54 protein-coding genes and 1 pseudogene (1 of these 55 only partly in view) are annotated in these 56511 nt (G+C 67.6%); 48 read left to right on the top strand and 7 right to left on the bottom strand.

Features of this window, described 5'->3' with window-relative positions; genetic code table 11:
* From kdpB to ACFY10_RS07910, 8 genes are all read left to right on the top strand, one after another.
* Positions 1 to 1731, top strand: partial view of a potassium-transporting ATPase subunit KdpB gene (gene kdpB, locus ACFY10_RS07945; RefSeq protein ID WP_390664209.1) — the 3' portion only. The gene continues 414 nt to the left of window position 1, outside the view; the window shows 1731 of its 2145 coding nt (coding positions 415-2145); the start codon falls outside the window, past its left edge; it ends in the stop codon at positions 1729 to 1731.
* Between the two features lie 5 nt (positions 1732 to 1736).
* Positions 1737 to 2348, top strand: a complete 612-nt coding sequence (kdpC, locus tag ACFY10_RS07940; RefSeq protein ID WP_390664208.1) for a potassium-transporting ATPase subunit KdpC — start codon at positions 1737 to 1739, stop codon at positions 2346 to 2348.
* Between the two features lie 121 nt (positions 2349 to 2469).
* Positions 2470 to 3153, top strand: coding sequence for a response regulator (locus tag ACFY10_RS07935; RefSeq protein ID WP_390664207.1), 684 nt, complete (start codon positions 2470 to 2472; stop codon positions 3151 to 3153).
* A 59-nt stretch (positions 3154 to 3212) separates the two neighbouring features.
* Complete coding sequence (locus tag ACFY10_RS07930) at positions 3213 to 5765, top strand: ATP-binding protein (protein ID WP_390664206.1); 2553 nt, start codon at positions 3213 to 3215, stop codon at positions 5763 to 5765.
* Between the two features lie 168 nt (positions 5766 to 5933).
* Positions 5934 to 7181, top strand: a complete 1248-nt coding sequence (locus tag ACFY10_RS07925; protein ID WP_390664205.1) for a cation:proton antiporter — start codon at positions 5934 to 5936, stop codon at positions 7179 to 7181.
* Entirely contained in the window at positions 7178 to 8482 is a 1305-nt protein-coding gene (locus ACFY10_RS07920; RefSeq protein ID WP_390664204.1) for an SLC13 family permease, read from the top strand. Before ACFY10_RS07925 ends, ACFY10_RS07920 begins: the two co-directional genes overlap by 4 nt.
* Positions 8483 to 8580: 98 nt before the next feature.
* Positions 8581 to 9165 (top strand): hypothetical protein, encoded by a 585-nt coding sequence (locus ACFY10_RS07915; protein ID WP_390664203.1) that lies wholly within the window; start codon positions 8581 to 8583, stop codon positions 9163 to 9165.
* Between the two features lie 217 nt (positions 9166 to 9382).
* Positions 9383 to 10132, top strand: a complete 750-nt coding sequence (locus tag ACFY10_RS07910; protein WP_390664202.1) for a DUF4118 domain-containing protein — start codon at positions 9383 to 9385, stop codon at positions 10130 to 10132.
* 34 nt (positions 10133 to 10166) lie between these two features.
* Here ACFY10_RS07910 and ACFY10_RS07905 read toward each other — a convergent pair whose 3' ends face one another.
* Positions 10167 to 10649 carry a CBS domain-containing protein gene (locus ACFY10_RS07905; RefSeq protein ID WP_390664201.1) on the bottom strand — a complete coding sequence of 161 codons (483 nt, stop codon included), beginning with the start codon at positions 10647 to 10649 and terminating at the stop codon, positions 10167 to 10169.
* An 825-nt stretch (positions 10650 to 11474) separates the two neighbouring features.
* On the opposite strand from ACFY10_RS07905, the gene ACFY10_RS07900 reads away from it, so the two are divergent.
* The 3 genes from ACFY10_RS07900 (at position 11475) to ACFY10_RS07890 (ending at position 16635) form a co-directional block, all read left to right on the top strand.
* The gene (locus tag ACFY10_RS07900; protein WP_390664200.1) at positions 11475 to 12617 is read left to right on the top strand and encodes a universal stress protein; all 1143 of its coding nucleotides are present in this window, start codon (positions 11475 to 11477) and stop codon (positions 12615 to 12617) included.
* A 308-nt stretch (positions 12618 to 12925) separates the two neighbouring features.
* A complete protein-coding gene (locus tag ACFY10_RS07895; RefSeq protein WP_390664199.1) occupies positions 12926 to 15898 on the top strand; it encodes a hypothetical protein in 2973 nt (990 codons plus the stop codon).
* Between the two features lie 95 nt (positions 15899 to 15993).
* A complete protein-coding gene (locus ACFY10_RS07890) occupies positions 15994 to 16635 on the top strand; it encodes a TIGR03085 family metal-binding protein (RefSeq protein ID WP_390664198.1) in 642 nt (213 codons plus the stop codon).
* Positions 16636 to 16991: 356 nt separating this feature from the next.
* On the opposite strand, the gene ACFY10_RS07885 is transcribed toward ACFY10_RS07890, so the two are convergent.
* Complete coding sequence (locus ACFY10_RS07885) at positions 16992 to 17432, bottom strand: pyridoxamine 5'-phosphate oxidase family protein (RefSeq protein ID WP_390664197.1); 441 nt, start codon at positions 17430 to 17432, stop codon at positions 16992 to 16994.
* 712 nt (positions 17433 to 18144) lie between these two features.
* Between ACFY10_RS07885 and ACFY10_RS07880 the strand changes: the two genes are divergently transcribed.
* The 4 genes from ACFY10_RS07880 (at position 18145) to ACFY10_RS07865 (ending at position 23170) form a co-directional block, all read left to right on the top strand.
* Positions 18145 to 18669, top strand: coding sequence for a hypothetical protein (locus ACFY10_RS07880; RefSeq protein WP_390664196.1), 525 nt, complete (start codon positions 18145 to 18147; stop codon positions 18667 to 18669).
* A gap of 3 nt (positions 18670 to 18672) precedes the next feature.
* Positions 18673 to 19788 carry an MAB_1171c family putative transporter gene (locus ACFY10_RS07875; protein WP_390664195.1) on the top strand — a complete coding sequence of 372 codons (1116 nt, stop codon included), beginning with the start codon at positions 18673 to 18675 and terminating at the stop codon, positions 19786 to 19788.
* Positions 19789 to 19811: 23 nt separating this feature from the next.
* Positions 19812 to 20999, top strand: a complete 1188-nt coding sequence (locus tag ACFY10_RS07870; RefSeq protein ID WP_390664194.1) for an amidohydrolase family protein — start codon at positions 19812 to 19814, stop codon at positions 20997 to 20999.
* Between the two features lie 1013 nt (positions 21000 to 22012).
* The gene (locus ACFY10_RS07865) at positions 22013 to 23170 is read left to right on the top strand and encodes a hypothetical protein (RefSeq protein ID WP_390664193.1); all 1158 of its coding nucleotides are present in this window, start codon (positions 22013 to 22015) and stop codon (positions 23168 to 23170) included.
* Positions 23171 to 23803: 633 nt separating this feature from the next.
* Here the strand turns inward: ACFY10_RS07865 and ACFY10_RS07860 are convergent.
* The gene (locus ACFY10_RS07860) at positions 23804 to 24682 is read right to left on the bottom strand and encodes a helix-turn-helix transcriptional regulator (RefSeq protein ID WP_390664192.1); all 879 of its coding nucleotides are present in this window, start codon (positions 24680 to 24682) and stop codon (positions 23804 to 23806) included.
* Between the two features lie 663 nt (positions 24683 to 25345).
* Between ACFY10_RS07860 and ACFY10_RS07855 the strand changes: the two genes are divergently transcribed.
* The 21 genes from ACFY10_RS07855 (at position 25346) to ACFY10_RS07755 (ending at position 42925) form a co-directional block, all read left to right on the top strand.
* Positions 25346 to 25732, top strand: a complete 387-nt coding sequence (locus ACFY10_RS07855; RefSeq protein ID WP_390664910.1) for a hypothetical protein — start codon at positions 25346 to 25348, stop codon at positions 25730 to 25732.
* Between the two features lie 58 nt (positions 25733 to 25790).
* On the top strand, positions 25791 to 26381 hold the full coding sequence (locus ACFY10_RS07850) for a WhiB family transcriptional regulator (RefSeq protein WP_390664191.1): 591 nt from the start codon (positions 25791 to 25793) through the stop codon (positions 26379 to 26381).
* 62 nt (positions 26382 to 26443) lie between these two features.
* A complete protein-coding gene (locus ACFY10_RS07845) occupies positions 26444 to 26803 on the top strand; it encodes a hypothetical protein (protein ID WP_390664190.1) in 360 nt (119 codons plus the stop codon).
* Positions 26803 to 27666 carry a hypothetical protein gene (locus ACFY10_RS07840; RefSeq protein WP_390664189.1) on the top strand — a complete coding sequence of 288 codons (864 nt, stop codon included), beginning with the start codon at positions 26803 to 26805 and terminating at the stop codon, positions 27664 to 27666. Before ACFY10_RS07845 ends, ACFY10_RS07840 begins: the two co-directional genes overlap by 1 nt.
* A gap of 2 nt (positions 27667 to 27668) precedes the next feature.
* Entirely contained in the window at positions 27669 to 28391 is a 723-nt protein-coding gene (locus tag ACFY10_RS07835) for an ATP-binding protein (RefSeq protein ID WP_390664188.1), read from the top strand.
* A complete protein-coding gene (locus ACFY10_RS07830) occupies positions 28391 to 28738 on the top strand; it encodes a DUF4326 domain-containing protein (protein ID WP_390664187.1) in 348 nt (115 codons plus the stop codon). The genes ACFY10_RS07835 and ACFY10_RS07830 overlap by 1 nt, the downstream gene beginning before the upstream one ends.
* Positions 28735 to 29154 (top strand): DUF6195 family protein, encoded by a 420-nt coding sequence (locus tag ACFY10_RS07825; RefSeq protein WP_390664186.1) that lies wholly within the window; start codon positions 28735 to 28737, stop codon positions 29152 to 29154. The genes ACFY10_RS07830 and ACFY10_RS07825 overlap by 4 nt, the downstream gene beginning before the upstream one ends.
* Positions 29155 to 29216: 62 nt before the next feature.
* Positions 29217 to 30269, top strand: a complete 1053-nt coding sequence (locus ACFY10_RS07820; protein ID WP_390664185.1) for a DUF2637 domain-containing protein — start codon at positions 29217 to 29219, stop codon at positions 30267 to 30269.
* Positions 30270 to 30353: 84 nt separating this feature from the next.
* A complete protein-coding gene (locus ACFY10_RS07815; protein WP_390664184.1) occupies positions 30354 to 30902 on the top strand; it encodes a hypothetical protein in 549 nt (182 codons plus the stop codon).
* A 532-nt stretch (positions 30903 to 31434) separates the two neighbouring features.
* The gene (locus ACFY10_RS07810; RefSeq protein ID WP_390664183.1) at positions 31435 to 31998 is read left to right on the top strand and encodes a hypothetical protein; all 564 of its coding nucleotides are present in this window, start codon (positions 31435 to 31437) and stop codon (positions 31996 to 31998) included.
* Between the two features lie 52 nt (positions 31999 to 32050).
* Positions 32051 to 33001, top strand: coding sequence for an NlpC/P60 family protein (locus ACFY10_RS07805; protein ID WP_390664182.1), 951 nt, complete (start codon positions 32051 to 32053; stop codon positions 32999 to 33001).
* Positions 33002 to 33225: 224 nt separating this feature from the next.
* Positions 33226 to 33576: an SH3 domain-containing protein gene (locus tag ACFY10_RS07800; RefSeq protein WP_390664181.1), complete on the top strand. Its 351-nt coding sequence runs from the start codon at positions 33226 to 33228 to the stop codon at positions 33574 to 33576.
* 66 nt (positions 33577 to 33642) lie between these two features.
* Positions 33643 to 33981, top strand: coding sequence for a hypothetical protein (locus tag ACFY10_RS07795; protein ID WP_390664180.1), 339 nt, complete (start codon positions 33643 to 33645; stop codon positions 33979 to 33981).
* Between the two features lie 123 nt (positions 33982 to 34104).
* Positions 34105 to 35298, top strand: coding sequence for a hypothetical protein (locus ACFY10_RS07790; protein WP_390664179.1), 1194 nt, complete (start codon positions 34105 to 34107; stop codon positions 35296 to 35298).
* A complete protein-coding gene (locus tag ACFY10_RS07785) occupies positions 35279 to 36901 on the top strand; it encodes a hypothetical protein (RefSeq protein WP_390664178.1) in 1623 nt (540 codons plus the stop codon). The genes ACFY10_RS07790 and ACFY10_RS07785 overlap by 20 nt, the downstream gene beginning before the upstream one ends.
* 6 nt (positions 36902 to 36907) lie before the next feature.
* On the top strand, positions 36908 to 38434 hold the full coding sequence (locus tag ACFY10_RS07780) for an SCO6880 family protein (protein WP_390664177.1): 1527 nt from the start codon (positions 36908 to 36910) through the stop codon (positions 38432 to 38434).
* Positions 38431 to 39867 carry an ATP/GTP-binding protein gene (locus ACFY10_RS07775; RefSeq protein WP_390664176.1) on the top strand — a complete coding sequence of 479 codons (1437 nt, stop codon included), beginning with the start codon at positions 38431 to 38433 and terminating at the stop codon, positions 39865 to 39867. The genes ACFY10_RS07780 and ACFY10_RS07775 overlap by 4 nt, the downstream gene beginning before the upstream one ends.
* Positions 39864 to 40247, top strand: a complete 384-nt coding sequence (locus ACFY10_RS07770) for a DUF6238 family protein (RefSeq protein ID WP_390664175.1) — start codon at positions 39864 to 39866, stop codon at positions 40245 to 40247. Before ACFY10_RS07775 ends, ACFY10_RS07770 begins: the two co-directional genes overlap by 4 nt.
* A gap of 292 nt (positions 40248 to 40539) precedes the next feature.
* Positions 40540 to 41988 carry a type IV secretory system conjugative DNA transfer family protein gene (locus ACFY10_RS07765; RefSeq protein WP_390664174.1) on the top strand — a complete coding sequence of 483 codons (1449 nt, stop codon included), beginning with the start codon at positions 40540 to 40542 and terminating at the stop codon, positions 41986 to 41988.
* On the top strand, positions 41985 to 42494 hold the full coding sequence (locus ACFY10_RS07760) for a hypothetical protein (RefSeq protein WP_390664173.1): 510 nt from the start codon (positions 41985 to 41987) through the stop codon (positions 42492 to 42494). Before ACFY10_RS07765 ends, ACFY10_RS07760 begins: the two co-directional genes overlap by 4 nt.
* A complete protein-coding gene (locus ACFY10_RS07755; RefSeq protein WP_390664172.1) occupies positions 42494 to 42925 on the top strand; it encodes a hypothetical protein in 432 nt (143 codons plus the stop codon). Before ACFY10_RS07760 ends, ACFY10_RS07755 begins: the two co-directional genes overlap by 1 nt.
* 305 nt (positions 42926 to 43230) lie before the next feature.
* On the opposite strand, the gene ACFY10_RS07750 is transcribed toward ACFY10_RS07755, so the two are convergent.
* Positions 43231 to 43905 (bottom strand): hypothetical protein, encoded by a 675-nt coding sequence (locus ACFY10_RS07750; RefSeq protein WP_390664171.1) that lies wholly within the window; start codon positions 43903 to 43905, stop codon positions 43231 to 43233.
* A gap of 763 nt (positions 43906 to 44668) precedes the next feature.
* Here ACFY10_RS07750 and ACFY10_RS07745 point away from each other — a divergent pair.
* Positions 44669 to 44908, top strand: a complete 240-nt coding sequence (locus ACFY10_RS07745; RefSeq protein ID WP_390664170.1) for a hypothetical protein — start codon at positions 44669 to 44671, stop codon at positions 44906 to 44908.
* Positions 44909 to 44911: 3 nt separating this feature from the next.
* Here ACFY10_RS07745 and ACFY10_RS07740 read toward each other — a convergent pair whose 3' ends face one another.
* Entirely contained in the window at positions 44912 to 45331 is a 420-nt protein-coding gene (locus tag ACFY10_RS07740) for a hypothetical protein (protein ID WP_390664169.1), read from the bottom strand.
* Between the two features lie 1166 nt (positions 45332 to 46497).
* Here ACFY10_RS07740 and ACFY10_RS07735 point away from each other — a divergent pair.
* Positions 46498 to 46812 (top strand): annotated as a pseudogene (locus tag ACFY10_RS07735) (DUF6233 domain-containing protein); the annotation flags it as partial.
* Positions 46813 to 46872: 60 nt separating this feature from the next.
* On the opposite strand, the gene ACFY10_RS07730 reads toward ACFY10_RS07735, so the two are convergent.
* Positions 46873 to 47022 (bottom strand): hypothetical protein, encoded by a 150-nt coding sequence (locus ACFY10_RS07730; protein WP_390664948.1) that lies wholly within the window; start codon positions 47020 to 47022, stop codon positions 46873 to 46875.
* 97 nt (positions 47023 to 47119) lie between these two features.
* Between ACFY10_RS07730 and ACFY10_RS07725 the strand changes: the two genes are divergently transcribed.
* Positions 47120 to 48151 carry an NAD-dependent epimerase/dehydratase family protein gene (locus ACFY10_RS07725; RefSeq protein ID WP_390664168.1) on the top strand — a complete coding sequence of 344 codons (1032 nt, stop codon included), beginning with the start codon at positions 47120 to 47122 and terminating at the stop codon, positions 48149 to 48151.
* A 3-nt stretch (positions 48152 to 48154) separates the two neighbouring features.
* On the opposite strand, the gene ACFY10_RS07720 is transcribed toward ACFY10_RS07725, so the two are convergent.
* Positions 48155 to 49273 (bottom strand): hypothetical protein, encoded by a 1119-nt coding sequence (locus ACFY10_RS07720; protein WP_390664167.1) that lies wholly within the window; start codon positions 49271 to 49273, stop codon positions 48155 to 48157.
* Positions 49274 to 49915: 642 nt separating this feature from the next.
* Here ACFY10_RS07720 and ACFY10_RS07715 point away from each other — a divergent pair.
* From ACFY10_RS07715 to ACFY10_RS07675, 9 genes are all read left to right on the top strand, one after another.
* A complete protein-coding gene (locus tag ACFY10_RS07715) occupies positions 49916 to 50350 on the top strand; it encodes an ATP-binding protein (protein ID WP_390664166.1) in 435 nt (144 codons plus the stop codon).
* 51 nt (positions 50351 to 50401) lie between these two features.
* Positions 50402 to 51901 (top strand): ATP-binding protein, encoded by a 1500-nt coding sequence (locus ACFY10_RS07710; protein ID WP_390664165.1) that lies wholly within the window; start codon positions 50402 to 50404, stop codon positions 51899 to 51901.
* A gap of 30 nt (positions 51902 to 51931) precedes the next feature.
* Positions 51932 to 52432, top strand: coding sequence for a roadblock/LC7 domain-containing protein (locus ACFY10_RS07705; RefSeq protein ID WP_390664164.1), 501 nt, complete (start codon positions 51932 to 51934; stop codon positions 52430 to 52432).
* Positions 52433 to 52470: 38 nt separating this feature from the next.
* A complete protein-coding gene (locus ACFY10_RS07700; protein ID WP_390664163.1) occupies positions 52471 to 52839 on the top strand; it encodes a DUF742 domain-containing protein in 369 nt (122 codons plus the stop codon).
* Between the two features lie 4 nt (positions 52840 to 52843).
* A complete protein-coding gene (locus ACFY10_RS07695; RefSeq protein ID WP_390664162.1) occupies positions 52844 to 53437 on the top strand; it encodes an ATP/GTP-binding protein in 594 nt (197 codons plus the stop codon).
* Positions 53437 to 54054, top strand: a complete 618-nt coding sequence (locus tag ACFY10_RS07690; protein WP_390664161.1) for a GAF domain-containing protein — start codon at positions 53437 to 53439, stop codon at positions 54052 to 54054. Before ACFY10_RS07695 ends, ACFY10_RS07690 begins: the two co-directional genes overlap by 1 nt.
* Positions 54055 to 54136: 82 nt before the next feature.
* A complete protein-coding gene (locus ACFY10_RS07685) occupies positions 54137 to 55345 on the top strand; it encodes an acyl-CoA dehydrogenase family protein (RefSeq protein WP_390664160.1) in 1209 nt (402 codons plus the stop codon).
* A gap of 86 nt (positions 55346 to 55431) precedes the next feature.
* Positions 55432 to 55980, top strand: coding sequence for a winged helix DNA-binding protein (locus tag ACFY10_RS07680; RefSeq protein ID WP_390664159.1), 549 nt, complete (start codon positions 55432 to 55434; stop codon positions 55978 to 55980).
* A gap of 230 nt (positions 55981 to 56210) precedes the next feature.
* A complete protein-coding gene (locus tag ACFY10_RS07675; protein WP_390664158.1) occupies positions 56211 to 56453 on the top strand; it encodes a hypothetical protein in 243 nt (80 codons plus the stop codon).
* Positions 56454 to 56511: the final 58 nt, after the last annotated feature.

Below are 56511 nucleotides of genomic sequence, written 5' to 3'. Positions count from 1 at the left end.
GAGGACGGCCAGACCGAGGAGCAGGTGCCGGGCACCCAGCTGACCATCGGCGACCTCGTGGTCTGCGAGGCGGGCGACATCATTCCCGGCGACGGTGACGTCGTCGAGGGCGTCGCCTCGGTGGACGAGTCGGCGATCACCGGTGAGTCGGCGCCGGTCATCCGCGAGTCCGGCGGCGACCGTTCGGCGGTCACGGGCGGTACGAAGGTGCTGTCCGACCGCATCGTCATCAAGATCACGACGAAGCCGGGCGAGACCTTCATCGACCGGATGATCAACCTGGTCGAGGGCGCGGCCCGGCAGAAGACGCCGAACGAGATCGCGCTGAACATCCTGCTGGCATCGCTGACGATCGTGTTCCTGCTCGCGGTGGCCACCCTGCCGCCGTTCGCGAACTACGCGCACTCCAACCTCAGCATGGTCGTGCTGGTCGCCCTGCTGGTCTGCCTGATCCCGACCACGATCGGTGCGCTGCTCTCGGCGATCGGTATCGCGGGCATGGACCGGCTGGTCCAGCGCAACGTCCTCGCCATGTCCGGCAGGGCGGTCGAGGCCGCCGGTGACGTGTCGACCCTGCTGCTCGACAAGACCGGCACCATCACCCTCGGCAACCGCCAGGCCGCCGAGTTCGTGCCGGTGCGCGGCACCACCGAGGCCGAGTTGGCCGACGCCGCCCAGCTGTCGTCGCTGGCCGACGAAACACCGGAGGGCCGCTCCATCGTCGTACTGGCGAAGCAGAAGTACGGCCTGCGCGAGCGCCACCAGGGAGAGCTGACCGGCGCCGAGTGGATCGCCTTCACCGCCCAGACCCGGATGTCGGGCGTGGACGTCGACGGGCGCAAGGTCCGCAAGGGTGCGGCCGGTTCCGTCATCACTTGGGTGAAGGAGCAGGGTGGTCAAGTCGCCGCCGATGCCCAGGAGTTGACTGAGAAGATCTCGGAGGCGGGCGGTACGCCGCTGCTCGTCGCGGTCGAGGACGACCGGGGCGCCCGGATCCTGGGTGTCATCCATCTGAAGGACGTCGTCAAGGAGGGCATGCGGGAGCGGTTCGACGAACTGCGCCGCATGGGCATCAAGACCGTCATGATCACGGGCGACAACCCGCTGACGGCCAAGGCGATTGCCGAGGAGGCGGGCGTCGACGACTTCCTCGCGGAGGCGACTCCCGAGGACAAGATGGCGCTCATCAAGCGGGAGCAGGCGGGCGGCAAGCTGGTCGCGATGACCGGTGACGGTACGAACGACGCGCCCGCGCTGGCGCAGGCGGACGTCGGCGTGGCGATGAACACGGGTACGTCGGCCGCCAAGGAGGCCGGCAACATGGTCGACCTCGACTCCAATCCGACCAAGCTCATCGAGATCGTCGAGATCGGCAAGCAACTCCTGATCACCCGGGGCGCGCTGACGACGTTCTCCATCGCCAACGACGTCGCGAAGTACTTCGCGATCATCCCGGCGCTGTTCGCGGCCGTCTACCCGGGCCTGGACAAGCTCAACATCATGGGGCTCAACTCGCCGGACTCCGCGATCCTTTCGGCCGTCATCTTCAACGCGCTGATCATCATCGCGCTGGTGCCGCTCTCCCTGAAGGGCGTGCAGTACCGGCCGGTGAGCGCCGACAAGATGCTGCGGCGCAACCTGACGATCTACGGCCTGGGCGGGCTGATCGCCCCGTTCATCGGCATCAAGCTCATCGACCTGCTCATCTCGCTGATCCCCGGGATCGGGTGAAGGACATGAACACTTCCGTTACCAACACCGCGCGGATGCTGTGGGCCGCGACCCGCATGCTGCTCGTCCTCACCGTCGTGACCGGCATCATCTACCCCCTGCTGGTCACCGGCATCGGCCAGGCCCTGTTCCACGACAAGGCCAACGGCTCGATGGTCAAGGTCGACGGCAAGGAGGTCGGCTCAAAGCTGATCGGGCAGAGCTGGAACATCAAGGGCACCGACAAGCCGGACCCGAAGTGGTTCCAGGGCCGGCCGTCCAACAGCAACTACGACCCGCTGGCCACCGGTTCCGGCCAGCTCAGCGCCAGCAACCCCAAGCTGGTCGCGGCCGTCAAGGCGGCGAAGAAGCAGGTCGCCGCGTTCAACGGCGTGCCCGAGTCCGCCGTGCCCAAGGACGCGGTGACCGGCTCGGCCTCCGCGATCGACCCGGACATCTCCCCGGCGTACGCCAAGATCCAGGTCGACCGGGTGGCCAAGGCGAACGGGCTGACCGTCGCCCAGGTCGAGAAGCTGGTGAAGGACCACACCCAGGGCCGTACGGCTGGCTTCCTGGACCAGCCGCGCGTCAATGTCCTTGAACTCAACATCGCGCTGAAGGAACTGGCCACGCACTGATGGCCTTACGCCGAAGGACAGCAGCCGACAGCCGGCGGGCCGACGATTCCTCGCCCGCCGGCTTCCGGCACAGCCCCGAACGCACTGCCCCGTCCACCGATGACAGGAAGGCCGCACGCCGATGACCCGGGTGCTGGTGGTGGAGGACGATCCACAACTCGTACGAGCCCTTGTGATCAACATGCAGGCCCGGCAGTACGGCGTGGACGCGGCGCCGGACGGCACCACAGCGCTGCGCCTGGCCGCCGCCCGTCAGCCCGACGTCGTGGTGCTCGATCTCGGGCTGCCCGACATGGACGGCGTCGATGTGATCAAGGCGCTGCGCGGCTGGAGCCGGGTCCCGGTGCTGGTGCTGTCCGCCCGACGGGCCTCCGCGGAGAAGGTCGCCGCCCTCGATGCGGGTGCCGACGACTACATCACCAAGCCGTTCAGCATGGACGAGCTGCTGGCCCGCCTGCGTGCCGCCGTCCGCCGGACCGAAGCCGTGCCGCTGCCCCCTGAGACGACGCACGTCAGCACCGACGACTTCACCATCGACCTGCTCGCCAAGAAGGTGGTCCGGGGCGGTCGGGACGTACGGCTGACGCCCACGGAGTGGCACCTGCTGGAGCTCCTGGTATGCAATCCCGGCCGCCTCATCACGCAGAAGCAGCTGCTGGAGGAGGTCTGGGGCCCTGCCTACGGCGGCAAGACGAACTATCTTCGGGTGTACATGGCCCAGCTGAGGCGCAAGCTCGAAACGGATCCGGCGCACCCGCGCTACCTGATCACCGAGCCGGGCATGGGCTACCGCTTCGAGTCCTGACCGGCTCTCCGGCTCCTGAGGTACTCAGACCGTCGGCAACGAAACGCAGAGACGAGACCATGGCACGCGGCAAGCTTCGGATTTACCTCGGCGCGGCACCGGGCGTCGGCAAGACCTACGCGATGCTGTCCGAGGCGCACCGCCGGATCGAGCGGGGCACCGACTGCGTGGTCGCGTTCGTGGAGCACCACCGCCGGCCGCGCACCGAGGTGATGCTGCACGGTCTGGAGCAGGTGTCGCGCAAGGAAGTGGCGTACCGCGACACGACGTTCACGGAGATGGACGTGGACGCGGTGCTGGCCCGCCGCCCGCGGGTGGCCCTGGTGGACGAGATGGCCCACACCAACGTGCCGGGCTCCCGCAACACCAAGCGGTGGCAGGACGTGGAGGAGCTGCTGGAGGCCGGGATCGATGTGATCTCGACCGTCAACATCCAGCACCTGGAGTCCCTCGGTGACGTCGTGGAGTCGATAACCGGCATCCGGCAGCAGGAGACCGTGCCGGACGAAGTGGTGCGCCGGGCCGGCCAGATCGAGCTGGTCGACATGTCCCCGCAGGCGCTGCGCCGCCGGATGGCGCACGGCAACATCTACAAGCCGGACAAGGTGGATGCGGCCCTGTCCAACTACTTCCGGCCGGGCAACCTGACGGCGCTGCGCGAGCTGGCGCTTTTGTGGGTGGCCGACCGGGTCGACGAGTACCTGCAGGAGTACCGGGGCGAACACAACGTCTCCACGATCTGGGGCTCGCGCGAGCGGATCGTCGTCGGTCTGACCGGCGGCCCCGAGGGCCGCACGCTGATCCGCCGCGCCGCCCGGCTGGCGGAGAAGGGTGCGGGCGGCGAGGTGCTCGCCGTCTACATCGCCAGCAGCGACGGCCTGACCTCTGCCTCCCCGAAGGAACTGGCTGTCCAGCGCACCCTGGTCGAAGACCTGGGCGGCACCTTCCACCACGTCATCGGCGACGACGTCCCGGTGGCTCTGCTGGAGTTCGCGCGGGGCATCAACGCCACCCAGATCGTCTTGGGGGTCTCCCGCCGCAAGAGCTGGCAGTACGTCTTCGGGCCCGGCGTTGGCGCCACCGTGGCCCGGGACTCGGGCCCCGACCTCGACGTTCACTTGATCACTCACGATGAGGCGGGCAAAGGCCGCGGGCTGCCCGTCGCCCGGGGCACCCGGCTCGGACGACCGCGGATCATCTGGGGCTGGCTGGTCGGTGTGCTCGGCCCGCTCCTGCTCACCCTCGCGCTCACGCACATCGGCGCCGGGCCGGACCTCACCAACAACGTCCTGCTCTTCCTGGCCCTGACCGTCGGAGCGGCCCTGCTCGGCGGCCTCCTGCCGGCGCTCGCCTCGGCCACCGCCGGATCCCTGCTGCTCAACTGGTACTTCACACCGCCGGTGCACACCTGGACCATCGCGGACCCGCAGAACATCGTCGCCATCGCGGTGTTCTTCGCGGTCGCGGTCTCCGTCGCGTCGGTCGTCGACCTGGCGGCCCGCCGCACCCACCAGGCGGCGCGGCTGCGCGCCGAGTCGGAGATCCTCTCCTTCCTGGCGGGCAACGTGCTGCGCGGCGAGACCGGCCTGGAGGCGCTGCTGGAACGGGTGCGCGAGACCTTCGGCATGGAGTCGGCGGCCCTGCTGGAACGCGACAGCGACGTCGACCCGTGGACCTGCGCGGGCAGCGTGGGCCCCCAGCCCTGCCAGAGCCCCGACGATGCGGACGTGGACGTACCGGCCGGCGACCACATGACCCTTGCCCTGACCGGCCGCGTCCTGCCCGCCGAGGACCGCCGGGTCCTGGCCGCCTTCGCCGCCCAGGCCGCCGTGGTCCTGGACCGCCAGCGCCTGCAGCAGGAGGCCGACCAGGCCAAGGAACTCGCCGAGGGCAACCGCATCCGCACCGCACTGCTCGCCGCCGTCAGCCACGACCTGCGCACACCACTGGCCGGCATCAAAGCGTCGGTCACCTCACTGCGGTCGGACGACGTCGAATGGTCGCAGGAGGACCAGGCGGAACTCCTCGAGGCAATCGAGGAGGGCGCCGACCGGCTCGACCACCTCGTGGGCAACCTGCTGGACATGTCCCGCCTCCAGACCGGCACGCTCACCCCGCTCATCCGCGAGGTCGACCTGGACGAGGTGGTCCCCATGGCACTCGTCGGCATCCCCGATCCCGAGTCGGCCGTCGCCCTGGACATCCCCGAAACCCTGCCCATGGTCGCCGTCGACAAGGGCCTGCTGGAGCGCTCCGTCGCCAACGTCGTCGAGAACGCGGTCAAGTACAGCCCGGACGGCGAGCCGGTGGTGGTGTCGGCCAGCGCGATGGCCGACCGGGTGGAGGTGCGGGTGGTGGACCGCGGCCCGGGCGTCCCGGACGAGGCCAAGGACCGCATCTTCGAGCCCTTCCAGCGCTACGGCGACGCCCCCCGCGGCAACGGCGTCGGCCTCGGCCTCGCAGTCGCCCGCGGCTTCGCCGAGGCCATCGGCGGCACCCTCACCGCGGAGGACACCCCCGGCGGCGGCCTCACCATGGTCCTCACCCTCCCGGCGGCCCCCAGCCCCGCGCCCGCCCCGGTGACCGGCCTGTCGGCGACGGCCACGACATAGTCCTGCGGAGAGCGTTCATTGCCGGGTTCCGGCAATCTGTCGGTCCCGGTGGTGCACGTAAGCAATCTGTCAAAGACGCATCAAGAACAGGTAGGGTTCCCCTCGGTGTGCCGGGAAGCCTGGTCGGCGAACAGGGAGTGATCTCTTTTCCGATCGGGGGCGTCGCCGGTGGTACTCGTTGCTGTCTTCGGGGTGGCATTGCTCATCGCGGTGCTGCTGTCCGGGCTCGCCGCCCGCACCGTGCTGTCCACCTCCCTCCTCTTCCTCGTCGGCGGCGCGCTGGTCAGCGACGGATTCCTCGGGCTGATCCACATCACGCCGGACAGCGAGATCGTGTCGGTCACGGCCGACCTGGCGCTGTTCGCGGTGCTGTTCACCGACGGCCAGCACGTCTCCTTCGCCAAGCTGCGCGCCAACTGGCGCAACCCTGCCCGCGCACTGGGTCTGGGCATGCCGCTGGCGTTCGTGTTCATGGCACTGATCACGCACTACCTGGTCGGCCTGGACTGGACAACGTCATTCCTGGTGGGCGCGGTGCTGGCGCCGACCGACCCGGTGTTCGCCTCGGCGATCGTGGGCCGCAAGGAGGTCCCGGCCAAGCTGCGGGAACTCCTCAACGTCGAAAGCGGCATCAACGACGGCCTGGCCCTGCCCGTCGTCCTGCTACTGATCGCCGCCGCCGGACCCACCGCCGCGGGCCACACGGACGAGGCGTCGATCGGGACGATCTGCCTGGAACTCGCCATGGGCCTGGCCTTCGGCGTGCTGCTGCCGCTGTTCGCGGGCGGGCTCGTACGGTTCCGGCTGCTGGGCGCAGAAGCCAAGCTGCAGCCTCTGCTGCCGCTCGCGACGGGGATCACCCTGTACGGCCTGTGCCACCTCACCCACGCCAACCCCTACCTGGCCGCGTTCTCCGCCGGCGCCGTCCTCGCTGCCGTCTCGCCGGAGGCGAAGGAGGCGTTCGAGCCGCTGGGCGAGGCGCTGGCGGAGCTGGCGAAGTTCGCCGCGCTGCTGGTCTTCGGCGCGCTGCTCACCCCGCGGCTGTTCGCGGACCTGCCCTGGCAGGGCTACGTGGCGGTCGTCCTGGCGATCGTGCTGATCCGCCCGGCCTCGCTGCTGATCTCCCTGGCCGGTACGCGGTTCGCGCGGCGCGAGAAGCTGACCGCGGCGTGGTTCGGGCCGAAAGGTTTCGCCTCGGTCGTGTACGGGCTGCTGGTGCTGCAGTCCGGCATCCCGCAGGCCGAGCAGGCGTACACCATGATCGCGGTGTGCATCGCCTTCTCGATCGTGGCGCACTCCAGCACCGACGTGCCCATTGCCCGCATGTTCGACGTCGAGGACCTGGTCGGCATCCCCGACGACGAGCACGACCAAGAAGACCGTCAGGCCGGACAGGAGAGAAAGACCGCCGTATGAGTGATTGGCACAGCTGGGCGGCCGTGGCCGTGTTCGTGGGCGCGTACGTACTGATCATCAGTGAGCGCGTCCACCGCACGGCCGCGGCCCTCGGCGGCGCCGGCTGCATGCTCGTGATCAGCGCGACCGACGACAAGGCGGCGTTCTACTCCGAGCACACCGGCATCGACTGGAACGTGATCTTCCTGCTGCTGGGGATGATGGCGATCGTCGGCGTGCTGCGGCAGACCGGCCTGTTCGAATACCTGGCGATCTGGTCGGTCAAGCGGGCGCGGGGCCGACCGTTCCGGGTGATGGCGATGCTCGTCGTCATCACCGCGGTCGCGTCCGCGCTCCTCGACAACGTCACCACCGTGCTGCTGATCGCCCCGGTCACCCTGCTGGTGTGCGAACGCCTCGGCCTGGCCTCCGCGCCGTTCCTGATCGCCGAGGTGTTCGCCTCGAACGTCGGCGGCACCGCGACCCTGGTCGGCGACCCGCCGAACATCATCATCGCCAGCCGGGCCGGACTGACCTTCAACGACTTCCTGGTCCACCTGGCCCCGCTGGCCGCCGTGCTGACCGGGATGTTGCTGGTGCTGTGCCGGGTGATGTTCCGCAGGGCGTTCGTGTACGACGAGGAGCGCGCCGGGCAGGTCATGGCGCTGACCGAGCGGGAGGCCATCCGCGATCCACGGCTGCTGTGGCAGGGCCTGGCCGTGCTGGCCCTGGTCGTCGCGGGGTTCGTCCTCCATCCGGTGCTGCACTACGAGCCCAGCGTGGTCGCCCTGCTCGGGGCCGGCCTGCTGGTCGCCGTCTCGAAGGTGGACACCCGGCAGGTGCTGGGCGAGGTGGAGTGGCCCACCCTCGCCTTCTTCGCCGGCCTGTTCGTCATGGTTGGCGCGCTGATCGAGACGGGCATCATCGGCAGCCTCTCCCGCGCCCTGGCCGACGCCACCGGCGGCAACGAACTGGGCGCCGCCCTCACCCTGCTGGGCGGCTCGGCGGTGCTGTCCGGCATCGTCGACAACATCCCGTACGTGGCCACCATGGCGCCCATCACCGCCGACCTGGTCAAGGACCTGGGCGGCGCGGCGGGCGGTCACCACGTGCTGTGGTGGGCCCTGGCCCTCGGCGCCGACCTGGGCGGCAACGCCACCGCCATCGGCGCCAGTGCCAACGTCGTCGTCCTGGGCATCGCCGAACGCAACCGACAGCCCATCTCCTTCTGGCAGTTCACCAAGTACGGCCTCGTCGTCATGGTCGCCACCGTCGCGATCAGCGCGCTATACCTGTGGCTGCGGTACTTCATGCTCACCTGAGCCGACGCCGGGCCGTGCAGGCGGGGGCAGCGGAGGGACTGCGAGGAGCACACTGGAGGCGGGTGCCGTCTCTGTCCTCTGGCGAGGGGGTGTCGGCGGTGGCGAGGACACGTCGTACGACGGTGCGGTGGTGGCGCTGGCGACGCAACCCGCTGAAGCGGCGCAGCGATGTCATCGAGGCGTGGGTCGTGCTCGCCGCATGGGTGCTCGCCGTGTCGGTCGCTGTGCTGGCGGGCCTGGTGACCACGGGCGCGGTCGGACGGGACCTTGACCGGGAGCGGGCCGAGCGGCAGGAGGTCTCGGCCGTGGTCACGAAGGATGCGGCGGACGCGACGCCCTCGGCCAGGGAGGCCAGGCCACCGCAGGCATGGGCCACCGTGCGCTGGACCGCACCGGACGGCTCGACACACACGCACCGCACCCAGGTACCGTCCGGCACCCGGGCCGGGACCCACGTTGTCGTCTGGACCGACCGGCACAACAACCTGGCCTCCGAACCATTGGCTCCGGCGGACGCGATCTTCCGCGCCACGCTGGTGGGCGGACTCGTCGCGATCGGCGCGGGCGGGGCGGTGTGGGGCTGCGGCCGGATCACCCGCGGGTGCCTGGCGCGGCAGCGCCTGCGGCACTGGGACGAGGAGTGGGAACGAATCGATACGCGCCGGGGCGGGAAGACCGGATGACGGTGTGGCCGGTTCACGTCCGAAAGGGCCGGCCCGCAGCCATACCGATGCCCTGGCCACATTCGGTGTCAGGAGTACGTCAAGATCGCGCCCAGTGGAGTAGCCGGGCGAGGGCGGCCGCGAGATTCTTGCCTTGCCGACGCAATGCCGCGTCCACACCGTACGGGCGACCCCGTGTGACACGGGACCGCTCATCGTTCCCATGAGGTGGTGAACCATGCGGATGCCTCTGCGTGACCGGATCGCCCTGGCGACGGCCCTGCCCGCCCCGCTCGTCGTCGCGCTCGCCCTGGCACCGTTCCGTACCCACATGACGTCCGCGAACCTGGCGCTGATCCTGGTTGTGGTCGTCGTGGCGGTCGCCTCCCTGGGCAGCCGGGCCGCCGGAGTGCTGGCCGCGCTGTCGGCGGCGGCGTGGTTCGACTTCTTCCTCACCCGCCCTTATCAGCACTTCACCATCTCCCACGGCGACGACATCACCACCACCCTCCTGCTGCTGGCGGTGGGCGTGGCCGTCTCCCAACTCGCCGCCCATGCCCGCACGCTGAAACTGGTCACCGTCACCGACGCGGCCCACCTGGCACGCATCCACGAAACGGCCTCCCTGGTCCAGGGCGGCGGCTCCCCGTATGCCGTGGTGGACCAGGTGCGCCAACAGCTCGTCGAGATCCTGGGCGTGCGCGCCTGCCGCTTCGAACACGGGACACTGCTCGGCCGCCACCCCCGCCTTGAGCAGGACGGCTCGATCACCGTCGGCCGGGCCCACTGGGACCTGGACAAGGACGGCTGGCCCGGCGAGGAGATCGAACTGCGCTCCTCGGTGGGCGGCCGCTACGTCGGCCGGTTCATGCTGCAGCCGGAACCCGGCACCGCAGTGCCGTCCCTGCAGACACGTATGGTCGCGGTGAGCCTGGCCGACCAGGTCGCGGGGGCGCTGGACACCGCGGGACCAGTGCTCGACCGCTGACCCGATGCCACCGAAGTGCCTGCCGGCCCACCGGTCAGGCGCTCGGCGCGCTCAACATGCCCGTCTTGCCCAGGAGTTCATGCAGCAGGTGGGAGGCGGTGATCACCCCGAGCAGATGCGTGCCGGCCTTGTCCTTCTTGGCAACCGCGACCAGCGGACTGCGCACCTGCGCCATCAGCGCGGCTACCTCCAGCGCGGTGTCGTCCGGGTCGACGATCGGCGGCGGGGCCGCCGTACGGGAGAGGCAGTCGCCCACCCGGCGGCCGGCCAGCGCCTGGCACAGCCGGTCGGCGTGCTGCTCGTCGACCACCGCGGCGAGGGTGGGGTCCTCGATGACGTAGGCCGGGACCAGCACCTTGATCATCTGAGAGGCCGGCAGGATGGCCTTCGGCTCGCCGTGCTCGTCCAGCACCAGCAGCCCGGGCAGCCTGTGCTCGGCCATCAACCGCGCCGCGTCCATGGCGTCGCTGTCGACGCTCACCGACTCGTATTCCACTGCCAGGTCACGTGCGCGCACGGTCGGCTCCTCGTCTCGCCTGAATGCCCCAGGTCCCAGCGTCGTACGGGACCCGCCCTCCGCGCCAGGACATCGAAAGGAAACATACGCAGCCTATGCACCGTCACCGGGCGAGGCGGCGACGGCCCGCTCCACCAGAACGCCGATCTCGTCGGACACCTCGTCCAGCAGAAGATGCCCGAAACCGTCGAGGGCGTGCAGCCAGGCGCCAAGGTGCCGCTACGCGGCCGACCCCACCCGAGGCGGCAGGAAGACGTCATACCGCCCCGTGGCCACCAGACACGGCACAGCCGGTCGGCCTGCTGCTCTTGCGCGACCATGACGAACATGGGGTCCTCGAGCAGGAACACGGCCTGCGCAGCGCCGCCAGGTCGCGGACCTGGGCGACAGGGAATCTTGGAGGGGCATTAAAGCCGAGGCCCTTCGGGATGACCTGCTGCTCGCACCGGGCCCGGTGCAGGCGTCGAGGAGAGCGACGGTCTAGCGGCGGATGATCTGCCCCTGGCAGAGGATGTGCCAGGAGCTCCTGGGCGCCCGAGTTCCCCACCGTGGGCCTGAGCCAGGCAGGAGTCCAAAGTCCTTGGCATCCGGGTCCGCCGCGGAGCCCCGAGCCATTCGCGCAGGCGGTGGGGCCAGACCCGTGATCACTCACGTCTGTGCGCAGCGACTGTCCCCAGCGCCCACACCCAGCAGCGGACGGAGAGCGCATTCCCGACGCTGAGGAACCACCATGGTGGGAGAGCGCTCGGCATCCCGGCAAGCCTTGGATCGGTGCCGAGGCACCGTACTCGCGTGCTTGACGGGCTCGCTCGGAAGGAGCGGCGCATGCCACCGGGCAAACTTCGGGTCTACCTCGGGTCGGCCCCCGGAGTGGGCAAGACCTACGCCATGCTCGGAGAGGGGCAGCGACGCGCCAGCAGGGGCACGCATGTGGTCATCGGCTTCATGGAGGACTACGGGCGGCCGCTGACCCGGGAGATGGCCGAGGGGCTGGAGACTGTGCCCCGCAAGACCATGTCCTACCGGGGTAGCTCCTTCACCGAGATGGATCTCGACGCCATTCTCGCCCGCCGTCCCCAGGTGGTCTTGGTCGACGAACTCGCCCACACCAACATCCCTGGGTGCCGCCACGAGAAGCGCTGGCAGGACATCAACGAGCTGCTGGACGCGGGCATCGATGTGATCTCCACCGTCAACATCCAGCACCTGGAGTCGCTGAGCGACGTCGTCGAGCAGATCACCGGCGTGAGGCAGCGGGAGACCGTACCCGACGACGTGGTCCGCCAAGCCGACCAGATCGAGCTGATCGACATGTCCGGCGAGGCGCTGCGCCGCCGGATGGTCCACGGCAACATCTATCCCTCGGACAAGATCGACACCGCACTGTCCCACTACTTCCGCCTGGGCAACCTCACCGCCCTGCGCGAGCTGGCCATGCTCTGGGCAGCCGACCGCGTCGAGGAAGCCCTGCTGCGCTACCGCAACGATCACGGCATCCAGCAGCCATGGAGCACCCGGGAACGAGTGCTGGTCGCTCTGTCGGGCGGACCCGAGGGTGACACCCTCATCCGGCGCGCCAAACGGACCGCCTCCCGCGGGGCGGGCGGCGAGTTCCTCGCCGTAAACGTCCAGCGCAGCGACGGCCTCGCCACCGCATCCCCCAAGCTCCTGGCCCGCCAGCAAGCCCTGGTGGAAGAGCTCGGCGGCACCTTCCACACTGTGACCAGCGACGACACCGCCGGGGCCGTCCTGGATCTCGCCCGGCAGGTCAACGCCACCCAGATCGTCATCGGTGCCACCCGGCGCAGCCGTCTGAAGGAGCTGTTCTCCCGCGGCGTGGGCGAGACCATCATCGAGGGATCCGGAGACGACATCGACGTCTACGTCGTCACCCACTCGGAGGCCGCACACGGCCGACTCCTGCACCGCCGCCCAGGCGCCGCCCAAGACCCGGGCGTCGCCCAGTAACCCGTGGGATGTTGACGCCGAACAGGGCCAGCAAGCCGTCGCGTTCGGCCAACCTGCACCCGGCTCGCCCTGCCAGGGCCGAACCTCGGCGAGGCCTGGCGGCTTGCCCCGGTCCCCTGCACACCTGGCATGGCTTCGAGCCAAGCTGTTGACGCTGTTGGACCAGTTCATGGGGTGACACGTCGGTCGGCGGATCTTGCGCCTCGCGCTGTTCCGGCATGCCGCTCTCGCTACACCGACCCCACGAGAACGGGTGTTTGACAAGCCGTGCGATGATCCCGCTCCCATATCCGAGAGGAACGCGATCCATGCCATCGCACAGACGTCACCTCCTCCCTTCCGCGGCTATGGCCGGGGCACTGGCCCTCGCCGGAACAGTGGTCCTGTCACCGGTTGCCGTGGCCGCCTCCGGGGTGACGACCTCGCTTCCGGCCCGCACCACCTCCATACCGGCGGCCGACCAGGTGTCCGGTTCCGGGCAGGCAGTGGTGTGGCGCCAGAAGACGGCCGCCGACACACTGGCCCACGGCTGGCTCTCCCTGTCCGGCAGCACTCCGCAGGACCTGGGCGCACTGGCCGACACCGACGAAGGCGTCTCGGTCGACGCCGTGTCCGTTCAGGACTCCGTGGTGGCCGTCGCCACCTCCAGCAATCCCAACGGCGCCCTCGCCGACCATGTCACCCTGCGCCACCTCGACACGGGCAGCCCGGAAACGCTGGCCGTCGCCTATGCTGGCTCGGGCGCGGCGGGTGACGAGCGCTACCGCGGCCAGGCGGGAGACGGCATCCTCGTCCAGCAGGCGTACGACAACAACGACTCGCAGTACCGCGTCCGCCTGGTGATCCGCACCTCCACCGCCGACCGCACCCTGCTGTCCGACGACGAACAGTACGAAGTGCTGGCGTCGGACGCGGACGGTGCGCTGGTGCTGCGGCGGACCGCCCCGTCCTGGGACCGCCGGATCGACTACGTCGACTTCGCCACCGGCACGACGACCACCGTGGCCGAACCCGGCACCGACGCCCTGCCACAGGGCCTGGAATTCACCCCCGCCCACGTCGGTGTCGTCGACGGGGCGACGCTGACCGAGTGGCAGCGGTCGGCCCCCACGGCGGGCCCGGCCACCGTCACCCTGCCCACCGACAAGGCCCGGTGGATCAGCGACGACACCCTGGCCTGGTACGTGTGGAGCGCGGACGGCAACGAGCTGTACGCGATGTCCCGTGACGGATCCACCGCCGCCGCCGACCTGAACGGCACGTTCGACGACGTCTCGGTGGGCGACGACGGCCGGATGCGCGCATCGCTGTACCGTCCTGACGTCGACGCCGCAGTCCAGACCCTGACCGACGGCCGCGTGTCCACGGCGACCGGCGACGCCAGCACGATCCCCGCCGGCCCGGCTCGCCTCGACGCTCTGGCACTGTCCGGCGGCACCCTCTACGCCGCGGACAACTCCTCCCGCCGGACCGGCGTGCTGCTCTCCTCCAGCCTGACGGTCGGCACATCCGGCGCCTCGGCGACCACACCGTCGCGCGTCCTGGCCTACTCCACCGGCACCGTCCACCAGACGCTGGCCGCTGCCGGGAACCGGGTACTCGTCGAACAGGGCGACGCCTACCAGGTCTACGAGAACGGAAAGCTGACCGGAGTCCCCCTCCAGCCGGGCGACACGTCCGCCGACCAGGTGATGGACTTCGACGGCGCCCACTTCCTGCTGTCGGACAAGACCACCGCCGGCAACGGCACCCTGCTGCTCTACACCATCGCCACCGGCGCAAGCCGGCGCGTGCCCGCGGGCACGGCCCTGTACGGCGGCGGCCTCTACTCGTCGGTCCAGAACAGCACCTCCAGCTGGTCGATCCGGCGCACCGACCTGGCCACCGCCGCCGTCTCCACCGTGACCACGGTGGACTGCGCACCGGGCGGCCTCCAGGTGCGCGGCTCGTGGATCCTGCTGACCACCTGTGGGACCGGCACCCAAGGTCGGCTGCTGAAGGCGGGCACCACCACCCGTACGACGGTGGACGCCTCCGTCCGAGCGCCGGTGCTCGGCACCAACCTGCTGTACACCTTCACCAAGGACGCCTCCACCGGCGTCACCCTGAACGCCCAGGTCCTGGGCGTGACCGGCGCCACCGCGCAGCCACTGTTCGCCCTGCCGTCGAAGGCCACCAGCCTGTCCGCCGAGCGGTGGACCGTCGACCGCGAGGCGCCCTGGGCGACGTGGATGGACGACGAGGGCGTCACACACATCGTCTGGGCCGGTGCCCCGTCGCGCACCTCCGCCACGGCCCCGACCGGGTTCAGCCCCAACGGCGACGGCTCGGCCGACACCTGGGCGCCCACCTGGACGTACAACCGGCCGGTGACCTGGACGCTCACCATCAAGTCCGGCACCACCTCGGTACGCACCCTGACCGGGACGGCATCCGGCGGCAGCATCGCCCCAGTGTGGAACGGCAAGACCGACTCGGGCACGGCGGCCGCCGAGGGCACCTACGCCTGGACGCTCGCCGTGAAGGACGCGGTGACCGGCGTTCCGGCGGCGGGCGTCAGCGGGACGGTCGCGCTGCGCAGGACGGTTCCGGCCGCCACCGTCACCGCCCCCGCTCTGGCCAGCGACACCTCGACCAGCGCCGTGATCCCGGTCAGCTGGGCGGCCAAGACGGCGGGCGTGACGTCGTACGACGTGGGCTGGAAGGTCGCCACCCGCAGCAGCACCGGCGTGTGGACGCTCGGGCCGCTGCAGACCTGGAGCAGCCGCACCACGGCGAAGTCGGCGGTCTTCGGCTCCTCCGGCAGCCCGGTGACGCCGAAACCGGGCCTGACCTACCGCTTCTACGTGCGCGCCCACGACGACGCGGGGCAGACCGGGACATGGAGCGCCGCAGCGGCCAGCGGCATCCCCACCGACGACCGATCCTCGGCACTGACCTACAAGGGCACCTGGACGTCGAAGTCGGTGACCTCGGCCTGGTCCAAGACCGAGCGCGCGTCCGCCACACCGGGCGCCACCGTCTCCTTCACCGCAGACGGCACCAAGCTGCGGATCGTCGCGACCCGCAGCTCCAACGGTGGCCGCTTCGCAGTCGTGGTGGACGGGACGACGGTGGGCACAGTGAACACCTACGCCTCGACGACCGGCTATCGGAAAGTGGTGTTCACGTACACCCTCGGTACGAAGATCACGACCCACAAGGCGCAGCTGAAGGTGCTGTCCGGCAGCACGGCCGGCCGTGCCACGGTGCACTTGGACGCGGTCATGATCACCCGCTGACCAGCCCACGGTCCGGGTCCGTGAGCCCCGGGACGAGCCACGCGTCCCGGGGCTCTGCGCTTCGCCCGCCGCCGGCCTGGCTACACTCCGGCGATATGGCCGATCGGCTTTTCGACGCCACCGAGCGAGCACAGCTCAGCGACCTGCTCGACGAACTCGGTCCCGATGCACCGACTCTCCTCGCGCCGTGGACGACCCTCGATCTCGCCGCTCACCTCGTCCTGCGCGAGCGCAGCTATCTCGCCGGCCCCGGGCTTGTCCTGCCCGGCGCGTGGAGCCGCTTCGCTGAACGACAAAGAAGAGCGCTCGCTCTGAGGGACTTTGCGGGGCTTACTGCGACGATGCGATCGGGACCGCCGCCAGGCTTCTTCCGCATCCGATGGGTGCGCCGGTTCCCCAACCTCAACGAGTTCTTCGTCCACCACGAGGATGTACGCAGAGCCAACGGCCGTGGTCCTCGAACGAACGAGCATGCAATGGACGAGGCCCTTTGGCGCAACGTCACTCTGGCGCCCTGGTTCCTGGCGCGGCGACTGCGCGGCGCAGGTCTCGAGCTTCAGTGGGCCGGGACCGCCAAGACCGTTCGAGCACGGCGGGGGGAACCTACCGCCCGCATCGCCGGACCTCCAGGCGAGCTGCTGCTCTACCTCTTCGGTCGGCAGGGCGCGGCACATGTCCAGGTGAGCGGCCCTGCTGCGGCGGTCGAAGCCGTCCAACGCGCGCGGTTCGGCATGTAACAGCACTCCTGGCTCTCATCCAGGACGGATACACCCTCACGGCCTGACCGATCCGCTCGCTCCAGGACAGCCGCACCCATCTCTGTCTCCAGCGTCAGCCATAGCCGACCCGGACATCAGGCCACAGTCACACCAGACGGGCAACCTTGAAATCGCCCTGGGTGGCAACTTGGCCGTGGTCATCACCGCCGTCGCAGCAGTCGTAGCAACGCTGGCTCTCGTTTTGGACATTGGCGAGGACCAGGGCGCGGATGGCGGGAAGTCTCCGCCTTCGCCGATGTCGCCCCCCGTGAACCACGCCACGGGTACCGGGGCTTCTGACGCCCAAGCACCCGTGTTCAGCGTGCGCGGCCGCACTACGCCGCAGCGCTTGAGGCCCCCTGGGGGCGCGGAGCGAGGGTCTGCCCCAGCGCCCGTTCAACCGAGATCCGTATGACTACCCGCTCAGGGTCCGGCGCCGGCGTACGCCCGTACCGCTCTCCGTAGCGGGCGACGGCATCCTCGACCACTTCGGCGTCCGTGCAGACTTCTGCAACACCTTCGAGCGTGGCCCACCGGCCTCCGTCGACCTGACACACCGCAACTCGGGCTGCACCGCCACCCGCCAGGACGTTGGCAACTTTCCTACTGGATTTGCGGGTGATAACTCGGGCCACTCCGGTGGAGGCATCGATCGTCACGCCAACAGGCACGACATGCGGTCGTCCATCAGGACGCAGCGTGGTCAATGTGCACAGATGGTACTCACTCCAGAACTGCAGGTAGCCGACAGATTGGCTCAGCAACGCATTCGACATGACCAAAAGCGTAGTGGCGAGCGTTGCCCGATCTGTCCGGAAGTGACCATAGCCACATCCACTCCGAGGCAGGCGATTAGCGCGATTCGATGGCTTATTTCACAAATCAAGCGAGCGATAAAGTCTCAGATTCATAACAGACACACCGCTGGACGTCGCGCCTTGATGCGTCCACGCCAGAACGTAAAGCCGCAGCTCAAAAGCGTGACTCTGCTCGATCTTTGCCGTTTTAGAGCATTTTGGGGGATCGAGACACCTGGTGAGGGATGCAGATCGTTCATGCTTTTTAGGCCATGCCCGTCACGTACTGTCCAAAGAGGTTCCCGAGAGCTCCAATGAGGCAGCTCGCCGGGTGTCTCATTGCGCGTTCGCATCAGTGACATCGGTGGGACGAAGCGATCTGAAGGCTCGTCAGCCGGACCCTTTTGAGGGGGCCTGGTGTGGCATGCGGACACGTCCGTCTGCGGTCGTTTCCGGCGTTGGGAACCGGACGTCATCAACACGGGCGCGGCGTCGCCCGGCTCGGGGGAGCCATCGGTTGGAGGGATCCTCAATGTGGTTGGGGAAGAGTGGTCGCGATGCGGCTGAGTCAAAACTGCGCGCTCAGGACGAAGCACGCCGTCGACGCTTCGGGCGCTGGCGCACAGCCGCGAACCGGACGGTGGAGAGGGATCTGCACCGCCTGATTCGGCGTGAGCTGCAAGACCTCGGGGTGACTCCGCCGCTCGATGTCGACGAACTCTGCCAGGCACTCAGCCGACGGCGTGGGCGCACCCTGTACCTGCGCGAGGCTCCGCTGCCGAAGCCCGGGCCCTCGGGCATGTGGGTCGAGTACGACGACTACGACGTGATCCTGTTCCAGCAGGAGACGACCCGCCTGCATCAAGATCACATCAAGCTCCACGAGATAGGGCACATCCTCGTGGCGGAGAACGAAGAGGCCGCAGAGGGGACCCCGCACGACACGAGGGACGAAGCATCCACGGTCGACCCCGACGAGGAGACGGCAGTCTTCGTTGAGGGCTGGGCCACCATGCTGCCGGTCTTCCAGCCCGAGACGATCAAGCGAGTGGCTCGCCGATGCTCGTACGAGGACGGCGAGGAGTGCTCCGTCGAACTGGTCGCCACCATCATTCTGGAGTGGTCGTCTCTGCTGGAAGGCTCCACTCCGCTGTCTGACGACCCTTCCCTCCGTCGTGTGGAGTCGGCTCTCGGTGACCGGCGAGGGTGGCTGTAGACCGTGGAACTGCTACTCCTGGGGCTCGTGGCCGCTCTCGTCTGGAAGCTCTACCAGCTGAAGCGATCCCCTCATGACGCACCTCTGCGTTCCGTCACCCTCTGCCTGTTCTGCGCTGCCCTGTCGTACCCCGTGGCCATGCCCGGCGGCGCGTCCGGCGTCGACACGGTCGCCGGCCACGGGACTGCGAAGCTGATCCAGAACGTGCTGCTGCTCCTCGCGGTGTACTTCTTGATGTGCTTCTACCTCTACTCCGCCGCCGACGAAGAAGCGGGCCGCCGCCGCGCCCGCAAGGAAGCCGTCGTCGTCGGAGTCGTTGGAGTGGCCATCACCGTGGCTGCGGAGTCGGTACCGCACGACGTCTTCGCCGGCAGCTTCAGCACGGCCGATATGACGATTCCGCAGATCGCCTTCTTCTACGGCGGCGCTGGTCTCTATCTCATGTATGCCCTCGGCATGGCGTGCCGGTGGACTCGTAGCTATGCCCGCATATCCCGGCGCCCGCACTCCACCGGGCTCTGGATGGCGGCCGTCGGCCTAGGGGCGATGGCGGTGGCCTGCGCGATCCGCGCCGTTTTCGTCGCCATTCGCTGGGCTGACGGACAAGTACCCGAGCAGATCATGACCGCCGTCGCCTTCCTCCTGGTGGCATCCGTCCTGTTCTTCGCGGCGGGTATCACGTACTCCGGAGCGCGCGCCCGGGTCTCCTCTCTTCGACTCTGGCTCCAGCACCGACGAGATCACCGTCGCCTCGCCCCTTTGTGGGAGCTACTGGCCGAGGCGTACCCCGACAACGTGCTGCGGCCGGCTTCCCCGGCTGCACTGGACCGGTGGCGGGCCCGCGGCGTGCACCGGCGCTACCACCGCCGCATCGTGGAGTGCCGCGACGGTCTAGTGGACATCAGCCCGTACCTGCTGGATCCGGGGGACGACGGCGCGGTCCTCAACATCGGCTCCGCAGAGCTTGCTGCCCGGCTGCGTTGGGCTTCCGCGCGGATCGAGAAGGGCGTACCTGCACCCCGCCGAGCGGTCCCCCTCGCCATGGCCCTGGGAAGCGACCGTGAGTCAGATGTGAAACAACTGATTGCGGTGTCTGATGCACTGCGTGAAGCCGCATGACCTCCCATGCTCTAGGAGTCACGATGCTGATTACCGGTGGACGAGTGCTTGTCGACTCGGGAACCTACCTGGAAGACGGCGCCGTTCTCATCGACGGCGACTCGATCACTGCTGTCGGGCCGCGCAGGGAGATCGAGGAGCAGGCTGGCGCCGACGTGCCTCGGTTCGCGTTCGACGGAACCGTTCTGCCGGGGCTGATCGACGCGCATGTCCACCTGGCTTTCGACGGCGGGCCTGATCCGGTGTCCACCCTCCAGACCTCGACGGATGAGGTCCTGTTCGAGGACATGCGTCGCCGTGCGGAACAGCTCCTGCACAGTGGTGTCACTACGGCCCGTGACCTCGGTGACCGGGGTCGGCTGGCACTTCGTCTGGCTGCGGAGATCAACGATCGTCGTATTCCGGGACCGACGATCGTGGCCGCAGGTACACCCGCGACCACCGTGGGCGGACATTGTTACTTCCTCGGCGGCGAGGTTTCCGGTGAAGCCGAGATCCGCGACCTCGTACGGCGCAACCTCGCAGCGGGAGCGGGGGTCATCAAGGCCATGGTCACCGGCGGCGGCCTGACGAAGGACGGCCCCAAGAGCCACCAGTCCCAGTTCACAGCAGAGGAACTGGCCTCCCTGGTGGACGAGGCCCACAAGGCAGATGTTCCCGTCGCGGCCCATGCGCACGGTGCCGACGGCATCACCGCTGCCGTGGAGGCGGGTGTGGACACCATCGAGCACTGCACGTGGATGACCAGCGGTGGTCTCGATTTCCGGCCGGACGTGGTCAAGCAGATCATCGCTCAGCGAATCGCCGTCTGCCCGGCGGTAAGCCCTCACTGGCAGATGCTCCCGCGCTTCTTCGGCGAGGAGCGCGCTGCCGCGATGTTCGACCTGGTGCGGCAGATGGCCGACGCTGGTGTGCGCCTGGTAGCGGGAACTGACGCGGGCGTGCAGCGCGCGGGCTTCGACGGCTTGGTTCCGGCCCTGTCCTTCTACTCCCACCTGGGCCTGCCGAACGCTTCGATCATCAACATGGCGACGTCCGAAGCTGCCGCGGCCCTGGGACTGGGGTCCACCACGGGGCGGGTCGCTCCCGGCTACCGAGCGGATCTCCTCGTGGTCGACGGTGACCCGCTCACTGACCTCGCCGCTCTGAAGGACATCCGGGCCGTGTTCGCCTCCGGTCTGCGGTACGAGCCGAACGGCACAGCACAGTAGAAGCAGCAAGTCAGTGCCCTGTTCCCCGGTCCTCCGGGAGAACAGGGCACTACACCGCGTCGCTGGTGGGGTTGACACAGGTGCCAGCCCCTTTTCGCAGCGTGGAACGTCGAACGGTGGCGATCTGTTACACCAGCCGTCGTTTAGCTAGCGCAGTCCGTAGACCTCGCGCGCTACAAGGCGACAGGTTTCGACGAAGTCACGTGCCGCCGCTGGAGTCACCACGTCCCCGTGCACCGCCTGATTCCTCAGACGCCGCAGATCGCGAAAGATTGCGACTCCGCGCGACGAGAGTCCGATGCCTTCCAGCGCATCAATCAACTCAGTGAGCAAGGGCGGGCCGTCGCGTCTAAACCTGGACTCCGGAAGGGCGTCCTTCTCCTGCAGCGGATGGCGTCCCTTCTCGTGGTGTAGCCGATGAAGCCGACGGAATCCCCAGGTAGTGGCCCGAAACCCCCTCGCCCGAGGCACTGTTGAGGCTCACCGAGCCGGGACCAGCGGTGATCACCAGGCGGCCTGCTGCGGCATGCGGCGGACCGCCCCGAAGCGGAAGCACGGGACCGTGATCGGCTACACCACGACGAGGGACACGACCCTGCAGCGTTGCCCGGCAGATGTCTTCCAGCACAAGCCACGCCGAGATAACTGCTCCAATGGGCGAGGCAGTGGCCACGTTCCATGCCTCTTGAAACACTCCGAACCTTCGGCCGTCATCCTCAGCCTGGCCTGCTGTTGGTCCCTCAGACTCCGTGTCAGCCGCCAACTCTTCAGCTTCAGACCGGATCTCACGCGCGTCTGACGCAAACTCGATGGAGCCAGCGGGTGTTTCGAGTCGCGTCATCCGCCTGAATGGGATGTGATTGCGGAGCATCCACGCCAGACCGACCGTCACCAGCGGCCAGACCACGGCCTGCACGTACTTCAAGACGAGTTCAGCAACTTCCACCACGCCATGGTGATGTGTTCGGGGCACTGTTGATCAGTCTGCCGACGTTCTGTGACGGAGGTGAGTCATGGCCCGCCCCGACCGCAAGCAGCTGCGCAGCATCGGGCAGGCCACCCGCCGTATCAACCTGTGGCACGGGTCCGTTCGCTGCGGGAAGACCATCGCGTCACTGCTCGCGTTCGTGATCGCCGTCGCCACGGCCGGACCCTCCGGCCTCATCATCATCTGTGGCCGCTCACTCCAGACGATCGAACGCAACTGCCTCGAACCCCTGCAAGACCGCGCCCTGTTCGGGCCCCTGGCCCGGCACGTCTTGCACAGCCGCGGAGCGACCACGGCGACGATGCTCGGCCGCACGGTCCACCTGATCGGAGCCGCCGACGCCCGCGCCGAGGGCCGGCTACGCGGCCTGACCGTGCAACTCGCGTACATGGACGAGGCAACCCTCCTGCCCGAGGGGTTCTGGACCCAGCTACTCGCCCGCCTGTCCGTCCCCGGCGCGCGCCTGTACGCGACGCCCAGATGGCGACAGCGAGGGCGAACGCTGCAAGCCAAGGTCGAACAAGTTTCTTCGAACCACCATCAGCGGTCGGGCGGACGCGCCATGCTGCCGAGCATGTCTGACCTGCTCACCCCGATCATCGCTGCCGTATCGGCCCTCTCGGGGGCTGCCCTCACCGGCTTCATCAGCGCCCGTTCCGAGCGACGGAAGGAGCAGGCTCTCGAACGTCAGCAACAGCGGCAGCAGGAAGCCGAGGACCGTGGCCAGCTCCGAGAGCTCAAGGCAGAACACATGCAGTGGCGCCGTGAACGGCGTCAAGCTGCGTACGAGGGACTCGTCGAAGCCACGCAAGCATACGAGCGCACCGCACTGGAATATTCGTTCGTCAGCACCTCGGACGACTGCGAACCCGGCAAGCGGGCGCAGTGCTTTGAGGATATGGAAGCAGCTTTGCAGGCCCTTCGGCAGGCGGCCGGCAAGGTGCGGCTGGAAGGCCCGGATGAGGTAGCGGAGGCCGCCCACGCCTGTGAGTCGCAGGCCGAGGCAACCACGAACCAAATGGTTCACACCTCTCAACTTCACCAGTCTGGCGAAGTAGACGAGGAGGCGCTGAGCCATTCAGATCAACTCGCGTTCAGCCGCCACGAGACGTACGCCGACCTGTGCTGGGAGTTCGTCATCAGGGCGCGCAAGTCGCTGGACGAGATCATGACACCTGAGTAGGTCCGACTGAGGCCCCGCACGGACCTGCGCTCATCTTCGAATCGGCCGCATGGTCGTCGTTCGTCGACGCCGTCGAGGGCAGGGAGTTCGACGCCTGAACCCCGCAGCAGACCCCCGAATGACCGGCCTCCGCTGAGCAGCGGGGCCGTCGCCGTCACGGCGCCGAGACTGCCACCGCTGCCCGGACGTTGACAGCAAGGGTCGGCCGCCCCTGAACGGCCCTGTGAGCCTGCTCGGATTGCGCGCCCGTTCGGTCACGAGCCGGGCGTCGCCGACCTCGCCGCCGAGTGCGTCGGGCTGTGGCGCCGCCGCATGATCGACGGGGCGTGGGTCGTCGCCGCGGGCGCCATCTACGACATGTGGGACGAGTCCCGGCGCGTCGTCAGCGAACTGTCGGACATACGCCGGTACTTCACGGGCATCGACTACGGCACCACGTACCCGTTCGCCGCGGTTCTGCTCGGCGAGGGGGCCGACGACCGGCTGTACGTCGTCGCGGAGTGGCGGCACGACTCCCGCACCAGGCACCGCAGCATGGCCGACGCGCAGTACAGCGCCGCCGTCCGCGCATGGCTCGACCGCCTCGACGTAGCCCCCGACCTGCTCAACCGCGTCCGCGCCGTGTCGACCGACTTAGCCGTTGGCGTCGGGATCGGTCTTCTTGTCCAGCTCGGTCGCGAGGTCGTTCAGGATCGAGAGGACGTCGGCCGGCAGCCCCTCGGAGCCGATTCCGCGGGCTCGGACTCGGCCCACCTTCCCCTGTTTGGCCGCCGACATCAGGCGAAGCCCTTCGTAGACCTGGCGGGCGACAGCATCGTCCGGCTCGAAGTACATACGAGCGACGCCGAAGAACTGGGCGAGGCCTTCCAAGACGACCGGCGCGGCGGCCTCGACGGTTCCCGTTCGAAGGCCCTCGACGTTCGCGGCCGTGGTGACCTGCGAGCCCGCGTAGGAGTTCACCGCCTCCGCGATCTCTTCGTCCCCCGGTGCGGTCCCTGCCGTGTACGAGCGCTCCAGGAGGAGAGTGATCTTCTCGGCGAGTGTCCGCGGAGGCTCCGCGGCCCCAGCAATCGCGGCAGACTGCTCCTCACCGCCTTCTCCGAATGACCGCTCCTGCGCGCGCCTCAGCTCGTCCTCGGTCACGCCGTAAGCCTCCGCCAGGGCAGGGATGTACCTGTCCTTGAGGCGTCGGATCCCTTGTTCCGCTCCGGCCACCGGACCGTCACTCTTGGTACCGATGATCGTTTTCGTCTCGTACCGGTAGAGGCCGGCGTCGCACCGCAGGTCGGTGAGATCGGGCAAGCCCTCACGGGGGAACAGCTCATCCAACGGCCGTTTGAGCACGCTGGCGAGGGCGGGCAGCTTCTCTTGATCCGGCACGCTTGCACCCGACTCCCACCCTGCCACCGTCGAGTCCGCAGCACCGAGGGCAGATCCCACGTCGGCCTGCGAGACGTCGGCGGCTCGACGTACCGCGCGCACACGGGCTCTATCGAAGCGTCGAGCTGGCATCAGACCTCGTTTTTTGGATGAACCGGGGAAACAACGGACTGTTGACTTTCCGCAGGAACCAAGATAGTTTCAGCTTAGCGAAAAATGAGGGGGTTCGCACCCCTCTCTGTCTTCGCGCACCTGTTGGCTCCCCCCGGGGACCCTCCCGGTGGAGAGGAGTGGGCGCGCATGACTCGCGCGTGTCCCTTCCCCCTCAAAACGCCATCGGCGTCCGAGAGTTCGCACCTCTCGGACGCCAGACAGCTCGTGATCCGCCGCCCCCAACAGGGGCACAAGATCACTCACAGAGCCGCTCCGCGTCCTTTCGCACGGCACTACGGGGCGGCGTACACACACAGAGGAGTGTCGCATGTCCCCTACTGCGGACTGCAACCCGAAGCCGGAGATCGCTTCCGAACCGGCTGCACGGCTGGCTGCACAGCTGGCGTCCATGCTGCCCGAGGCCGCCGTCGTACAAGTGCGCCTCCAGGACCCCCGGACCCTGTGGCCCCACCTGGGACTAACCGCCGTGAACGAATGCGGACACGTCCTTCGGGTACCCCGAGCGAAGGCGCTCACCATCGCGCGATGGATCATTCGCTCGTTCCCGCAGGCCGGTTGGGCAGCCTCGGGCGGCCACGCCTTCGACCTGCGGACGGCTCAGCTGCGTGGGCTGGAAGCGTGATGTCGGCCGTGGCACCGGCGGGCGCGGATCCGGCCTCCATCGGGCCCACCGAATTGCAGGGGCTCGCCGCCGTGGTGAACCTGCTGGCACAGGCCGGCGGCCTCGATGCGCTGCTGAACAACCGGCTGTCAGAACATCGCGATAAGCGGATGCACATCGGATACAGCGAAGCGGCCGAGCGGCTGAACATTCCGGAGAAGTGGCTACGTGAGCGTATCTCAACGCTGCCTCATCGAAAGTTCGGGAAGTTCGTGCAATTCACGGATGAAGACCTCCGCGCCATTTCCGACATGCATTTCGTAAATCCAGGCGCAGTGTCCGAAAGGGGCGGGGAGTCGGCATTGATGTCACTTCAGCCCTCTAAGCGCTCACGCAAGCGCTTCTGATCTCCTCTTGCGCTCGTGCGCGTACAGCGCGCGACGCCGTGAACATCGCGAGACGCAAATGAGCACTGACATATACAGCCTCATCGAGGCTGCACATCACGGCGATTGGTCACCTCTCAGGGAAGAGGCGAAGAAGGCCCCCGGAAAGCACTGGGCGGAAGACGCTAGGTGCTCCAATCAGGACATCGACATCTTCATGCCTCTGGGAGATGGCCCCCACGAAGATCCCGATTTCGTGAAGCATAGTTTGGGCACTTCCCTCAACCGTCCGCGTAATCTCTGTGCATCGTGCCCACTGGCTGTGGCTGCCCGGTGCTTGGTGGAATCGCTCAGGGATGACGACGAGTTCGGAATCCGGGCTGGCCTTCTGGCTTCGGAGCGTTCTGCACTACGCGCCGCGTGGCAGCAGCGGGTGAACGAACGTGCCGTCGAGAGTGCCCTTCGGGGTTGTACCGCGGCGCTGAGCAAGGTCGAGCGGGATGCGGTGATTGCTCGATTCGCGACAGACCCCTCATTGGACCCTGCCGCTGTTGCCCGGGGGCTTGGAGTCACGCGCGAGTATCTGCTGAAGCTCGCGCGACGCTACCGGAAGACGTACCAATCCAGCCCGGCCGCACCCTTCCCCGCTGTCAACGCTGACGCAGCCTGACAAGCTCCGCGAGGAACGATTCTTCCCGCAAGGCAAGCCTTGCGTTTACGGGAGTTCTCCCCATGCCTCAGAACAACCCCGCCGCTCCGGCCTGCGCAAATCTCGGTTTGGCGATCCAGGAAATAGCTCCCATGGCAGTTCTTGCCCGCGTGTATCCGGAGCACCGGTCTGTTACCCACCTCTTCGAATCGGACTTCTACCGCATGCTTATCGACCGGCGAACCGAAGAAAGAGTTGCGCACATGATCAGGCTCCATTTCGGCAATTCCGCCGACTGGCGTCACGCTCATGATTTCCATCTCCCCACCGGAGCGTTGTACCTCACTCCCGAGCCGCATCAGAACGGGTACATACCGGAGGACGATCACTCCTTTGGCCTTTCCCTCGCCCGTCGCATAGCGATAGCTGACGGGAGCTGCTGATGAGCGACATAGTGACCGAACTTGTCTGGTCACAGTCGAAGTCGTGCAGGGGCTCGCGTCTCGTCATGCTGGCACTTGCCCGTGAGGCAGACGATAAGGGCAGGGCCACTCTGACCCTGGACGAGATATCCGGACTCACCCAACTAACCGCGCGCTCGATAACGAAGTGCATCGGGGAATTGACGACGCTCGGCGAACTCAGCCGCGAGCGCGGAGGAGGCGCCTCGAACCCCAACAGCTACTCGATACTCCTGTTCGACAAGGACATCGAGGCCCCCGCCGGATCAGAGACAGAACTTCCTCCTACGCCTCCCGAATCAGCAGATGAGGGAACAAGGTTCTACGAAGTTTCTTCCCAGAATTCTCCCTCGACGGACGCAAGTGGGAATTCTCTGCATCGAGACTGGGAAGTTTCTTCCTCACGCGCCCGTGGTGGTAATACTCCCTACGGGAGTATTACCACCACTCAAAAGCAAGCTAGCTCGCTTCGGTCAAGCGGTGAGAAGCAAGCGCCCCACCAGGAGTCGGTGAACGTTCCCGATGGCGCCAAGGACCTGGTAACAGCAATAACCAATGCCGGAATGCTCGTCGGCTGGCGGCTGACCGAATCGGAGTGGAATCGGGTAACAGCGCTCGCAGCCCGTTGGGGAAATGAACGGCTGGTCGAGATGATCGCGCGGCGATGGAATACCGTCCGCCCTCCACAGTCAGCCCGCTACCTGCTTCGCATCTGGGCGGACCTCCCGTCACACGCCCCCGCAGCGGTATCCCAAGGCAACGTCGTCCCCCTGCGTCGGCAGCCCGGAGGCTGGGTGCCATTTCAGAACACAGCAGAACCCAGTGCTTACAAGAACGGATTTTGATCATGGCGGAGCCGGAACGCGTAGGCAGCGCCAGGTCAATGCGCCGCCTGGAACGAATACTCGCCGCGAAAGGAATTCAGGTGTCCGACAGCACCGCCGACGACTCACGGGAAGAAAACCCGGGGGACCGCGAATGGCACCGCCGTGCCCGAGCCGAATACGCACTGAACCGGTGGCGGACCGCGACTCCTCCCCGGTTCAGTAACGCTGAGGCGACGATCCCGGAGGTCATCGCGTGGGCTGATCGCGCTCTTGCGGACGACTCCGACCCTGGCGCTCTACTCCTCACCGGCCTGACCGGTACGGGGAAGACGCACCAGGCGTACGGGGCTCTGCGCAGGATCGCGGCCGGCGGACCGGACCGGTTCGAACTCATCGCGGTCAACTCGGCGGACATGTACGGCAGCCTGCGTCCCTCGCAGGTGATGGGGGCGGCGGAACGGGAGCTGCGAAAGCTCAGCGAGGTTCAGTACCTGCTGATTGATGACCTCGGCACGGCGAAGACCTCGGAGTGGACCGAGGAGGTGACGTATCGGCTCATCAACTTCCGGTACAACCACTGCTTGCCGACGATCATCACGTCCAATTTGCCAGCCCGTGACGACAACGGGCCGGACCTGACCGACTTCGTCGGGGCTCGGGTGGCGAGCCGCCTGGCCGAGATGGTGACCAGCCTTGTGCCGATGATCGGCGCCGACCGGCGGCGCGGCGGGAGGGCGGCCTGATGCCTGTCCGTCTTCGAGGTGCGTCCCGAGATGCCGCAGCGTTGTCGCCAGCCTGTGTATTCGTCGGCCCCCGCAGCCGGTTTGCGAATCCGTTCAGGGCTGGAGACCCTGCTCCTTCTCCCGTCGGCCTGCCGATGGACTCGGCAGAGGCCGTGGATCTCTTCGCTGCCACGCTCCGCGGCCCGGTTGGCCGCTTCTACGCCGCCCGATTCGCCCGTGCCCTGCGTGGTCTCGACCTGATGTGCACGTGCCCGCTCGACGTGCCGTGCCACGCCGACATTCTCCTCTGCCTTGCCAACGAACCCGGCTACTACGGCACGATCCGCTCCCTGGAAGGCCCTCGATGAGTCACCCGATCATGTTCGCCGCGGCCCGGCACCTCGCGACCGCCGAGGAGCGGCGCAAAGAGGCGCGGGAGGATGCCTTCCGCACCTGGGGGCCGCGGTCCGTCACGGCGGCCTCGAAGTACGCGCGTCGCGTCCTGGGTGACACAGCGGTCACCCTCGAATGGGAGGTTCTGGGTCTCCTGTCCTTCGAAGAACATCTGCAAGCCTTCGCTTCGCTCGACACCGTCGGGGGCCAGCACCTGGAGCTGTACTACAGCGACGAAGGAGGCACAGAACGCATCCTGCTGCGTGTGTCGTGCGTGAGCTGCCCCAGTCAGCATGTGCACGAGGTGACGTCCCTGGAACAGCTCGGACAGCTGCTCTCTCAGACACCCGCATGGGGGTCTATCGACCCGCGCGACGGAGGCAACCTCTGATGTCACGGGCGCACATAGAGGCGACGGCGACCGAACCTCAGGGGGTCTACACCCTTCGCGGCATGACGGCCTGGGACCGTTCCGCGATCATCCTGCTCGGCGCGGCCGGCTTCGCGTTCTCCTACGACGCACTGCGGCAGATCGCCATCGCGATCCACGCACGGGAAAGCCTGAGCTACCTGTTTCCGGTGTTCATCGACGGGTTCATTGCGTACGGCGTCCGAGCGATCGTGCTGCTTCGCCACCAGCGCTTCGGCGCGCGGCTTTATGCCTGGTTCCTCTTCCTTGCGGCCACCGGGGCGAGTCTCGGCGCGAACGCCCTTCATGCGATCACGCTGAACGACGGTCCGCAGGCCGGACGGTCCGCGCTGCACCTCGCGGACGGCGTCGTCGGGGTGCTGTCGACGCTCGCTCCGCTTGCGCTGGCGGGCTCCGTGCACCTCTACATCCTGATGGCGCGGACCGCCGAATTGTCGGTCCCGGACGGCGCGGACAACGGTCCCGGACCAGTCCGCGAAGAGGTTCCGTCGCTCAAGAGGGTTGCGGTTGTGCCGGAACCTCGTCCGTTGGAGACGACGCCTTCCGCCGATTCACGAAGCCTTGCCGCCGGTCCGTCCTCAGCGGACGGCTCCGCTGCGGCCCGCGTGGACCTGCGGAAACGTGAGCCGGACCGAGACTACGAGTCGCGTGCGGACGAGCCCGGTACGGATGCATCTGCGGGCGCGGACGACGCGGACGGGGGCGCCTGTGACGCGGGCGGACCGGCTGTCGGCCTCGCGGACCACGGGGCGGCGACGGCGCCCGCGGCAGCGGACACGCCCTCCGTCCCGGCGGCGGTCCGCGCCCCTGCGGACGGTGAAACGTCGTCCGTCCCGGACGGTGCGGAGTTCACTCAGGACCGGGAGGCCGACGACGAGTGGCTGGCGGAGCTGCTGCCGATCGCACGGGCCGCTTCCCAGAAGGCGGGACGGATCAGTCGTGACGCGGTGGCAGGGGCCGTCCGCGCACACCAGCCGATCAGCAACGACCGGTTGGGCGTGCTGCTGGCCCGTCTGAAGGATGAGGAGGAAGAGGCGGCGAGGACACCCGCCACTGCCTCCAGCGCCCTCTGGTGATCTCATCTCATGGGTGCCCCCGTGGTCTCTGCGACTCGCATCGCAGAGACCACGGAAGGTTTGCTTGATCAGGAAGGAATGACCATGTGGCTTCGCCGACGAGATCGGGCGGGGGACGCAGTCCGCCCCGACGCCGTGCACGCAGCGTCCGCGCTCGCGTTTCACCTCCAGGGCGGTGGCGAACTGGTGCCGGTCCAGGTGGACGATCTTCCTCTCGCGGACGGGGAGGTCGCCTTCGCGGATGTGACGTGCTCGGCCGCCCGTTTCTACGGAACCGAGGTGGTCTACCCGCAGTCGGCTGGTTACTTCGAGAACCACCCGGCCTTCGGCCGGCGGTGGGTGCCCAACAACCGCCTCGACGCCCGGCGGCGCCAGGAGGCGGAAGAGACCGCCGCGCCGCAGTGGCGCGATCACACCGTGGCCCGGGTGGTCCTCACCTCTACCGGAGTACGGCTCAGGCCGCCCCAGTCGCCAACCTGGCTACCGTTCGACCACGCCCTCCTGACCGAAGTCTCGGCGGGACAGCCCGAGGTAGTGCTCTCGTACAGCGTGTGCGCGCCCTTGCTCCTCGCCGGCCCCGCTGCGCCGTGGCTCGGCGTGGCGATCGAGCACCTGCGCCGCCCGGCCATATAGGGACCAAACAGCCCGAAACACCGTTTCCGTCACAGAAGTCGGAACCTACTTCCAGGAATTACGTTCCGACTTTTTTACTGATTCGAGTTGTCCGCGGACCCCTGCAAGGATTCAGGCACGGCCAACGCCACAAGGCATTTCCCGGCCGTTGGAGATCGACTTTCCGGTCTCCCGCTAATCAAGCAAGGGGGCGATGGCCTTGATATGAGTAACGACCACGGAAGCTCGACCGTTGCGCACCATGGCGCAGGTTGAGCATGAACGCTGGATTCGGCGCCGACGCGAAGCGCGATCGAATTCTCCTGTAACCGAGAATCACGACGGACGGCGGCCACAAGGCTCCGGCCTGATCCTCGAATTCTCCGGCAGCCGTTGGTAAAGCCCGCGGGAGGAATCCCCCCTCTTCCCGCGAAGGGGTGGCGCGGACCCCAACCCCACGGGGCCGCGCCACCCAGTCTCTCGAAATCTCATGCACCAAGGTTGTGGTTCCCGCATGCCTCGATCCATCCGTTTCATACCTATATACGCAGCTATGGGGATAGTTGGTTCTCTGGCGGTCCTATCGACCGGCTGCTCCAGTCCGGCCAGCGGCCAGTCCAAGACCACGACCACACACCCACACTCCGTCTCGGCGGGCATCACCGACGCGGCCTCACCGAGCGCGGGAAGCGCCGTAGCACCGGCAAGTTCCCATCTACCGAAGGACGTTGAGGACACAGCGCGGGCCTTCACCACGGCCTACGCCGAGCACGACGCACGTGACGGCAAGGACAGCTCCTACGCCGATGCCGGTGCGCGGGCGGCCAAGCTCGCCTCCGGTGAACTGGGGGGCATCCTGAGCCAGAAGCGGCCGGGCCAAGACGCCCCGTGGGCAGGCCTTCGCGCCGAGAAGGCGCGTCAGACGGTGAAGATCACCTCAGTCGTGGTCCCCGACGGCGCACCCGCTGTCAGCGGGGCCTCGGCCCTCGTCCGAGTCGGCTACACCCTCACGACAGCCCCGAAGCCCGGCCAGGCAAGACACAGCAGCGAACAGCTCGTCCTGCGCCTGGAGCACACCTCCGACGGCTGGCGCGTCATCGCCCTGCCCTGGGCGTGACGGGGTCGCCGTGAACAAAGCCATACAAAGCGGCCTGGCGCTCCTCACAGCAATGATCGTTTCGGCTGTCGCCCTGCTGACCACGTTCGGCGGGGCTGACAGTGCCTCCGCCCAGGAAACCGGCCCAGGAGGCGACATCCTGACGGACGCCCCAGTGCCGGGCTGGGTCCGTGAACTCATAAACAAGCACGCAGGCGAGTGCCCGCAGGTCACGGCCTCCCTCTTGGCGGCTCAGCTGTTCCAGGAGTCGAGCTTCAACCGGGACGCGGAGTCCAAGGACAAGGACGGCAACCCGATCGCGCAGGGCATTGCGCAGTTCACCCCTGAGACCTGGGCCGCTCACGGCGTCGACGGCGACGGAGATGGGATCAAGGACGTCCGCAATCCCGCCGACGCTATCGCGGCGCAGGCGAAGTACGACTGCACGCTTGCCGAAGAGGTCAAGCAGGTGCCCGGGGACTCGACGGACAACATGCTCGCCGCGTACAACGCGGGCGGCGGTGCGGTGATCCATTTCGGCGGCATCCCGCCCTACGCCGAGACGCGCGACTATGTCCGGAACATCCGCCAGCTGGCGGCGAAATGGGCTGCCGCAGTCCAGCCGGACGCCCCGGCCGGCAAGGGCGCCGCCCGCGCCATCGCCGCCGCGAAGACGGCCCTGGGGACCTGGTATCAGTGGGGCGGCAGCTGCACCTCGCCGTACAAGGGCGAGGGCGGCTGCGACTGCTCGTCGCTCACCAAAATGGCCTGGTCGTCAGCGGGCGTGAACCTCCCCCGGGTCACGTACGACCAGGTGCACGCCGGAACCGCCGTCACGAGCATTGCCCAACTCGCCCCGGGTGACCTGTTGTTCAGCGTCCCCGGCAGTGCTGGGCCTGAGCACGTGGGCCTGTACATCGGCGACGGCCAGGTCATCGACGCCCCTCACACAGGGGCCCAGGTGCGGATCAAACCGCTCAGTTACTGGAAAACGCAGATTATCGCGATGCGGCACGTCGGCTGATCACCGCCTTATTGCCTCTTGGGCCGAAGAAGCGGTGTGCCAGGCCCTGGTATCTGCCGAAACTCCAACGTATCAGGCCTGCCTCATACAGAGCCAAGAAATGCGCCGCACCCATCCGATCCATTTGAAGCCAACTCGGCGGCTGAACCTAGGCCGCTGACGCCTTCCATAAATCACCCCGAATGGGCAAGTCCCACGAAAACCCATCCACCGAAAGGAATCCGATGAATCTCCGTACCTCGCGCCTGGCCGCCTCGGCCGTGCTGGCGTTGTCGCTGACCGCAGGCGTCTCGGTGTCCGCCATCTCAACGGCCAGTGCTGCCGAGATGCCGTGCAAGCCGGGGGCCTATTACGAAATCCACGGCAGCGGCGTGCACCTCCGCACGGGGGCCGGTGTCGGCTACAAGTCCCTGGGTCTTTTGTACAAGGGCGACTGGGGACGAAAGCTGGACAAGAAGGGGAGCTGGATCAAGTTGAGGCTCGGGCAGAAGTCGCGCTCAGGGCTGACCAAGGGTACGACGGGCTGGGTCGCATCGCGATACGCCTACGACTGCACGCCGATGCAGCTCGACTGATCCAGAAATTCTCCACGCCCAGGGAATCCGCTCCCATTCGATATCCAAAGCAATAGGGGAATGAACATGCACAACTTCCTGTCGGCCGCGGCCGACCCTGCCTTGCACACGACCCTCGCCGCCGGAGCCGACGTCGTGTCCGGCGTGAAGCCGGACTGGGGCCCCTTCGGGAAGCTCGGCAACACAGCGAAGGTCATCCTCGGCGTCATCGCCGCCGTCGTCCTCGTCGTCGGGGCTGGCGCGTTCCTCGCGGGCGTTGGCAAGTCCAAGGGGTGGTTCGGTGAAGGCCACTCCACCATGGACAGCTCGCGCGGCAAGGGCATGATGGTCGGCGGTCTGACCTGTGTCTTCCTCGTGGCCTCCTTCGGCACCATCTTCGCCATCACGTACGGCATGGGTGTGTGACCCATGACCTCCCGATCGCGAAGGAGGAACGATTCCTCCAGGAAGGCGGCCGGAGCACGCAAGCCGTCAGCCAAGCTCTGGGGCGTCGCACTCGGCGGGGCAGCAGTGGTCACTGCGGCCGGCGTGATCGTCAGTCTGGCCACGGGCAACCCGCCCGCCTCCGCTCCGACCGCGTCAGCACCCGCCCACTCGGCACCGCACGAGCGCGGAGTGGGCATACGTGAGCTGGACGGCGTCCCCGTGGGCTACCCGCACACACGGGCCGGCGCGAAGGCTGCGGCAGCCAACTACACCTCGGTCAGCGGCAGTTCCCACTTCCTCACGGACAAAGCCGCTCGACACCGTGCCGTGTCGGTCATGGCGGCCAAGGGCAACGCCGGAACAGCGGTGAAGGAGGCAGATCACGCCGCTGGTGAAGCACTCAGCGCACTGCGGGGCGACAACTCCAAGGTGTCCGCCAGGAAGGTCATCGCGCGTACCGGTGTCCTTTCGGCTCATGTCCTGGGCTTCGACGCTCACGGCGCGATGGTCCGGCTGTGGACGACGACGGTTCGCGGCAGCGCGACCGGGCACGCGACGCCGACGGCGGGCTTCGAGTCGGTGACGGTCACGCTCATCTGGGAGTCCAACGACTGGAAGCTGAAGTCCAGTTCGAGCACGACCGACTTGGTCGCGCCGATCGACGAGCGCCAGGCGTCCAACGTCACAAGCGACTTCTCCGACTACGTTCCGGCCGCTGCAGAAGACCCTGTGGTGAGCGGTTCGGTTGGTCAGGGCGGATTCCCGGCACCGTACGGACGCAACGAGGGCGGCGCCCGCGCCGCCGCTGTCAGCGCCAGCATGCTCTACGGCGACTCGCGGTTCTTCACCGATGAGGACTGGCGGCATCGGATGCTGACGGCCACCTCAGCGAAGAGCGTGGTGGACTCGGTCACCTCAGACTCGGACTCGACGGCCCGACTGGTCATGGAGAACCGCGGGGTCGGTACCGACGGCAAGACCGTCGACGGGAGTGAGCTGATCACACGGACGGCAGCACTCGCCACCCGCCCGATCTCTTACTCCGACCAGGCCGCGAGCATCGAGCTGTGGACCGCGTCGGTGGGCGGGGTCGCGGGCAAGGACGAGGCACAGCGCCCTCAGGTCGCCTTCCTTCGGATGACCGTGGACCTGGTCTGGGAGGACGGCACCTGGAAGACGACAGCCGTCACCCCGTCCGAACCGCTCGTGCCGTCGCCGCCGGCCATGCAGGAGGCGGACCCGGCCGACAGCTTCGCGGACGTGGGGGGTGCCAGCAATGCGCCTGCGACTGCGTGAGGACGCCCCCGGCCTGCTGACCATCGAGCGGAGCACGCCGAGCCGCTGGCGGCGCCGCCTCCAGACGGTGGCCATGGTCAACGTGATCATCGGGTTCTTCTTCGTTCCCGCCGCGATCGCCAATCCGTTCTGCTACATCCCGATGGTGTGCGAGGTGAAGTCGGCGATCGACTTCGTCAAGGACCCGCTGGGCTTTCTGCTCCAGAAGCTCACCGAGGCCAACATCTGGTTCCTGCGCAAGATGCTGGAGCTGATCCAGAACACGACGAAGATCGATCTCACCTCGGCCGGCTTCCTGAAGCAGTACGCCATCATTTTCGCGGCCTCCAGCCTGCTGACTGTGGCGCTGTGGCTGATCGCCGTGGCCAAGCGGGCGGTCCGCGGGGTCGCGATCACCACCGCGGTCTCTGAGGCGATCGGGTTTCTGCTCCTCCAGTTCGTGGTCAACGCCATGACGCCGGGCGCCATTGCCCTGCTGATGAGGGCTATTGATGAGGTCACGGCCGTCTTCGAGCCCTACGCGACGGCGAACTTCAAGCCGTTCCTGGAGAACATCCTCAAGGTGATGGCAGCCGACCACCAGGACGGTGTGGGGCAGCTGATGGCCGTGAACCTCATCATGATGTTCGGCGCGCTGCTGATGTGGATCGAGCTGCTGATCCGCGGCGCGGCCATCTACGTGGCCGTCGCTCTCGGGCCCATCGTAAACGCCGGGCTGGTCGACCGCGATCTGTGGAAGAAGAGCAAGAAGTGGTTCGGCGCCATCTTCGCGATCGGCCTGAGCAAGCCCGTGCTGTTCGCTCTGCTCGGCCTGGGCGGGGCCGTCCTCAGCGACAGCACGGGCAACATGTCCGACGCGGTCTCCAAGACGCTGGTCGGTGCGCTGATCCTCCTGCTCGCCGTCTTCGCGAGCGCCACCCTCTACAAGTGGGTGCCCGCCTTCGGCGACGAGATGGCCCAGCTTCACCACGACCGGAAGACTGCCCAGTCGTCGGGTCCGGCCGCCGTGATCGACGGTCCCGGCCAGCACGCGAACCGTGCGATCAACTCTCATGTGCAGGACTCCTTGGTCGGCGGCAGCGCGAAGACGGCGGGCGCCAGGATGGGCGGCGGAACGGCCGTGGCCGGGCCGATCGCCGCAGGGACGACCCTGGGCAAGGCCGGCGTCGACATGGGGAAGAAGAAGGCCGCGAGTTCCCCCGGCATGCAGGGCACCGACGCCGCCAACGGCAGCAGCCCCGATCAGCCCGAAGGCCAGCAGGGCAGTGACCACCACGCCCCTACATCCGGTGCACCGGCCGTAGCTCACCCGGGCGGAACGACCTCCGACCCCGTCGTCAGCTCTCCTCCGGACTGGTCCTCCGCCAACAGCCACGCAGCGTCCGGACGCCCAGCAGGAAGCGGCGGAGCCCCGAGTACGCCACAGCCGCCCTCGCCACAGGCACCCGCCCCGGCGGCTCCCACTCCAGCGCCTCCGCCCGCCTCCCCTTCCTCCGCATCAGGAACCACCTCGGGCTCCGGGCCCTCGGTCACGCCCCCGCCGCCGTCGCGGCCGTCAGGCGGCCAGGCACCCGGACGGCCAACCCCCAGCAAGGACCGGTGACCTCCCATGTCGACTCGTACGTATCAGTTCGGAAAGCACCGCCCCACGGGACTGGTGGGCCGCCGCGACCTCGGCGAACAGGTCGTTCTCGGTGCCGGTGCGGGCACCGGCATCCTGCTCGGCTATCTCTTCAACGGCGTGACGGCCATCGCCGCGGCCTGCCTCGTCCTGCCGATCCTGCTCGCCCTCGGCATCGTGTACGCCCCGTACCGGCCGAAGGGCACGTCCCAGCGGCGCACGCTCTACCGCTGGTGGAGGATCACCCGCTACCACCGCAAGGCGCTGCGACGTACTGGCGGGGTGTGGGTGTCCCCGGCCTTCGAGGCCGGCGTAAGTCACGACGGCACTCCGCCGGACGCCGCCCTGGCGGAGCCGGAAGGCATCGCCGGCATGACGTGGGTGCCGGTCACAGTCCGCGGGCAGAGAGCCGTCGTGGTCCTCCAGCCGGAGGCCCGCTGCGTCACGGCCACCCTGGAGATCGCCTCCCCCGGCCTCGGTGGCAAGGAAGTCGGCGAACAGGTCGTCGCCCTGGAGCGCTGGGGCGAGCTCCTCGACGCCTTCGGCAACGTCGAGGAACACCCGGTGAAGAGGATTCAGGTCCTCGCCCGGCAGATGAAGTCGGATCCCTACGCCCACCAGCGGTTCATTGCGCAGCGCGACGAGTCGGCGGCCACGGCCGACGCTCCGCAGTGGCTGAAGGACTCGTACGACGTACTGGCCAACGCCGTGTCCACCTCGGCGGAGGAGCACCGCTACTACATCACCATCCACGCCAAGTTCACCCGGGACCTGGCGGCCGAAGGCGCGGCCCGGGGCACGGGTGACGAAGGAGTCGCCGCCGCAATGGCCACGTACCTGGAAGAGCTGTGGTCCCGGGCGGAAGACGCCGACCTTTCGGTGATCGCGCCCCTGGACGAGGGCCGGATGACCGCGTTTATCCGCAACAGCTACGACCCCGACCATGCCATCTGGGACACGGGCCTCCCGCAGGCACACGCATTCCCCCGCAACGTCGACGTCCGTAACGGTGCGCACGTCGCGACCCGGGCCGCAGGGTCCACCGCCGGCTGGTTCCACGCCACGGCGGCTGTTGTCGGATGGCCCACCACGCCCGTCGGGCCGGACTTCCTGTCGCCTCTGCTGATCGGGATGCCGGACGTGATCCGAACGATCTCGATCACCCAGCAACTGGAGCCGAACGACAAGGCTGTGGAGCGGATGCTCGCGGAAGACACGAACAACCAGGCCGAGATGCACCGTGACCGTCAGCGCGGCAAGAACATCGACCCCCGTGACCAGATCGCGGCGAGCGCCACCGGTTCGCGGGGCATGGCCCTGGCGTCGTCGGGAGCGGCCGGGTCCGCCGTCGTCGGCTACATCACCATCTCCTCCCGCAGCGCCGAGGAACTTGAGCGCACGAAGCGCACAACTGCTTCCCGTGCCCGCAACGCCCATCTCCGGATCGAATGGCTCGACCTCGAACACGCTCGTGCCTTCGCCACCACCCTCCCCCTCGCCGGGGGTATCAAGTGACTGCCCTGCTCGACCTCGCCCCCCTGTCCACGATGCATGAGACGGTGCGCCGCCCGCTCTACACGGAGACGACCACGAGCCAAGCCCTGTACCTGCCCATCGCGCCTCCGACGCTCGGCACCGCAGGAGCGATCATCGGCCGGGAACTGTACTCGGGCAAGGCGTTCATCTACTGCCCCTTCTCCGCGTTCGGTGACGGCCTACCCGGCGGGAACATGCTGGTCGTGGGGGACACGGGCCGCGGCAAATCTGCGCTCGTCAAGACTTACACCGCTCGGCAGATCCGGCTCGGACGTCAGGTGGTCGTGCTGGACACGAAGGAGCAGAAAGAGAGGGAAGAGGGCGAGTGGGCCGCGCTGGGGCGCTCGCTGACCGGCAAGGCCCCCGTGAAGTTCGCTCCGGGAGGGGGGCACGGTGCCTCCTGCATCAACCCGATGGACCCCGCGATTGCAGGAAAGCGGCAGATCGAGCTCGTTCGGACGATCGTGGAACTTGGCCTCGGGAAGCCCCTGGACGAGTTCGCCGGCTCGGCCCTGCGGCTCGCCATCCGCAGGGCCCATCAGCGAGCTGGCAGCGCCGGACGCACGCCCGTCCTCGCAGACGTCGCCGCCGCACTCCGGTCTCCGGAGGAATCCGATGCGACGGCCAAGCAGCGCACGCAGGACCAACTCCTCGCAGACGGGCTTGAGGCGTCCTACGTGCTGGACCGGCTCTGCGGAAGCGAGCAGGATGCGACCGGCGATCTCACCGGCATGCTCGACGGACCGACGAGCCTCGGCGTCGACCTCGACGCCGACATGGTCGTCTTCGACCTGACGAAGGTCCCGTCCGGCGGCGTCGCCATGACCATCCTCGTCGCCGTGATCTCTGTCTTCCTCGAAGAGGTCTGGCTGCGCCCGCTGTGCGAGTGCGGGACGGAGCCGAGCCAGCACGAACGGGTTGTGGTCGACGCGAACTCCGGAGCCTGGGAACTGGGGCCGAACCCGGAATCGGGCTGCCGCCGCTACACCCAGCGCAAGCGCATCCTGGTCTGCGAAGAAGCGTGGCACATCCTCGGAACCCCCCAACTCGCCTCGCTGCTGGAGAAGTTCCTCAAATTTGCTCGTGGCTACGGCCTGTCCTGCATCTTCATCATCCACCACCTGACGGACATCGACGACAGCCCGGAGACTCAAGCCGCTCTGAAGATGGCGGACACCATCGTCGTGTACTCACAGAAGAAATCCGAGGCAGAAGCGACGGTAGCCCGGTTGGGCCTGCCGTCCTGGACTGCGGAGCACATCATGCGCCTGCGCCGCGGAATCGCTCTGTGGATCGTCGGCGAAGTGATCTATCCCGGCGTCCAACACCTCCTGGTCGAAGCCGAGCAGCACCTGTGCTTCTCCTCCGGCTCGATGACCGACCTCACCAGCACCTCCCCGGACACCGAATGAGCAGATACCGCCGTCTCTCCGCCGCCAGCCCCTTCCACACCGCTTCGGAGCGCACCGCCATGATCATCACCACCGACGAGACCACGCTCCCGGCCGGCGAGCATGCGGTGCGACAGGACATCGATCAACTGCACGCCGATGCCCTCGAACTCGCGCGCCGTACAAAGGCGCTGGCCACCGTGCTGGACCACGGCGATTACTCCGTCGCCGGTGGCCGCGTCCGGACGGCCGTCGCCCACATCTGGCGGGCCGCGGAGGACCTCCACAGCGCCTTTCACACGGCTCCGCCACGCTGTGCCGGGCCCGACGCATCGTTGTCCCGGCTCTGCGGCCGACGAATGCGCTACCTCGCCGCCCGGGTCGCGAGGAGGGCCGAGTAGTGGACTTCATGCCGAGCGGCATCTCCCTGGCCCTGTACGCCGTCACGGGTGTGTGCGCGGTGGCTCTGGTGACGCTGTGGATTCTGACGAATCAAAGTCGGCGAGGCGCAGGGTTCGCGTCCAAGGGACAGCTCAAGCGCCAGATGTCGGCCAAAGCGATCCTGAAGGCCACGGAGATCCGCCCGTCCCTTACCCGCGGTGAAGACCACCCCGCCCGCACATCAGCCTCGCGAAGAGCCGTTCCGCCGGTTCCTAACCCTGTCTCTCGCGTCACCTCGTCCCGGAGCACGTCATGAGCCACCCCCTCGATCCTCACGATTTCGGCTACTCGCTGGGAACCTCTCAACGCCCCAAAGGCGTGGAGCTGTGGTCCCGCGCCGACAAGGCATGCCGGGTCATCGGCCCCATGGGCAGCGGGAAAACGATGCGGTTCTTCGCCCCGCTCATCCGCAATTGGGCCGGTCCCGTCCTCGCTACCTCGACCAAACCGGACCTGGTCGAACTCACCCTCGACGCACGACGGCGTCAGGGCCGACCGGTCATGGTCTTCGACCCACAGAACATCGCTCCCTCACTTCCCAAGTTCCGGTGGACGCCGATCACGGGCGCGTCCGAAACGGAGATCGCGATGATGCGAGGAAAAGCGTTCGTCGCCGGTTCCCGGACCCCCGGGTCCGCAGCACAGTCCAGTGAAGGCAGCGCCTTCTACAAGGGGCAGGCATCCAAGATCCTGGCCTCCTTCTTCCATGCCGCCGCCCTCGACGGAGCCAGCATCGACTGGGTGCTGAAGTGGGCCCGCAAGCTTACGGACCCCGCACCCCTGGGCATCCTCGACGCCCATCCCGGCGCCGGCCCCGGCTGGGCGGACATGCTCCGCACTGCCACAACTGGGGACAGCCGTACCGTCGGCAACACCGCCTCAACCCTCGACGCCGCCCTCGAACCTTTCATGCACCAGTCGGTGATCCGCGCTCTCCAGGGAGACGGAGAGGACGCTACGGACTTCCACGAGTTCCTTGACGCAGGAGGCACCATCTACCTGCTCGGCAAGGACTCGGAGGTGAACAGCGTCGCACCGCTGACCACAGCGATAGCCGAAGACCTGCTGGACCTCGCAGAGGCTCACGCCATCGCGTCCCCAGCCGGGCGACTCGACCCGGCCCTCCTCGCCGCCTTGGACGAGGCGCCGAACATCGCCCCCATCCCCTCCCTTCGCCAACGCGTGGCCGACGGCCGAGGCCGAGGCATCACGGTCATCTACGGCCTCCAGGCTTGGGCGTCCGCCCGCGCCCGCTTCGGCGAGGACACGGCGAGAGAGCTGGCGGCGTTCACCAACAACGTCGTGGTCTTCGGCGGAGACAAGGACCCGGCCTTCCTCAAGGACATGTCCGACGTGTGCGGTCAGGTTGAACGGGAGCGCAAAACGACGACCACGACCGGGGGAGACCGCGGCGGCCATTCGACCGCCACCCAGATGGCACTGGAACCGGTCCTGCGCGGGGACGAGATCAGGAGTCTGCCGGAAGGCCACGCTTTGGTGCTCGCGGACAACCTCCCGCCCATCGTCACTCGTCTCGACGGCATGTGGACCTGGGAGTCCTGGACCGAGATCGAAGGTCGCGTCCGCGACCTGCGAACGGCCAACGAAGCGGAACGCTCACGGCAGGCCACAGCGAAGCAGATCCAGGCCAGGGCTCACGCCGCCGCATGGGCCAGCCGCGAGGGGGCGGCTGCCGCATGACGCATCTCCTTGCACGATTCGAGCCCTTCCCGGAGCCGCCGGCTCTGATCTTGGAGTACATCGCAGAGCGGAGTGCGGAGGAGTCCGTGGTCGACGGCCCCGCTCCATGGGATCTGGGGGCTCTGCCAGCTGAGTTGATCGCGCCGATGCCCGCGTGGCTCGACTCCGCATGCCGCTGGCTCAACTGGGCGTACGCCTGGCAGCCGCAGGACGTCATCCCCCCGTGCTGGAGGAAGCACGAGGGCCTTGGGTACGAGATCGCGGCCCTGGCCTTCGCCAGAACCGATGCGTACGCGGACGCAGGCTCGACCGTGATCTGGCACGAGCAGTACGACCGGTTCCTCACGCGGATGAACAAGGCCCTCGGCAAGGCCGGCGACGAATGCCGAGTGGGACGGCACGAAGACCGCCCGGCGCGCTTCCAGCTCGCAGCCTGGCCCGCACAAGCCGGTGGAGGCCGCGAAGAAACCAAGCCTGCGGAACGAGCCGAGGAGATGGCGCAGTGATGACGAACCCCGACATGGTCTTCTCGGCCGACCCCCGACATGGGTTGGTTGCGCGAAGCGGCTGGGAGCAGGAAGAAGCTCGAATGGTGCTCCGAGATCTCGGCTGGGAGTGGGCGGAGGAACTGCACGCTCTCGTCCCGCCGGACGACGTGCCACAGGTCGAAGCCGCGGTTCAGGCAGTGGCAGAACTGCACCTTCACGGTCACCGCACCGGATACGCGGTGGGACCGTACGGCACGATGCGGCTGGGCCTGGCACACGCAGAACAGGTATTCACGAGATTCGTGGCACAAGAAACCGTCGGGGGACGGCCCGACGGGACTTCCCCAAGCGGGCATCAGACGCCATCGCAACGATGGTCGGCTTATGGCAGCAGTGCCGCATCGCTGGAAAACATCCCGTCGACAGAACCTGACGGTCCCGGTATTTGACGGAACTACTGACGCGTTCCTCGCCTAGTACCGCGCCCGGGTGATACTCGTCGCCTGGAGCGGGCTATCACGAGTAAGTTCAGACCCGCGGAGTAACACCTCGTGCGTCACGTGATGCCCCGTCGAGAGACCGATGTTCCTGGCGATCCTCACGCACCCCGACATCTCGGCCACACCTCGTAGCACCGTTACCCAACCGTCCGGGGTTCCAGCCGACCGAGAGAGACATAGGGCCCCGCATCGAGGCAAGAGCAGCACTCACCAGTACGAGCGGCACGCCCTCAACGCAGTCTCGGCTCTGCCTATCAGAGAGGCTGGGCTGCCTCGACAACGGTCAACCCCTCAAGTCCTTGGAAGAACGCGGGGTTACTCACTGCGACCTCGCGCATGACCCCTACCACCGGCGCCGCCTGCGCGAGGGCCGTATACGTGAGCCCGACCTCGCGGAGCCGGTAGTCGAACAACACCGGTGGGAGGAGTACGTTCACGGTGTCCGTCAGGACCGTCAGGGTCGCGGTCGCGGCTGCGACAACACGTTGTCGCTCGTCAGCTGTGGTCTCCAGCATGAGCGCTCGCCATGGTACGTCGTACGGCGCTGGCGGGGCAGGCCAGTGCACAGATCCCGGTGCCGGGTGCCGCGTGCCCGTGTGGATCCAGCGCCGCAGCTCACACCGGGCCTGATCCAGGTCGAGGTCGCCGAGGAGCTTCTTGACGTGGACCACCATGGAAAGGTGAAGGCTCTCGGCGATGGCCGTCGTCAGCAGGTCACGATCGACGGCAGCATCAACAGAACCGAAATCCCCGCACAGATCTGGGTGCTGAGCCTGCCAGCGTTCGATGGCCTGCGCCCACTCGAAGCACTCCGCGAGCGGGTGCTGTCCATGCGCAGCGATGTACCGCTCGGTGTGCCCGGCGAGGTGCTGCTGCACCCATTCCTCAATCGTCATCGGCACGAATTTGCCCTCCCGGACGAGAATCAACGGACAGTTTGCCCTCCTTCCGAGGCCGAACACCACAGGCCCACGACAGGGCGGCCGAACCGATCGCGGACCGGCGGGCCCTTCTCAAGCAGATCGGGTCCCTGGGCAGTCGCTCATGTTGGTGATGACCTGCCGCTCCGTCGCACTTCGGCGTCGTGGGCCGCACATGGAAACCCTCAGTTCGCCCTGTGGGCTGATCAAGTGGCAAGTACGTTCAGCGTCTTGGAAGTTGACGAGCTGCTGGGGCAAGCACGCCAGGCGCGGTTCCCTCCAGCGTGGGAGGGGTGCCTTGTATGGGCGTCAGGTCTGGTTTCCTGGAATCTCGCGCAGCGGGCCTCGATCTCGGCACCTCTTCAACAGGTGCCTGATCATACCGAGTTGCACGTCGATCAGGTGGGCGAGGTGGCCGCCTGCGCCCTGCAAAGTCCTGCTCGATGACGGCCGCGACCACAGAACTCAGACCGGCTCGGTTCCCGCCGAAGATCCCCGGTGGGCCGGGAACGTCCTCGGGCACGTGCGTCAGGGCCCACGTCATGCGCCAGCTGCCGGAATCCGGGGCGATCGCGAAGCGGACGTTCAACAGGTGCAGGGTGTCCACGTACAGCGTTGCCCGGCGCGGGGTAATGGCACGCAGGCGGCTGTTGAGGGGGTCCGAGTTTGCGGCGTCGCTCGGCGCCGTTGTTTTCCCGGACGGCTTGCTCTCGCCCTCCACTCACCGTCACGCGCGCCTCGTGGGTTAACGGGGCGCTTAGGATTCACTTCCGTGGCAGACATCCCCGACGAATTGATCAAGCTGGAACGTTCCGCCGAAGACGCGCGCACGAAGCTCGCTGGTCTCGACGGTACGGCGTACGACGCGCAGTGGAAGGCGTGGCGTGACGCGGCCGCGGATTTCCAGGCCGCGGTGACGGAGTACGCGGGGCGCGAGGATGTGAGCACGTCGCGGTACGAGCTGGAGCAGGCGGTGAAGAAGGCCGTGCGGCACGCCGTGCCGGAGGGCTGACGGCTACGCATGGTCGGGCCACACGGCCAGCGTCGTGCGTTCGGCCTCGTCGACCAGGACGATGCGCGCCCCGGGCAGCCCCTGGTACTTGCTGACGCGTGCGGTAAACCGTTCGCGTGCGGTTGCCTCGCCTGAGGACCAGCCGTGGAGCGTGGGTTGGCCGGTTACGGAGATGGTGAGCTGGAAGCGCCAGCCGCGCCGCAGCGCCGCGCGGCGGCCCTTCTCTTCCCACTCCTGCGGGCTGACGGGGCACATGGTGAGCCCTAGTTCGGCGGTCACCTCCCGCAGATCGGCGAAGATGCCCTCCCAGGTGGTCGGCATGCGTGGTGCCGGCTTTGAGGTGAGCACCATGTGCGGCAGGCACAGGTCCACCCAGCGTGGCCCGTGGTCGGGGCTGTCGTACACGCGGGCGCTGGCGGCCATCTCGCCGCACACCAAACACGGAAGCATGCGGTGAATGCGGCGGAAGTACTCGCGGTCGGCTGGATCGCCGGCGCCGAATCCAGCGCGGACAGGTCGACGTGCTGCTGCCGCAGCAGCTCGCCCAGGTCCATACGCTCTCGCATGCAACCTCCCCTCGATGTGCAGGCGGCAGCCTACTGCCTAGAATCGAACATGTGAACGGCCCGGTCCCATCGAGGCTTGGCACGCACCCGTCGGTGGATCGCCGACGAGGAGCGCCGTGAAGCCGAGTGTGCTGTGACAGCGAAGGTTGATCGTTGCCACCGAACGTTGACAACTAATCAGTAAGTTCGTGCCATTGCAGATTGAGCACAACGCGTGCTGCGTACTGGAGCGTCAGGCGTGGAGGGGCGATGTGGGCACCGTGCTGCGACGGGAAAGAGCGGCTTCAGAGGTAACCGTCATGTCTTGAGGGCGGACGTTCAGAAGAGTCGCCGTCAGTCGGAGGGTCGGGCTCAGCCGTGCCTTGGGTAGGGGGAGCATCTGTGCGGTGGGCGCTCTGCGCTCGGCGCGCGTCTCGCCAGGCGCCCCACGCTGCCCATCCAGATAGGAACGTGCCCGCTCCCCCCAACAGTGCGGCCACGGCCCCCACCGACATGCTCATGGCTTCGATGGCGCCGTGGCTCGTCTGTTGGGGGTGCTTCCAATCCCCGAACGGCGTGGGTAGGACGCCGGTGACAGAAGCAACAGCGACACCTCCTACCACCCCGGCAACCAGGGCCGCACACAACCCGAATCGCGTCGCGCGCACCAGGTGGCGCGATGCATGTCCACCGTGACTGCACGTTCCGGCGTGCCTTTGCGCGGCAACGCCCCGAAACGCGGCGGCGGCGGCCTCCTCGCCGGGGAGCATATTCACAGAGGCGGGTGGGTCTTCCAGCTTTGGCGTGTGCGGTCGCAGCGCATCCAGCCGCGCCTCGATGTCGCGCAACAAGGCCTCGCCGTCGCCAGAAGTGCCCTTCCCCCTGCGGCGGGATTGCACGTAGTCCAGTGTTGACACGAGCCGTCGTTCCTCTAACCGTGCTTGGGCATCATGCCCCAGGCGGGACTCCATCCGCCGAAAGTGGCGAGTAAGCAGGAGCATCACCAGGATCAGGCATCCCTCGATGAAAGCAACGTAAGCAAAGATGGTCCCCTCCTGTCCCCAACGCCAGGTCGTTCGCCGACCATACTGCGACGGCCCAACTCCCCTTCGCGCGACGTTGGACGGCCAAACGCTTGAATCGCCCATCAGTGCTCAACATTCGATGGCACGCACTCAACGGTCGGTGTCACAGGACACCGAGCGGCAGCGCGGCCTCCAGGCCCGCCTGCCGGCACCGGAGTGGCTGATCGAACTCGGGCTCAACCGGCATGCTCCGCCGGTGTACGTGCACGTCGGGGACTGCTGGAACGCGGGCAAGCGCAGCCGAGGCATCGGCCGGGATCAGGCTCGGCGCGCGCTCGCGGAGTCGAAGCGTGCCCGCAGTGCCAGCCGGATACGGCCCTGGGGATGCTGCCCATTAGGCGCTGCGCGGCCGCCGCCCGGTCGCCTTCTTCCCTGTGGTCTTTTTCGCGGCAGTCTTCTTGGCTGGCTGCTTGGCTGTGGCCTTCTTCTTCAGCAGCTCGTGCACCTCGGCATCTTCGCCGCGGGAGGCCTTTGCCTGGGCCACGGACTCCTGCCCGTCTCAAATACTGCGCCCGAGGTTCTGGCAGATCACGCTCGATGACGATGGCGCAGTGAAGGGGACAGCGGGCAGGATCAGCCTCATGAAGATTCTCGTGCTGGGTGGAACGTGGTTTTTGGGGCGGGCTGTTGCCCAGGCGGCGCTTGATCGGGGGTGGAAGGTGTCCGCCTTCAACCGGGGGCGTTCCGGAGTGGCGCCGGAAGGGACACAGGAGATCCACGGTGACCGTACGGTGCGGGAGGACCTCGCAAAACTCGCAGCCCATGGACCGTGGGACGCGGTGATCGACACCTCTGCTTCCGAGCTCGCGCCGCGTGACGTGCTGGCCGGGGCAAAAGCCGTGGAGCCCGTGGCAGGAAAGTACGTCTACGTTTCCACAGTGAACGCTTACCGAGGCTGGCCGAACGAGCCGTTGACGGAGACGTCGGAACTGCTGGACGGTCCCGCTGAGGCTGACGTCAACTATGGTCGGCTGCCCGCGGATTGGAACGGGCCGGACTGGTATTACGGGCGCCAGAAAGCGGGTGCCGAGCGAGCGTCGCTAGCGGCCTTCGGGGCCGCGAGGGTGACGGTCTTGAGGCCGGGGGTCATCCTCGGGCCAGGGGAGTACGTTGGCCGGCTCCCTTGGTGGCTGCGTCGGGCGGAGTTGGGCGGCGCCATTCTTGCTCCCGGCCATCCAGCCAAGTCCATTCAGCCTGTGGACGTGCGGGACGTGGCCGAGTTCGCGCTCGACCAGGCAGCGGTCGGGGGCGGTGGTGCGTACAACGTCACCGCCCCTATCGGCCGTGAGACGATGGGCGGCTTCCTCAACGCGTGCCTTGAGGCCACTGGAAGTTCCGGGCATCTCGTCTGGGCTCCCGATGACCTGCTCCTCGAGCAGGGTGTGCAGCAGTGGACCGAGTTGCCATTGTGGCGAACTCATCTGGGAGCCTGGAATGTTGACTCCACTCAGGCCCAGCAGGCCGGACTGCGATGCCGCCCGCTCGCGGAGACTGTCGTCGATACATGGGAGTGGCTGCGAGGCGGCGGCACGCCAGTTGAGCACCCCCGCTGGGCCGAGCACGGAATCTCGACAGCGAAGGAAGCGGAGATCCTGGCCAAACTGGTTGCCTGATCGTCAGCTCTCGATGGCCAATGGTGGGGCGAGCCCGAGTTTTTGTGCAGCGGCACTGGCGGTGAATTCCTCGATTCGCTCGCCGAGCGTGCTCGCCTCGGCCGAACCATTGAAGTCAGGGCGGCAGAGTTCGGACCGAGCTGCTGCCAGGCGCTCCAGAGTTCCGGCTCCTCGCCATACCCTGGGCACTGAGAACACGGGGTCCAGGGCTTCGTGGGCCCCGGCGAGTTCTCCACGGAGCAACCGTGCGCGAGCGAGATCGACCGATGCCTGGGTTGATACGAGGATCGGCCGTTGTTCCTCGGGTTTGGCCGCCAGGAGGTCCAGGGCGCTGGCTGCCGCCGCCTCAGCGCCCTCAGCGTCGCGAAGCAGTAGGTACGTCGTCGCGTTACTCATGGCGACCCGGTCGCTCGGGAATCCGAACTCACCGCCGATGTCGTCATGGAGATCGTCCCGAGCTCCTGTGCTCTGCTCCAGGGCATTGCGTACAGCACGCTCCGCAGCTGCTCGATTTCCCAAATGCCCGTACGCGCGACCTTCGATGACAGACAGACGGGTACGGGCGGTGTCACCGAGCCCCCCGAACCGCTGCGCCGTATGGATGAGCCGGACGGACTCCGCCGGGCGGCCTCCCCAGTAGGCAAGAAAGGCGAGTGCGCCGTGAGCGTACGCCTGGAGAGGGCCATGCTCGATGACTTGCCCGTAGAGTGCTGCGGTTCGCGACAGCGAGACTGCGGCAGGCAGGGACCCCAAATCGAAGCAGATCGCAGAAAGGAGAGCCGCTGACTGGCCGGAGGCGAGGTATGCGCGCGTCTTCTGGCGAGGAACCTCCGTCCGTTCGAGCAGGGTCTGTGCGATGCCCAGGAGTTCTTTCGCCCGGCCGTACACCTGGATCGGGGACGTGGAGCTGTAGTCCCGGGCGAGGGCCACTACGTCGTCGGCAAGTTGATCGAGGGTCATGTCGGGCACGCTGAGGGAGGCGGCACCACTAGCGTGCGCGGCTGCATCCCGAGCAGTCATTACAAGTTCACTTTCATCGAGCGCAAATGCGTGTTGATTGGGCGAGGCCGGAGACAGCTCGGTCGGAGGACTCAGGAGCTGGCGTGCGGTGTAGCCGAACATGCGCTCCAGCACTTGCGGTGCTGGCTGGTTCGGGAGTCCTCGCACACGACCCGCCGTCCACCGCCGAAATGTCTGTTCCTCCACGGTTGTGGTGGAGCGAGGCCTGCCTACGGCTACTGCAACCTCCTGGGCGGCTTGTTCGTAGGCCCGCCTGAACATTTCGTACGTCCATCCGCGCTCCCGTACGAGTAATTGGAGCAGCGTCCGCGCTTCCATGGCCGAGGCTTCCCTTCCAGCCGAGCTGTCCGCGATGGGGGCGTAGCAGCATGGGCGGCCCCACGACCCACTATTGCCCAACTTGCCGCAACAGAAGCGATCTCGGGGTGACGTGGGGCCCAGATGACATGTCTGTGATACCCGCCTCACCTCACCGTGCTTGAGGTGATACCCGGCGCGACATGGTGAGTTCTGCCCAGCTGCGCAAATCTTGATCTCCCCCAACGCTCTGCGTTCGGGGCACGTCCGATCGGTCAAATAGGGGGCTCAACGTTGGTGAGCCCACCCGCGCAGCGAACCAGGGAGTCTCCTGTGACGCACATGGTGAGTGCCGCTCTTGCTTTCCCTCTTGCCGGAGCGCACACAACTGAATTCCCTCCGCTTGCCGTTGAGCCGGACGATGGTGAAGTTCCGCGAGGTCGAGAGGTGGCCACTCCGGCAGCCCCGCCTCGTCTGCGGCCGTTCGAGCGCAAGTGGCCGTTGCGTCCGACAACGGTCCGGTTGGCCCGGGTTCATGCCCGGACCTGGCTGGCGATGTCCAGATGGCCGGGGGACCAGGACGAGGCTCTTCTCGTCGTTCAAGAGGTCGTGGAAAACGGTGTCAAGCATCCGACGCACGTTCCCGCCGACGGCGTGATCGAGCTCGTCCTGTGCATCACCGAGGACGACGGTTTGCTCATCGACGTGGCCGATCCGGACCCGAGGTTCCCTGGTTTCAATGAGGTCATCATTGCAAGCCCTCACACGGGGCTCGGTCGCGTGCGCGCGCTGGGCGGCGAAGTCACCTGGGGCACGCCGGACGTCGAGCGCGGAAAGACCGTACGGGTGCGGATGCGACCCGCGACGCCGCGACCTGCCTGAACGCTCGCCGCTCCCCATCTCGCCTACGACCACCGACTGTTGAGGATTGTCATGTCTGACCGCGTGTCCGCCACCCGCCCGGTCACCCATCGCCGCAGACGAGATGGCCGCCCGCGGGCGGACCGCTATCTCCTTGATGAACTCGTCGGCGTGCTGGCCGTACCGCTGCTGTGCTTGGTCGCCCTGTGGAGCGTGACGCTCCTGGCCGCGCGGATGTACGAGTTCACGATCATGCAGTTCGCGCTGGCTCTCGGCGGCTGCTTGTTCACCGCCGGTGTGGTCGGTTGCCTGCGGATACGGGCCGTGGCAGTTTCGCTTCAGGGCCGGCGTGCTGCCGAGTTCGAGCGGGTCAAGGAATCCGTGGGAGCGGCCGAGCAGACCTTGATCTGGACGGCGGACGAGCTGTACAGAGGCACTCGGCCGCAGCTTCCTCCTGAGCCTCCTGCAGCAGGCGACGACCCGGTTGAGGAAGTCATGGCGCTGATCGGCAACTTGCAGGTGCAGGGTGCGTTGAGTCTGCTGCGGACGTACGAAGAGTCTCAGGCGGCGGTGCTCGTCGCGATGCACCGGACCCTGACGCGACGCCAACACGGGCTGATCGACGCTCTGTTGGAGCACATGACGCTCCTGCAGATGACGACCGACGACCCGGAGCTTCTGCACCGGTGCTTCCATATCGACCACCTCGCGACGCGGCTGCGCCGGATGGTGGAGAGCGTGTCCGTCGTCCTGGGCGGCCAGTCCCTGCGCGAGACACGCTCACCGGTGCCGGTGTTCACGCTGCTGCGCGGCGCGAAGTCCGAGGTGGTCAAGTACGAGCGCGTCGACATCGTGCCGGGGGATGTCGGCACCACCATCGCGCTGCCCGCGCACGTACACCCCGATATCACGCACCTGCTCGCCGAGCTGATCGATAACGGGCTGGCGCACTCCTCTCCCGCGACCAAGGTCACCGTCCGGGCGCAGAGCGTGGCCCAGGGCCTTTTGATCGAGGTGGAGGACCGGGCCAGTCGTCTGATGGACCCGGACAAGCGGGAGCGGCTGAATCGTCTCCTCGCCCGCCCGGACGAGGCCGATGTCGCGGGCCAGGTCCGTGACGGGAACCTCGGCCTGATCACCAGCGCGAAGATCGCCGCTAAGTACGACCTGAAGGTCTGGCTGGAGATGAACAAGATGGGCGGTACGACCGCCCACGTCGTCATCCCCGGCCACTATCTCCTGGCGGCCAAACCCACGGTCGGCACCATCACGGTCCCCGCCCAGCCAGCGCCGGCCGAGCCGGTACCCGCTACCCCGGAGCTGGCGTACGCGGGAGCCGCGCGCCCCACACCGTACGCGGACAGCTCCGCGGGGCAGACCGCCCGCAGCGACTCGGACCCGCTGCCTCGGCGCAAGCGTGTGCCCCGGCCGATGCCGGACGGCAAGGGCGGTGAGCCTGCGGCGCCGGCCCCGGCCGCGAACCCCCAGAACATGGCCGACTGGCGCACGGGCCTCCAGGCCGGGATGAGCGCCGATCCGCCGCCCGGCACACCTGCGACCCCTCATTCCTGACCCCCACTACCTTGCCTGGAGTTCCCCGCCATGACCTATGACGTGAGCCTGACAGAACCTGTGTATGCCCTGGAGCACGCCAGGGAGGAGATGACCGGCCTGCTCGACGAGTTCGTGAAGGACACCACCGGTGTCACGCTCGCGGTGCTGGCCTCTCGCGACGGCATCAAGCAGGTCTTCCCCTCGCACATGACCTCCAAGGACGAGATCGACTGGCTCGATGAACTGGCCGCGTCGTCCGCGGGGTTGATGGCCCTGGCCAAGGGGACTACCGGGCCGACGGGTCACAAGCTGCCGGTGGGGCAGCTCCTCATCGAGCGGACCGACAGCCTGTTCCTGCTCACCGAGGCCGGGATCGGCCACTCGTTCACCGATTCCGGCAAGACGGTGGCGACGGTGCTCCTCGTACTGGTCGCCACGGACGCGAACATCGGCCAGGTCGCTTACGACGCCGGGGTGATGGTGCAGCGGTTCGCCCCGTTCATGACGACCCCGGTCCGTGTGTTGAGTCAGGACGACGGTGTCGCGTGAACTCCCCGACAGGCCAGGACTCATTAGAGACCGGGGCCTTGGACGAGACGACCACCATCGTGCGGCTGTATGCGATGACCAACGGCGTCACCAAGGCCCGTCACACCCTCAGCCTCCACACGGTCCTGGGAATCGGACACCGAACTCCCCGGCCGGGACTGTCCGCGGAGAGCGTCCGACTCGTCGAACTGTGCCGCCAGCGGCAGCGTCCCCTCACCGAGCTGGCCGGCCTCCTCGCTCTCCCCGTGACCTTGGTGAGAGTCCTCGTCTCCGACCTGATCGACGCAGGCGTCCTGACCGTGCCCAAGCCAGACCGGCGCAGCGCGAACAGCGACGTGCAGCTGCTCCTGGCGGTCGCCGCCGGTATCAAACGCCGGCATCCAAACGCCCGTGCGAAGGCCGGGTGACGTCATGACCGCAGTTCCACAGCCCACGAGGGCAACCGCCAAGCTGCTCTTCTCCGGAGGCTTCGGCGTCGGCAAGACCACCGCGATCGGCGCCATCAGCGACATCCCCCCGCTGCGCACCGAGGAGGTCCTCACCGCGCAGAGCACGAGCGTCGACAGCCTGGACGGCATCGAGGGCAAGACGACCACGACGGTCGCCTTCGACTTCGGACGCGTTGGCCTCGACGACCCGGTCCCGGTGGAGCTCTACCTGTTCGGTACGCCTGGTCAGCCCCGCTTCTGGGGTTTCTGGAACGAGCTGGCCGAAGGGGCGCGCGGCGCGGTGGTCCTGGCCGACACCCGACGGCTGGAGTCGAGCTTCCCCGCGGCCGACTTCTTCGAACAGCGCGGCCTGCCCTTCGTCATCGCCGTCAACGTGTTCCCGGGCACCAGGCGCCGCCCGCTCGCTGAGGTTCGCGAGGCCTTCGACGTGGACACGAACGTGCCGGTCATGTTCTGCGACGCCCGCGACGCCGACTCCGTCGCCGGGGTCCTGATCACCCTGGTCCGGTACGCCGTCACCCTCCAATCCGCCGACTCCGCACTCCTGGACGCCTGATGACCCATTTCCCCAGCAGCCCGCACCCGGCCGTGACCGTCCCGGACCCCGGCCCCGTCCCTGGTGGCACGCAGTGCAAGATCGAGACTTTCACCGATGACCCGCAGGCCGAACTCGCGGAGATGGCGACACGTCTGCACCGGTTCAGTGAACTGGGCATCCACCTCAAAGCCCAGGCAGTCTTCGACGACCTCGCCGACGACATCGCCCAGCGCAGCGGCTTCCTCTACGCCATGGCGAACGCGTTCGGTGAGCAGCAGACCTTCCTCGGCCTGCACAACCCCCCGTCCGACGCCGGCTACCCGATCATCGGCCGCACCATGAGCCGCGGCCAGGGCTACTGCCCCGAAGTCGTACGGCGCAGACGGGGCCTGCCCCTGCCGAACGTGGCCGCCTCCCCTCGCTTCCAGAGCAACGACGTCGTCGATGCCGCCGGTATCCAGAGCTACTTCGGGGAGCCCGTCATCGACGCCGTCACCGGCCTCGCCCTGGTCACGGTCTGCCTCATCGACCCCGAACCACGCACCTTGAGGGACGCGGCCCGACTGCAGGGCATCGTCCGCGACGGTGCCCGGACCACCGCCGACCTACTCAAGATCCCGCCGCACGCCTCCTGACCCACCGACCCGGGACCCCCACACCCCGCGGTACCGGCCGCACCCCGCCTTGCGACCCCACACAGGGACTAGGGAGACGACCATGCCCGCCACACCCACACCACCCCCCGAGGCACTGCGCCCGTATCTCACTCCCCGCCATGAACTGCTGTGGCAGGAAGCGGAGTTGTTCGCCGAGCAGTACGTCGCGCCCCGCGTCCCCAGGCTGGAGCGCTCGACGAGCAAGTACGACCGCCGCCTGGCACAGCTGATGGCCGCCAAGGGCTGGTTCGGCGTGACCATCCCCATCGAGTACGGCGGGATGGAGGCCGGGCACGTCGCCAAGACGATCCTGATCCACCGGACTTCCGTGGTGTCCGCAGCGGCGGCAGCGATCCTCCAGGCCACCCTCATCCCCGTCGGCGCGCTGGACCGCTTCGGCACCCACGAACAGAAGACGCGATGGCTGCCGCGGGTCGCGGACGGCTCGGTGTTGATGTCGATTGCGGTCACCGAGCCGACCGCCGGTGGTCACATCGGCGGGATGGAGGCGGTGGCGGAGCGGGACGGGGACGAGTGGGTGATCACCGGCAGCAAGGCGCACATCGGCAACGTGCACATCGCGGACCTGCACGTCGTCGTCGCCCGCACTGGTACGTCCGAGGACAGCCCCTCGCAGGCCCTGACCGCCTTCCTCGTCACCAACGACCTGCCGGGCGTGAGCGTTGCTCCGTACCGGGCGGGGCACGGGCTGAGGGGTTTTTCCGCGGGCCGGCTCGACCTCGACCACGTCCGGGTCCCGGTCGACTGTGTCCTTGGGGAGGTCGGGCAGGGCATGGAGGTCGCCCAGCGCAGCAGCATCCGCTACGGGCGGCCGAACTTGTCCGCCGTCAGCCTCGGCATCCACGAGGCGGTCATGAGCCTGACCACCCGCTTCCTCGGCGAGCGGCAACGCTACGAGGCAACCCTGCTCGACCTGCCGGTCCTCCAGGACCGTCTCGGCGCGATCGTGCACCGGCTGCGCGCCGCACGCGTCCTGCTCTACCACGCCGTCCATCTGCTCGACCACGGCATCGAGTGCGACACCGAACTCATCAACGCCAAGTACAGCAACCATGCGTGGGCCCTGCAGTCCGCCCAAGACGCCATGGAACTCCACGGCGCCCACGGCCTCGACCCCAACTACCTCCTCCAGTGCCTGATCCGGGACATCCAGTCCACCTACGCCCCCGCGGGCACGGGCGAATTCCAGCGCATCCACCTGGCCAGATCCGTCCTCAGCGCAGCCCCAGCAACTGGGCAAAGCACCTAGCCGCCAACGCCGCCGTCTCTCCGTGCCCCAAGCGCCTGCTCTTCCGGACACCGAACCCACCCACCACACGAAGTCCAGGAAAACCGATGACGACTGATGATCTGCCGGTTCCCGACAGCAGCCCGACTCCGCCCCTTGAGGACAGTGCCGTCTCGCCGGACGTCCAATTGACGGAGCGACAGTTGGGGATCCTCCAGTGCATACGCCAGGCAGTACAGATGAGGGGATACCCGCCGTCCCTGCGGGAGATCTGCCAGGCAGTGGGGCTGAGAAGCACCTCGTCGGTCGCCCACCAGCTCAGGCAGTTGGAGAAGAAGGGACTCGTCGCCGTGGACCCGCGCCGTCCCCGCGCGTATCGGCTCCTCACCGGCGACGCGACCGGCCCGCAGATCCCTCCCGTGCAACAGGTCGGATGCCTGCTCCTTGCCGGTGACAGCGCGGAAGAGCACACGAGCCCGCTTGTACTGCGGGTCGTGCTCGACCCGCCCACCAGACGGGCGCTGCTCTCCGGTGCCCTGCCGACCGTGAAACAACAGCCCATGTCCGACACCAACTGCATCGCATTCAGCGACGCCGGCATCCTCGGCCAGGTCACCGCTGTCGCCCACCCCGTGGAAAGCCCGCACTGCCCCTGACCCCCGTGTGCGGCAGCCCCGTTCACATCCACTGCCGCGCACGGGCCTCACCCTCTTGCGGCCGAGTGGATGCCCCTCTACTCGGCGCAAGGGGCACCATCTCGTTCCCCAGACCGGACGGCGGCCGGGGGAACGAGGGCCCCGGTCCCTGTTCTCGCCGCGTGTGGGGTGCTGCGAAACAGGGACCGGGAGATCCCACAACACCAGCAACCCAGTCGATGGAGATCCACGTGACCAGCGGCGGACACCACGCCCCTCCCACCTTGAGCGGCCCCGGCAGTCGGGGCGGACCGGGGCAGCGCACGGCTGCCGCCACTGTCGAGCAGTGGCAGCAGCCCCTGAAGCAGCTGCCTGCCTACGCCCCAGGTGTGCATCTGACCGGCCGCGACCGCGAGAAGTACCGGGCCGCGGTGGCCCTGTCGACGGTCAGCCGATTCGGCTCTGTCGGGGATCTTGTGACGTCACCTGCCTGATCTGGGCATCTACCGGGTGTGCGGTTCAGGGGGTTTGGGGCGGTTGCTGCCGCATTTA

Origin of the sequence: Streptomyces sp. NPDC001401 (genome assembly GCF_042895385.1) — a bacterium.
Taxonomy (GTDB): Bacteria; Actinomycetota; Actinomycetes; order Streptomycetales; family Streptomycetaceae; genus Streptomyces.
Note: the sequence above shows the minus strand (reverse complement) of the source record. Positions and strands in the feature narration are given on the sequence as shown.

Excerpts from the sequence above, each read along its gene's own strand:
- ACFY10_RS07795 (WP_390664180.1), top strand. The coding sequence starts at position 33,643 with ATGCACAACTTCCTGTCGGCCGCGGCCGACCCTGCCTTGCACACGACC.
- ACFY10_RS07760 (WP_390664173.1), top strand. The coding sequence starts at position 41,985 with ATGACGCATCTCCTTGCACGATTCGAGCCCTTCCCGGAGCCGCCGGCT.
- ACFY10_RS07900 (WP_390664200.1), top strand. The coding sequence starts at position 11,475 with ATGCCACCGGGCAAACTTCGGGTCTACCTCGGGTCGGCCCCCGGAGTG.
- ACFY10_RS07865 (WP_390664193.1), top strand. The coding sequence starts at position 22,013 with ATGGCCCGCCCCGACCGCAAGCAGCTGCGCAGCATCGGGCAGGCCACC.
- ACFY10_RS07810 (WP_390664183.1), top strand. The coding sequence starts at position 31,435 with ATGGGGATAGTTGGTTCTCTGGCGGTCCTATCGACCGGCTGCTCCAGT.
- ACFY10_RS07785 (WP_390664178.1), top strand. The coding sequence starts at position 35,279 with ATGCGCCTGCGACTGCGTGAGGACGCCCCCGGCCTGCTGACCATCGAG.
- ACFY10_RS07835 (WP_390664188.1), top strand. The coding sequence starts at position 27,669 with ATGGCGGAGCCGGAACGCGTAGGCAGCGCCAGGTCAATGCGCCGCCTG.
- ACFY10_RS07770 (WP_390664175.1), top strand. The coding sequence starts at position 39,864 with ATGAGCAGATACCGCCGTCTCTCCGCCGCCAGCCCCTTCCACACCGCT.
- kdpC (WP_390664208.1), top strand. The coding sequence starts at position 1,737 with ATGAACACTTCCGTTACCAACACCGCGCGGATGCTGTGGGCCGCGACC.
- ACFY10_RS07800 (WP_390664181.1), top strand. The coding sequence starts at position 33,226 with ATGAATCTCCGTACCTCGCGCCTGGCCGCCTCGGCCGTGCTGGCGTTG.
- ACFY10_RS07895 (WP_390664199.1), top strand. The coding sequence starts at position 12,926 with ATGCCATCGCACAGACGTCACCTCCTCCCTTCCGCGGCTATGGCCGGG.
- ACFY10_RS07720 (WP_390664167.1), bottom strand. The coding sequence starts at position 49,273 with ATGTTCGGCTACACCGCACGCCAGCTCCTGAGTCCTCCGACCGAGCTG.
- ACFY10_RS07740 (WP_390664169.1), bottom strand. The coding sequence starts at position 45,331 with ATGGCCGCCAGCGCCCGCGTGTACGACAGCCCCGACCACGGGCCACGC.
- ACFY10_RS07710 (WP_390664165.1), top strand. The coding sequence starts at position 50,402 with ATGTCTGACCGCGTGTCCGCCACCCGCCCGGTCACCCATCGCCGCAGA.
- ACFY10_RS07725 (WP_390664168.1), top strand. The coding sequence starts at position 47,120 with ATGAAGATTCTCGTGCTGGGTGGAACGTGGTTTTTGGGGCGGGCTGTT.
- ACFY10_RS07935 (WP_390664207.1), top strand. The coding sequence starts at position 2,470 with ATGACCCGGGTGCTGGTGGTGGAGGACGATCCACAACTCGTACGAGCC.
- ACFY10_RS07830 (WP_390664187.1), top strand. The coding sequence starts at position 28,391 with ATGCCTGTCCGTCTTCGAGGTGCGTCCCGAGATGCCGCAGCGTTGTCG.
- ACFY10_RS07695 (WP_390664162.1), top strand. The coding sequence starts at position 52,844 with ATGACCGCAGTTCCACAGCCCACGAGGGCAACCGCCAAGCTGCTCTTC.
- ACFY10_RS07890 (WP_390664198.1), top strand. The coding sequence starts at position 15,994 with ATGGCCGATCGGCTTTTCGACGCCACCGAGCGAGCACAGCTCAGCGAC.
- ACFY10_RS07910 (WP_390664202.1), top strand. The coding sequence starts at position 9,383 with ATGCGGATGCCTCTGCGTGACCGGATCGCCCTGGCGACGGCCCTGCCC.
- ACFY10_RS07680 (WP_390664159.1), top strand. The coding sequence starts at position 55,432 with ATGACGACTGATGATCTGCCGGTTCCCGACAGCAGCCCGACTCCGCCC.
- ACFY10_RS07850 (WP_390664191.1), top strand. The coding sequence starts at position 25,791 with ATGAGCACTGACATATACAGCCTCATCGAGGCTGCACATCACGGCGAT.
- ACFY10_RS07920 (WP_390664204.1), top strand. The coding sequence starts at position 7,178 with ATGAGTGATTGGCACAGCTGGGCGGCCGTGGCCGTGTTCGTGGGCGCG.
- ACFY10_RS07685 (WP_390664160.1), top strand. The coding sequence starts at position 54,137 with ATGCCCGCCACACCCACACCACCCCCCGAGGCACTGCGCCCGTATCTC.
- ACFY10_RS07755 (WP_390664172.1), top strand. The coding sequence starts at position 42,494 with ATGACGAACCCCGACATGGTCTTCTCGGCCGACCCCCGACATGGGTTG.
- ACFY10_RS07765 (WP_390664174.1), top strand. The coding sequence starts at position 40,540 with ATGAGCCACCCCCTCGATCCTCACGATTTCGGCTACTCGCTGGGAACC.
- ACFY10_RS07705 (WP_390664164.1), top strand. The coding sequence starts at position 51,932 with ATGACCTATGACGTGAGCCTGACAGAACCTGTGTATGCCCTGGAGCAC.
- ACFY10_RS07690 (WP_390664161.1), top strand. The coding sequence starts at position 53,437 with ATGACCCATTTCCCCAGCAGCCCGCACCCGGCCGTGACCGTCCCGGAC.
- ACFY10_RS07820 (WP_390664185.1), top strand. The coding sequence starts at position 29,217 with ATGACGGCCTGGGACCGTTCCGCGATCATCCTGCTCGGCGCGGCCGGC.
- ACFY10_RS07805 (WP_390664182.1), top strand. The coding sequence starts at position 32,051 with ATGATCGTTTCGGCTGTCGCCCTGCTGACCACGTTCGGCGGGGCTGAC.
- ACFY10_RS07870 (WP_390664194.1), top strand. The coding sequence starts at position 19,812 with ATGCTGATTACCGGTGGACGAGTGCTTGTCGACTCGGGAACCTACCTG.
- ACFY10_RS07780 (WP_390664177.1), top strand. The coding sequence starts at position 36,908 with ATGTCGACTCGTACGTATCAGTTCGGAAAGCACCGCCCCACGGGACTG.
- ACFY10_RS07845 (WP_390664190.1), top strand. The coding sequence starts at position 26,444 with ATGCCTCAGAACAACCCCGCCGCTCCGGCCTGCGCAAATCTCGGTTTG.
- ACFY10_RS07930 (WP_390664206.1), top strand. The coding sequence starts at position 3,213 with ATGGCACGCGGCAAGCTTCGGATTTACCTCGGCGCGGCACCGGGCGTC.
- ACFY10_RS07825 (WP_390664186.1), top strand. The coding sequence starts at position 28,735 with ATGAGTCACCCGATCATGTTCGCCGCGGCCCGGCACCTCGCGACCGCC.
- ACFY10_RS07855 (WP_390664910.1), top strand. The coding sequence starts at position 25,346 with ATGTCGGCCGTGGCACCGGCGGGCGCGGATCCGGCCTCCATCGGGCCC.
- ACFY10_RS07860 (WP_390664192.1), bottom strand. The coding sequence starts at position 24,682 with ATGCCAGCTCGACGCTTCGATAGAGCCCGTGTGCGCGCGGTACGTCGA.
- ACFY10_RS07885 (WP_390664197.1), bottom strand. The coding sequence starts at position 17,432 with ATGTCGAATGCGTTGCTGAGCCAATCTGTCGGCTACCTGCAGTTCTGG.
- ACFY10_RS07840 (WP_390664189.1), top strand. The coding sequence starts at position 26,803 with ATGAGCGACATAGTGACCGAACTTGTCTGGTCACAGTCGAAGTCGTGC.
- ACFY10_RS07815 (WP_390664184.1), top strand. The coding sequence starts at position 30,354 with ATGTGGCTTCGCCGACGAGATCGGGCGGGGGACGCAGTCCGCCCCGAC.